Below are 57,671 nucleotides of genomic sequence, written 5' to 3'. Positions count from 1 at the left end.
CAGAGGAAATTGCTGTGGGCCTGCAAGAGCAAGTCAAGCATATTGCAGGAGCAGATATCAAGGTAAAATCCCTTTCCGGTGGTATGGGGGGCGGAGCAGCCATCTCGATTGAAATTCGCGGAGATGATCTGGACGTCTTAACGGAACTGAGCGAGATTGTGAAAGGGGAAATAGCCAAGGTACCGGGAACGATGAACGTATCTACCAGTGTTCAGGAAATGAGTCAGGAGTTCGATGTGAAGGTCAATACAGAGAAGGCGAGCTTGTACGGATTGACAACAAATGAAATCCTTTCTGCTGTGCGAACTTCTTTCCAAGGTCAAACGGTTACCCAGTATCGTACGGGTGAAGATGAAATTGATATCAATCTCAAGCTGCCGGAAGACTATAAGGAAGATATCAATTACTTGAAGAACCTGCGCATTTCCACGCCGACGGGCGCTCAAATCAGCCTCACTTCCGTAGCGACCATCAGCAAAGTCGATGTACCACCATCGATTGAGCGCAAAAACATGACGCGCGAAGTGACGGTCACAAGCGATTGGATCGGGGATAACCTGCAAGCGGCCTCGACGGAAATTACGAGTATCATCAATAAGCTGAATGTTCCGGACGGGTACACTATCGAAATGGGCGGCCAGAGCGAGGATATGGGGAATTCTTTTGTGAATTTGGGTCTCGCGATTGTCTTGTCCGTTGTGCTTGTGTACATGGTCATGGCTGCTCAGTTTGAATCACTTTTCAGTCCATTTATCATCATGTTCTCGGTTCCTCCGAGCCTTACTGGGGTCATATTGGGGCTTTTGTTTACAGGCACGCCTATTACCGTATCTGTTTTGATCGGGTACATTTTGCTGATCGGTCTGGTCGTGAACAATGCGATTGTGTTAATCGATTTGATCAATCAGTTGCGTGCAAAAGGTTGGGAGTTACATGAAGCGATTTTACATGCAGGACCTGCTCGTCTACGCCCGATTTTGATGACAACCCTCACGACGATTATGGCCATTGCTCCGCTCTCCGTTGCGGCAGGGTCTGGTCTAGAACTGCAAGCGCCTATGGCTACTACCGTCATGTATGGTTTGATTTTCTCCACCATGATCACGCTCATACTCGTACCTGTGGTTACCGTATGGTTCGACGAGATGGGGCAGAAGAGACGCAACAAACGTAAGGAAAAGCAGGAAAAGAAAACCTTTACCACTTTGGAATCGACAAATGCATGAGAAAAGAGGAGGAACGATTCATGATCATAAATAAAAGAATCGCGATTGTGGCGCTACTTTCCCTGACCTTGATCACAGGCTGCGCAAGCCAGGAAGATGCAGCGACTACTGCTGCCCCACCAGAAGAAACAGTTACCCCTGTACAGGTTGCAACGGTGGCACAAGGCGTGGTCACATCTGAGTCTGGGCTGACTGCAAAATTGGCACCGAGTGAAGAAGTCCAAATGTCACCAAAAACCAGTGGGAAAATTAAATCTCTACCCGTAAAGCTGGGTCAGCCCGTAACAAAAGGTCAATTATTGTTTACACTCGATACGAATGAGCTGTCAAACAGCGTAAGAGAACAAGAAGCAGCTCTCCGTGTGGCAAAAGCGAACTTAACCCAAGCAGGCAGCACCTCTGACCAAGGCTTGGTGGAAGCACAAAATGATTTGACGGAAGCAGAACGAGCGCTTGCTGACGCAAAACTGAATCAACAACGTAATCAGCAGCTGTTTGCTCAGGGAGCGATTGCTGCTGAGAAAATGGAAGAGGCAAATACAACGCTCACAAAAGCCCAGATTTCCTATGACAATGCAAAGCAGAAGCTGCAAAGCGCGAAACAAAAAACAGGTGTGCAAGTATCGGCAGCGAGCGTAACGGAGTCCGAGGTCAGACTGCAAAATGCTCGAGAGCAATTGGCGAATGCAACGGTTGTCTCCCCAATCGACGGATTTGTCGCAAGCGTGACCGGAGCAGTAGGGCAGATGGCAGGCCAGCAACCGATTGTGACCGTCGTCAAAACCAATCCACTTGTGGTCAAAGCGAATTTGTCCGAAGCAGATGTGACGAAAGTAAAAGTAGGAGCAGGCGTCAAAGTAAACGTGCAGTCTACAGGCAAAACGATTGATGCAAAAGTAACGGCGATTAGTCCCGTCATGGATTCGCAGCTCAAAGCCTATCCAGTAGAAATCACGATTCCAAATGCTTCTAATGAATTGAAGTCCGATATGGTCGTGAATGTTACCTTTCCGCAAGGTTCAGAAGGAGCGAAATCACTGGTCATTCCTCGCAAGGCGGTATTTGAGCGTGAAGGCAGACAATACGTATTCAAGCTGGAAGGGGAAACAGCCAAGCAAGTGGAAGTGTCGACGGGCAACTCGACAAGCGAATTGATTGAAGTAGTATCGGGCTTAGCGAATGGAGATAAAGTCGTGGTAAAAGGACAGACGCTGCTTGCGGATGGCGGCAAGGTGAGTATTCAGGAGTAAGTAGATAGGGAAGAAAAAGAGGCGGAGCAGATCCGCCTCTTTTTGTTATAAAATGGTAGGATTATCTACTCTACCAAAATTGCTAAACAGAGTATAATTTTAGCTATGGAAGTTGAGAGTTAAAAATCAATGCCTCTAACTTTTTCATAATCCCGACATCAAAGCAATGATAGGATAAGGAGTCATAAATGATTATATCCACCAAACTGCGCAAAGGGATTGCACTGCTCATGACAGTCGTGCTCGTCTCCGGATGCTCGATGTTTGCGAGCAAAGATGAATCCACTGAGCGCCAGAAGATAGAGAAGGAACAGAAAATCACGCGATACACGGGTGAAAAAAGCAAGGCGCTGTCTCATGTATACACGGGGCGCAAGGAACTAGCTCTGACGTTTAACGGCATGGGCGACGATAAAATGATGAAAAGTCTTTTGGAGCAGCTAGATGCTCATAAGATCAAAGCAACCTTTTTTCTCCCGGGCATGCGTGTCGCCGAGGAGCCAAACATCGCCAAGGACATTTTGGCCCGCGGTCATGAAATCCAAAACAACACACTGAGTCAGCTGGACATGAGCAAGCTCAGCTACGAGCAAATCTATCGGGAAATTCAGTTGAGTAATGAGGTAATCAAACGCGAAACGGGTATTTCACCTCGCTATGTGAGAACCAAATCCGGCGATGTGACAGATGATGTTCGTTTGGCAGCCGCCCATCTCGGGATGGAAGCGGTCGTCAGCTACACGATCAACCCGAAGGACCGTGATTTACAAAAAGACGCCAAAACCATCGGAGATTACATAGCTCGCTACATGTCCAGGGGCAGCATTATCTCGCTCAATACGGACATCAATCCTGAGGTGATTCCGGCCATTCCATTGATCGCCAAGGCAGCAGCGGATATCGGCTACCAGTTTGTCCCGCTCAGTGAGATGGTGAAAAACGGCGGTGAACGCAAGCCGCTGGAACAAATACCAGGCTTTGACGCAGCCAAACTGAATCCACAATTCGAAAATGCCAAGTACGAGCTCGTCTATCAGGTCGACACAAATAAAAAACAGATCGCGCTCACCTTTGACGACTGGGGAAGCGACAAAACCGTAACGAAACTATTAGACATTTTGGCAGAGCATGATGTCAAAGCGACCTTCTTTTTACGGGCAAAAGGGGTGGAGAACAATCCGAATTTGGCGAGAGCGATGGTGGAGAGTGGTCATGATGTGGCAAACCATTCTTACAGCCATCCGGTCATAACGACGCTGACAACGGAAGAATTGCAGAAGGACGTGGTCAAAGCACACCAGGTCATTACCGAAGCGATCCAACAGCAGCCTGTCATGCTGTTCCGTCCGCCGACTGGCGTAGTAGACGATCATACAGCCAAAGTGATTGCAGCCACAGGATACAAGGTCATTGCGTTGTACGATGTCACCACATTGGATTGGGACAAGAAAAACAGCGCCGCAGATATTGTAAATGGCGTCATGAGCAAAACGAAAAATGGCAGTGTCATTTTGCTGCATATGCTCGATGACATCCACACGATTGAGGCGCTCCCGATTGTACTGGAAAGCCTGAAAAGCAAAGGCTACACCTTTGTAAAGATGGACGATATGATCAAACAAAGCCGTTCCGGCAACTAATCCCTTTCTCAGAAAGGGATTTTATTTTGCCTTTTTCGCAAAGCTCGGGCGATTGACAGTAAAAATACTCTTTGTTATAGTTTTGACGATAATGATAATCAATATCGATAAGGTCATTCCTTACATTTACCTTACAAACGTACATAAGGGAGGCTCATCATGCTTACGAACAAAACAGTAAAAGCTTTCCTTGCTGTCATTTTTGTGTTCTCGCTTTTTTTGACGGCATGCGGTGGAGCAAATACGGCAACGCCAGCACCCGCGACGGATTCTGCTTCCAAGCCAGCTGACAAGTCTACAGGAGCTCCTTCTGAGAACAAAATGCGCAGCATCGAAACACCCAAAGGGACGATTCAAATTCCCGACAAGCCACAACGCATTGTGACTGACTACTACGCAGGCGAGTTGATTGCAGTAGGCGGAAACGTAATCGGTGCAGAGACGGAAGCTTTCAAAAGCCCGTTTACCGTTGAACAATTAAAAAATGCGCAGGACGTAGGCAGCCCGCGGATCAATGTGGAGAAAACGTTAGCGCTCGCTCCTGACCTCATCGTCGTCATGTATGATGACAATTATGAAGCCTTGTCCAAAATCGCTCCAACCGTTTATCTCCCGTACGGTACGGCGACAAACATTTACGATACGGTCAAATTGTTCGGAGAAGTGGTTGGCGATAAAGAAAAGGCAGACAAGTTCATTGCAGACTTTGACAAGAAGGCAGCCTGGGGTCGCGAAAAGCTGAAAGGCATCGTGGATGAGAATGCGACTGTCGGTCTCTACGAGTTGACCAACAAAGGAGATTTGTGGATCTTCGGCGATAACGCAGGGCGCGGTGGTCAAACGGTGTACAATGCATTGAAGCTGAAAATGCCGCACGCAGGCAAAGCAAAAGAGCAAACCGTACAGCTGTCCATGGAAACCCTGCCAGAATATGCGGCAGATTACATGTTCGTGACTTTCTACAACCCGGAAAAGAATAGTGAAGCCTTGAAAACCTTACAGGAGTCCGCTGTCTGGAATGCTACACCTGCTGCCAAAAACAATCAGATTTTCTACAACGACTACGATACATTCTATCGCTATGACCCAATCGCGATCACCGCACATATTGATATGTTCGTAGATATGCTGATCAAAAGACACGAAGAGAACAAGAGCAAAAAATAGATCACAAGAAAAGTCATCGCTTCCCGGATGGCTTTTTTTCGTCTCACGTAATAAACCTTACAAAATGTAAAGATAACTGTAAGGAACATCAATAGCTCCTATTCTGGAATTTGGTTACAGTTAATAGCGACCGAAACAACGAACGCTAACCAATAGATAGAATGGAGGAACGTAGAATGAGTACTGCTGTACTAGAAGTGAAAGACGTTCAAAAAATATATGGGACAAAAGGTGAAAGCCAGTCGCATGCCTTAAAAGGCGTATCGATGACCATAGACAAAGGTGAGTTCGTGGGAATCATGGGGCCATCCGGTTCGGGTAAAACGACTCTGCTCAACGTGATTTCCACACTGGATCGTCCAACGGAAGGCTTTATTGAAATTGCGGGAACGAACATTACACAGATGAAGCGTAATCAGCTCGCAGATTTTCGCTCGCAAAAGCTCGGCTTTATCTTTCAAGATTTCAACCTGCTAGAGAATTTGTCCGTGTATGAAAACATTGCATTGCCGCTGTCTCTGCAAGGTGTCTCTTCCAAAGAGATCAGCACCAAAGTAAGTAAAGTAGCACAAACACTCGGGATCGAAGAGATTTTGCAAAAATATCCGGTTCAAATTTCCGGGGGACAAAAACAACGCGCCGCAGCAGCACGCGCACTTGTGCATGATCCTGCGATTTTGCTGGCGGACGAACCGACGGGTGCCCTCGACTCGAAGAATGCGAAAAGCTTGCTGGAAACGATGACAGATTTGAACGAGAACCACCAAGTATCAATCATGATGGTTACGCATGATGCTTTTTCTGCGAGTTATTGCAAACGTATCTTGTTCATTCAGGACGGCAAGCTGTACACCGAGATTCAACGTACGGGGGATCGTCAGCAATTTTTCAAACAAATCCTGGATGTACTGGCCGAGCTAGGTGCATCACATGATGTACGCTAGGAGGTAACATTTCATGCTTTTAAAGCTATCCTTGTCCAGTATGCGGAAGATGATGAAGGACTATCTGGTTCTGCTCGTGGGTCTGGTCATCTCGATTTCGATTTTTTACATGTTCCAGACGCTTGCTCTCAATTCAGATTACACGAAAAACAACTCGATGATCTCTTCGATTCAGATCGTTTTTAATGTAGGGGCATTCCTGCTGGCGTTTATCACGATTTTCTATATCTTCTATGCCAACTCATTCCTACTCTCGCTGCGGCGCAAAGAGCTCGGAATGTACATGGTGTTAGGTGCGAAGAAGGGGAAAATCAGCCAGATTTTGTTCCTGGAAACATTGACGATGGGGATCCTTTCCCTGGTGATTGGTAGTCTGGTTGGTATTGCGCTTGCAAGCGGCATCGGCGTCTTGCTCATGAACTTGCTGGAGATTTCAACAGATGGGTACTATCCTTTTTATCTGCCAGCGGTTTGGGTGACATGGGGATTCTTCCTCATTCTGTTTATCATCACATCCACGATCAATGCGACTCGTTTGGCTCGTGCTACTGAGCTTGCTCTCATCCGTGCCGAGCAGCAAAATGACCAAATCAAGTCAAAAGGAATCGGAGCCGTTTTGGTAGCCATCCTTGGCGTGATTCTGTTGGCTCTGGGCTATACATGCTTGCACTTGATTATGTACCTCCAAGCACTCGGCTTTATCGTCGGGGCTATTTCATGCACAATCGGGACGTACTTGATTTTCATCTCGTTGCTGCCAGTTCTTGTACAGGCTTTGAAGAAAAATAAAAAGCTGAATGATAGCAAGTTGAACGCATTCACCTTTGCTCAGCTGCGCTTTCGGGTGAACAACCTGACCAAAATCCTCGGTACAGTAGCAATGTTGATCGGGCTTGGTGTCGGGGCGATGGCAGGGGGCTTGGCCTTCCAGCAAAACGTCAATTTGTTTACCTCGGTATTCCATGTGTATGACGTGAATCTGCATGATCCGGTTGAAGCGGATTATGAGGCACTGAAAAAAATGAACGTCCTGGAGCAAAATACGTATCGATACAAAGTCGACGACAAGGCGTATTACTACTTGAAGGAAGACTTGCTGGCAAATCCGCTGCTGATTTCCACGAACAGCACTCAAAATTACTCTGCTGACAACAAGCCAAAACTTGTGGCAGATCCGCTTCCAAAAGAGACGTATATCATTAGTGCGTCAAAAGAAGACAACGGTAAATACGATGCTGTTCCTGAGGATTGGGACAAAGGGATATCTACCAATTTTATCAACTACCAGATGATTGAGGGCAAGTCTGTACTGGTTGTGGATCAGGCGACGTATGAGCAAACCGCTGGAAGTGAACACAAGGTTCTCCTTGCCCAAGTAGACGATTATTTGAAATACACGCAGGAATTTAAAGCAATGGATGAACGCCAAAAGCAATTGATTGGGTCTATCACAAATGTGGAAGCGAAAGACGTATACACTTCTTCCAAATACAGCACGTATTCGGGCATGTATATTTTCACAAGCGGGACGATGTTTATGGGCTTCTTCCTCGGAATTGCCTTCCTGGCGATGATGGCGAGCTGCCTGATGTTCAAAATCTTGTCCGGTGCTTCCCGTGACAAAGATCGATACAGCATGCTGAGAAAAATCGGCGTACGTCAATCGTTGCTCGTAGGTTCGATCTATAAAGAGCTGTTCATGGTATTCATTTTCCCGGCGATCATCGGTCTGATGCACGTATTGATCGGCATGGAGATGTTCTCGTTCATCCTTTTGGATCCGTATCTGAACATCTGGATTCCAACACTGATTTTCGTTGTGATCTATGCGATTTACTATTACATTACGGTTCAGCTTTATCGTGGAATTGTGTTACCAAAAGAAGCGTAAAGAATCAATCCTCCTCATTTGAGGGGGATTTTTTTGCTTTTTATTCGGAGCAGTTGTGGGGGGAAGAAGCGCATTTCCAGTCTATGCTTCGGCCTACGCCCCCCAAGGGGGATTGACTGGCCGCTTCGGAATAAATGGCGGGAGCGCTTCAAACGTTGAAATTTCGATGAAGGATTCCATCAGTGAAGCTTAAATTCCCCGCCATTTATTCCGAAGCTGGGGCGGTCTCCAGAGGCGCTTGGACTGGAAATGCGCTTCTTCTTACGTAGCCTTGGTTAAATAACTTGAAAGTGACTTCAAGAAGCTACTTCCAGATCAAAACAGTTGGAAAACAGAAAAAACTAGCACATTCCACCGTTGACAAAGATAATGATAATCATTATCATAATCAATGGTTGATTGGAAATCATGTCCATCATGAAACATCCTTTATCATTCGATGTAACACCCAGAAAAGTAAGGGGGAAATTTTTCATGCGTCTTATGAAATTACCAGTGATGCTTGTATTTTTGTCTGCGATGCTGCTACTTGCTGCTTGCGGCAATGCAGGGTCAACTGCACAATCTGGTTCCAACCAAGCTGCTACAGCTCAGCCTGACGCGGCGAAGCCGGCTGAAGAGCAAGTGCGCACAGTGAAGCACATGATGGGAGAGTCGACCATCAAAGGCACTCCTAAGCGTATTGTTGCATTGGAATGGAGCTCAGCAGAGCATTTGTTGGCTCTTGGTATTCAGCCTGTGGGGATTGCAGATATTCCGAATATGAAAAAATGGGTCAAACTCCCTGTGGAGATTGCTCCAGAGGTAGTGGATGTAGGAAGTCGTACTTCCCCAAACCTGGAATCGATCATGATGTTGAAGCCAGATTTGATTATCGGTATTAAAAGAAATGTAGAAGCGAATTACGACGAAATGAGCAAAATTGCCCCAACGATTGCTTTTGATACGAATCCGGCTGAAGGTCAAGGATCACAGTATGATCGAATGATCGAGATCTTCAAGCAAATTGCGGATATCACGGGTAAAAATGCAGAAGCCGAAGCCGCTTTGAAAGACCTCGACAAGACTTATGCGGAAGCAAAAGAAAAGCTGACCAAAGCTGGCGCAGATAAAGTTCCATTCGTCCTCGCGATGGGCTACAGCAGTCAAAATGCGGTAGAATTCCGTTTGTCTACGGACAACTCTACAGCAGCAAGCATCTTGATTCATATTGGTCTGACAAATAAGTATAAGCCCAAGAAATTTGAGCAAACAGGCATGACACTGGCAGATGTGGAGGCACTACCAGCGTTGCAGGATGCAAATTTCCTCCATATCATTCAAAATGATGACAACGTGATTGACAATCAATTGAAGAACAACCCGGTTTGGAACGGCCTTACTTTTGTGAAAGAAAATCGTGTCTATGCCCTGGGCGGAGATCTGTGGCCTTACGGTGGTACCATGTCTGCAAAGATTCTCGCGAATAAAGTCGTTGATTTGTTGGCAAAATAATGAGTTTAGCCAAAAATAAAATGTTCACACGAACTGACATCACTCCAGCCACTTCCTCGCAAAGAGGGGGCTGGAGATTGTTCTTGATGTTAGGGAGTGGGCTGGTTGCTCTGCTGGTTCTTACATTTGTCAGTTTGACACAGGGAATGGCAGACATTTCTCTGCGTTCTGTCGTACAGGCCATTATTGCTCCACAGGATATCTCAGATCACCATATGATACAGGGTGTCAGGCTTCCGAGAACGGTCATGGGGCTTTTGTCTGGTGCAGCATTGGCGATTGCCGGAGCTTTGATGCAGACGGTGACACGAAACCCGCTCGCGTCAGAAACGACACTAGGCGTAAATGCAGGTGCTTATTTCTTCGTGGTGTTCGGGATGGTTTTTTGGCCATCACTCTTGCATGATCACCCGCTTCCCTTTGCGATGGCGGGCGGAATTCTCGCAGCTGTTACCGTATACTTCATGTCTGGCGGGCGAAAAGGTACGCCAGTCCGTGTGGCATTGTCCGGGATGATTGTGACCTTGGTGTACTCCTCCTTGACGAGTGCCATCATCTTGTTTAATGAAGAAACGACCAATGGCATTTTCCTCTGGGGCTCAGGTTCTTTGAAACAAAATGACTGGTCGGGTGTAGAATTCAGTTGGCCTTGGATTGTAGCCGGGATTTTGGTCAGCATTTTCATGTCCAGGCAGCTTGATGTACTTACCTTTCATGAAGAAACGGCGAAATCATTGGGGCAAAAGGTAGCGAAAACACGACTTTTCACCATGTTTATTGCGATCTTGGTTACGTGCGTCAGTGTCAGTGTGGTCGGGCCAATCGGCTTCATCGGTCTCGTGGCTCCGCATCTGGTACGATTGTCAGGCATCACTCAGCATAAATGGCTGTTGCCGCTATGTGCCATCTGGGGGGCAGCGCTGCTGGTGGCTTCCGATACGATTGCACGTATGTTCATCAATCATTATGGTGAACTTCCAGCAGGAGCCATCACTGCTGCTATTGGTGGACCATGGTTGATCTGGCTGGCTTTGCGTGTCTCGCGCAGTATGAGTGCGGGGACTGGAGGCTCGATGAGTGTCGGAGGAGCACAACGCAAAGTTTCGTATCCGTTGATTGTGTGCACGCTTGCTGTGCTGCTCGTGGTCGTTTGGATGCTCAGCTTGTCCAGCGGAAACCTGTACCTGCCGTGGACAGAGATCATCGCCATTTTCATGGGACAAGGAAACGAGATGTACAGTCAATTGGTGTTTGAGCTTCGAATGCCGCGACTGTTGACGGCGATGCTCGCAGGTGTGGCACTCGCGATCAGCGGAAGCCTCATGCAGAGTGCAGTACGAAATCCGCTGGCAGATCCACAGATTGTAGGTGTAACGAGCGGTGCGGGTGTAGGGGCGATTATCGTGCTCCTCGTGTTTCCTCAACTCTCGGCTTGGATGCCGCTTGGGGCCGTTGCAGGGGGAATCATCTCAGCTGCGATTGTGTACGCGGTCTCTTGGAGAAGGGGACTCAATCCAATCATATTGACGCTTGTAGGTATTGCGGTTTCTGCCGCAGGTGCCGCCCTTATCAATATCTTGATCGTACATTCCATGATCTTGGCAGCGCCTGCACTTACTTGGCTGGCAGGAAGTACATATGGGCGGGGATGGATGGAAGTAGGCCGCCTGTTGCCTGCGATCCTCGTTCTAGCTCCGATCGCGTGGTGGTTAGGACGTCGGGTGGATCTTTTGTCATTTAACGACGAGAGCTCGACTGGATTGGGGTTAAAGGTGCGGATGACGAGGTTGTCTGTGGCAGTCATTGCGGTGTTGCTCGCTTCAGCGGCAGTTGCCAGTGTCGGAGCCGTAGGATTTATCGGTCTTCTCGCTCCGCATGCAGCACGTATGCTGGTTGGACCCCATCATCGCCGTGCAGTTGTCGTCTCAGCCATGCTTGGGGCTGTATTGCTGGCTGCTTCTGATTTGCTGGGAAGGATCGTCATGATCCCGAAAGATATTCCGGCCGGGGTCGTAGTGGCGTTGCTAGGCGCGCCCTATCTGTTCTTGCTGATGTTCCGTTCGACTCGTTCCGCACAATAGACAGGCAGGTACTTGCCAAATAGAAAGATCTCCAACATGATAAAAGTAGAACAGGCTGATTCTGGCAATCAGCTTGTCTGCTTTTTTTGCTATTTCCGGTGATAGAAGGATGTGAGTCTGTTGACGATTTATCAAGATTATCCTGGCTTTTTGATGACCGTCTTTCGCAAACAGCGATTGAAAAATTTTCACCTGCGTCAGGTGGAGGTAAACACCCATGTCCTTTGCTATGTGGCAGAAGGAAGTGCAGAGATTACGGTGGATGGTCAAAAGCAGGTGCTCGACGCCGGAAAGCTCTTGTTGTTGCGCCCGACGGCGAAGATAGAAGAATTGCGGTGCCAATCAGGACCGTTGCACATATACAGGCTGCATTACGTGGAAGTGAGACACGACCAGCACGAGAGCGCTCCCGAGAGGAAAGGAGTCAAGGTTTTGGCTGTCTCTACTCCCGCCTCATTTCTGACGGTATTGGAGGAGCTCTCGCAATTGACACGGAAGCGGGACTACTCTTCTTTTTTGCGGAGCCAAGCGCTGCTCTACGAGCTTTTGGGTATTGTTGATGATGAACAGAAAAAGAATGAGGAAAAGGGCATTGGAGCGATTGAGGAGACGATCGCCTACATGCAGAAGCACTACCGCGAGTCACTAGAATTGGGAAGCTTGCCGAAACTGGCGGGGTTGACCCCTAGCTCTTATTGCCGTGCTTTCAAACGTGCGACGGGAATGACACCTGGGGAGTATTTGACTGGGTTGCGGATGGAGCATGCCAAGGAGCTGCTTGCCCATTCTGGAGGAAGTGTGAAGGATGTGGCTCGCAACGTAGGCTATGCCGATGAGCTGTATTTTAGTAGACTCTTCAAAAAGCGAGAAGGATTGTCGCCGCAAATTTATATGAAGCAAAGTGAACAGCGGGTAGTCGTGGTTAGCAAGCTGTTTTTGCAGGATCATTTTCTTGCGATGGGAATTCAGCCGATTGCTGCCCCCTCCTTCCCGAACTACTTTGAAACGAGGACGGGCTTTCCTTCTTATTTGCAGCAAAAGCTGCGCGGGACAAAAGCACTGAATGCAGAGCAGTTGATCGATCCGAAAGAGATTTTGACTTTGTCGCCTGATGTGATTGTCAGGATGAATTTTTTCCACAATCGGGAGGCAGGAGATTGGGAGAAAATAAAAGGAACGGTCTCCTTTGACGGCTATCCGAACTGGATTGACTACCAAACCAAATTGGCGACGCTCTTCAAAAAAGAGAGTCAGGCAGAGAAAATCATCAAGCACATCGACAAAGTGGAAAAACAAGCAAGAGATGCACTATTGCCGGTTACGCGCACGGGTGAATGGACGATGATTCGCGTGCTGAAGGATGAGGTGCGCCTGTACGGCGTAGAGGGACACGCCCTCGCTGACTTGTTTTATCACAAGCTTGGGTTTGCGCCTGATCCGAATGTGACCCATGCGGCCTATAAACCAAATGCGCTTATCGATCTGATCGAATTGAACCCGGAGAGAATCATCGTGTTCTGGAGCGAACGGGAACATGTGGCAGCACTGTGGAACAACCCGCTGTGGAGAGACTTGCGTGCGGTGCGGGAAAACAAAGTGTACCACCCAGCCAATCATGAATGGGACCCATGGGGACCGTTTGGCAGAGAGCATACGATTCAAAGGAGCACAGCGTATTTTCTCCAGGTCGCACAGGGATAATCTGGTCCATGGCAATTAGACAATCACGTCCATAGAAAAGTAAGAGGAGTCTCTATATACTATCAATTGATAATTGTTATCACTAAGTTGATAAGCAGAAGTGGGGGCATTCTCGATATGAAAAGTAAGACCAGTTTACGTACCATGCGCCACATCATGACCAGCTTCTTCGCGCTGTGCTTGCTGGTTGTCCTTGCCGGTTGTGGAGGCAATGCCAATCAAGCTCAACAGGCGCCAGCTGCATCGGGAACGACGACTGAGGCTACTCCAGCACCAGCCGATGCGAATGAAGTACGTGAAGTGAAACACGCAATGGGCACAACTCCCATTAAGGGAACACCAGAACGTGTGGTTATTCTAACAAATGAAGGTACGGAAGCCTTGCTTGCACTTGGCGTTAAGCCAATCGCTGCTGTACAGTCCTGGGATGAAGATCCATGGTATCCTCACATCAAAGATGAGATGACAGGCGTAGAAGTGTTGGGCTTTGAAGACCAGCCGAATCTCGAAGCGATTGTCAGCCTGAGCCCTGATTTGATCATCGGGAACAAAGTACGTCATGAAAAGATTTATGATCAACTGTCCAAAATCGCTCCAACCGTATTCTCTGAAGAGCTGTCCGGTAGATGGAAAAGCAACTTCACGCTCTATGCAGAAGCACTGAACAAGAAGGCGGAAGGCGAGCAAGTCCTGAAAGAATTCGACGACCGTGTAGCTGCTGCGAAAGCAAAGCTGGGTCCTAAAGCTTCTACCAAAGTATCCGTAGCGAAATTCTCCAAAAAAGGCGTACAAATCTATCAAAAAGATACCTTTAGCGGTGTGCTGCTCGATCAGCTGGGACTCGCACGTCCAGCTTCCCAGGACGTAAACAACTTTGCAGAAATGATCAGTGAAGAAGGCATGTCCGCTATGGACGGGGACATCCTGTTCTACTGGGTAACGGAGCCAACGAAAGAATCTACAGACATTGCGAACAATGCGAAAAAATGGATGGAAAGCCCAGTCTTCAAATCTCTGAATGTGGCGAAGACCAATCAAGTTTACCAAGTAGACGAAACGGTCTGGAACAAAGCAGGCGGCATCAAGGCAGCGAATTTGCTGCTCGAAGATATCATGAAGCGCCTTGATGTGAAGTAAAAAGAATACGGCGTCAAAGCAAAAGACCTCATCTGGAAGAATGGATGGGGTCTTTCCTTGGTATAATATGGGATGTACCGCTTAGTTTATGTACCCTAAATTTCCCAGTCATTTGTTTAACCATGACATTTGTCATGTCCTCGACTTGACGTTTATGACTACAGCGGTCAGACGCTATTTTCTACAATAAAGATAGAATATTGCGTCCGGCGAATTCACATGTCCCTGTACGCTTCAATCGAGGAGGAAACAAGCAATGCAACAAGCTAACATTGCCCAGTTGAAAAAGAATGTTGCCCCCTTTGAAAAATCAGACCTAAAAAAGAGCATCCGACAGCTCATCAATACGTTGGTTCCGCTGATTGTACTCTGGTACGGTGCTTATCTCAGTCTGTCTGTGTCCTATTGGCTCACGCTGCCTATCGTCATCGTCGCAGCTGGTTTTGTCATCCGTACCTTCATCATTTGCCACGATTGCTGCCACCAATCCTTTTTCAAAAATCGTCTGGCGAATGACATCGTTGGTACGATTACCGGTGTGCTGACCCTTGTCCCCTATGAACAATGGAAAAACAGTCACAATATTCACCATGCAACGAGCAGCAACCTCGACAAACGAGGCGTAGGCGATCTATGGATGATGACCGTCAATGAATATCTCGAGGCTTCTATCTGGCGTAAAATCGCTTATCGGCTGTATCGCAATCCGATCGTCATGTTTGGTTTGGGTCCTATTTTTGTCTTTTTGCTCCAATATCGTTTTAATGTAAAGCGAGCTCGCCGCAAAGAGCGGTTGAATACGTATTTGACCAATGTGCTGCTGGTCGGTCTTTATGCGCTCTTAATCTGGGCGGTTGGCTGGCAAGCATTCCTGCTGATCCAAGGTCCGATCTTTTTCGTCTCCGGCTTGTTTGGGATTTGGCTGTTTTATGTGCAGCATACGTATGAGGATTCGTACTTTGAGAACGATGAAGAGTGGAGCTACGTGAAGGCGGCTGTAGAAGGAAGCTCCTACTACAAGCTGCCGAAGGTTTTGCAATGGATCACAGGCAATATTGGCTTTCACCATGTTCATCACTTAAGCCCACGGGTACCGAACTACAACCTGGAAAAAGCACACAACGAGACACCGCCGCTTCAGATGGCGACAACGATTACACTGGCGTCCAGCTTGCAGTGCCTGCGTTTTCATTTGTGGGATGAGAGCAACAAGCGCTTTGTGAGCTTCAAAGGCATCAAGCGGTTGGCTGCTGCTCAATCGGAAGCGCTCATGGATGCACTCCAAGGCTCCAAACCGAGTTTGGAAGGAAAATAAGCCTGCCATAAACCTTTGAATTCCGATACACTTGAGAGAGTGGCGAAGAAAAGGTGGGCAAGTATGCAGAAGCAGAAGTGGTATCACATTCTTCAAAAAAATACGGGCTTGAGCCCTTATGTGTGGGTTGTCTTCTACATCCTGCCATTCTATTTTATCTTCCGGTCCTCTTCGACGTACGAAGCAGTGATCGGAATCATCATGATCATTCTGTTTTTCATTTGTTATGTATTCTCCTTTCTGTCAAAGGGCTGGCTGGTGTATTTCTGGACGAGTGTGCAAATCGTTATATCGGTCGCCATGACCTTGATGTTCGGCTATGTGTATTTCTCGCTCTTCCTGGCGTTTTTTATCGGGAATATCGATAATAAGATCGGCTTCGTTACGCTGTACACGGTTCATTTGATTAGCACCACCATATCGGTCAACATCGGCTTTTTCACCAAAAACGCGCAATTGATTGGCCAGCTTCCGTTTGTTTTGGTTAGCATGATAGCTGTCATTCTCTTGCCCGTGACGACGTACAACTGGAATAAGCGAGAGAAGCTGCAGGGAGAACTGGAGCATGCCAACAAGCGAATATCGGAGCTGGTCAAGCTCGAGGAACGCCAACGCATTGCCCGTGACTTGCACGATACGCTGGGACAGAAGCTTTCCTTGATTGGATTGAAAAGCGATTTGGCGAACAAGCTGATCAACAAAAATCCTGCTCTGGCACGAACGGAGCTGGAGGAAATCAGACAAACGGCGCGTATCGCTTTGAAAGAAGTACGGGAAATGGTCACGCAAATGCGTGGGACGCGGCTAGAGGATGAGATGTTTCGGATCAAGCAAATTTTCAAGGCAGCGGAAATTGAATTCGTGCTGGAAGGCGACACGAATCTGACCAACACTTCGCTGATGACGGAAAACGTGTTGTGCATGTGCCTGAAAGAAGCAGTCAACAATATTGTGAAGCATAGCAATGCCACCGTCTGCTCCATCGTCATCGAACCCACTCTTACCGATCTCGTCGTAAGCGTAACAGATAATGGAATTGGAATGGCGGAGGAATTGGTCTACCGAGGCAATGGTTTGCGTGGGATGAAGGAACGGCTGGAATTTGTCAATGGAAGCATGGAAATCCAGTCCTCAGTGTCTGGAACACAGCTAGTGATTCGGGTACCCAACGTCTTCAAACAACCGGAACAGGAGGCGGGAGGATGATTCGCATTGTCATTGCAGAGGATCAGCGGATGCTATTGGGAGCCCTTGCTTCCCTGCTCGATTTGGAAGAGGATATGAAGGTCGTCGGTAGAGCAAGTAATGGTGAGGATGCCGTCAAGCTCGTGCATCAGCATCAACCCGACATTTGCATTATGGATATCGAAATGCCAGTCAAAAGCGGATTGGACGCTGCCGAAGAATTGAAAGGCAGCGGCTGCAAGGTAATGATTCTAACGACCTTTGCTCGCCCAGGTTACTTCGAACGAGCACTGAAGGCAGGTGCAAACGGCTACTTGCTCAAGGACAGTCCGAGCGAAGAGCTGGCCAGCTCGATTCGCAGCATTATGGCAGGGCGGCGGATCTATGCCCCTGAGCTGGTCGATGAGGCATACGGGCAGGAGAATCCGCTGACGGAGCGGGAAAAGGAAGTCCTGCTCTTGATCGCTGACGGCAAGAACACCAAGGAGATTGCCAGCCAGCTGTACATTACGACAGGGACTGTACGGAATTACATCTCCGTCATTCTCGATAAGCTCGGTGTGAGCAATCGGATCGAGGCGATTATGCATTTCAAGGAAAAAGGCTGGTTTAAGTAGCAGACCAGCTGGAGAAGGCCCTTTCTGTTTTGGCAGGAAGGGTTTTATAATATTTCGACGGAGTCGTGGATGGAGGAGCATTCTGTTGAAGCTGAACAAAATAGAAGTGAAGAAGATGACAAGTAAATACTGCGATCATGAACATGAGTGTATATTGATTGATGAGGTCCCGCTTGATGTTATCCTTCACTCTCTTTACCCCAATCATCATTTGGAAGGATTAATTCCGACTATCCTAAACTGGATAGATGAACCAAGAGAGAAGGCTTTTGTACGAAGCCGATACGAGTCATTCAAGCAGAGAGAAATGCTTCCCATATTGATGTGTCCCGACGATTGTGATTTGTGGTGCACAATAATAATCGTTGAAGTTGTAAGGAGTGAAGGCATTATCAAGTGGGAGCGAATGGGTATCGACCAATGTACACGGGAAGATTTGATTAACAGTTTTGAAAATATAGGGACAAAAGTAGATTGGCTTGAAAAGGTACCGAGTATGACGTTTCAACCAGAGGAGTATAACTCTCAAATAAGCAACTTGATAAGATAAAGGGAGTAACTTTGGTATGTAGTCTACTTATAGTTAGGTAAGTGCATGTGGGGATAGTTCGCTTTCTATTACAAAAATGAACGAGTGGAAGCAAACGTTATATCTATTCATCAAAAAAAATTGATATACAAACGTTGCGTTTTCTTGGAAACCACGCATATAATAAATACATCAAAAAAAATTGATGAATGAGGGTATTATCCATGAACGATATGAAGCAAAAGTTGGAGCAATATGAGAAGAAATTCAAAGCTCTTGCCGATCAGAAACGATTAGAAATTATGTATGAGCTTTGTCAGAGAGGCAAGACGTGCGTATGTGACCTCACTGAGGTTTTTGACATGCCACAATCCAAGTTGTCCTATCATCTCAAGATCTTATTGGACGCAAACCTGATTGTGAAAGAAACAAAAGGTACTTGGAGTTATTACGACTTGAACGACAGCGAAGTCAATCAACTGTTATCGGAAGAGCTTTGTTGTATTTTCAGGAAAACAGGTAAAGGCAGCTGCTGCTAATTTTTTTTAAACCTTAAATCAATTTTTTTTGATGAATCTATGTAATCATAGGAGGAACATGAGAATGAAGTATGTTCACGTTGGGATTAACGTTACGAGCCTGGAGAAATCGATTGAATTTTATCAAAAGGTATTTGGAGTAGAGCCTGTGAAGGTAAAGACCGATTATGCAAAGTTTTTGCTGGAAAGCCCGGGGTTGAACTTTACGTTAAATGTCCGAGACGCCGTTAGTGGGAATCAAGTCAATCATTTTGGATTCCAGGTTGAAAGTACGGAGGAAATTGTTGCTCATAAGGAAAGGCTAGTAAAAGAAGGCTTTTTCGCACGAGATGAGATGGATACGACATGCTGCTATGCTGTGCAGGACAAATTTTGGGTAACAGATCCGGACGGGAATGAATGGGAATTTTTTTACACCAAGGCTGACAGTGGCGTTCATAAAATCGAATCCTCTTCCTGCTGTGCAGATTCAAATACAGTCGTAAGCAAAGCTTGCTGTTAAACGAAGGAGTGCTTCATGAAACAACTATCTTTTTTAGATCGCTACTTAACCCTGTGGATTTTCCTAGCTATGGTTATTGGGATTACGGTAGGAACGTTCTTTCCGGCCTTCACAAGTGGATTGAACAGCTTGCAAATTGGCACAACATCCATCCCTCTTGCCATTGGTTTAATTCTGATGATGTACCCCCCTTTAGCAAAAGTTCGTTACGAAGAGATGGGACGTGTCTTTCAAGATCGCAAGGTTCTTTTGCTGTCCCTCATTCAGAACTGGGTGATTGGTCCGGTTTTGATGTTTGTATTGGCTATCGTTTTCCTGCCAGATAAGCCAGAATATATGGTAGGGCTGATAATGATTGGCCTGGCACGTTGTATTGCGATGGTGATTGTATGGAATGACCTGGCAAAAGGCGATACCGAGTATGCAGCCGGGCTTGTGGCCTTCAATTCAGTATTTCAGATGCTTTTCTTTTCGGTCTATGCCTATGTGTTTGTTACGATTATTCCAGAATGGCTAGGCATCCAGGGAGCAGTCGTTGACATTACGATGGCGGAAGTAGCCAAATCAGTGTTCATCTACTTGGGTATCCCATTTCTTGCAGGGATGCTGACGCGCTTTACTTTGGTGAAAGCAAAAGGCAGACAGTGGTACGAGAAAGTGTTTATCCCCAAAATAAGCCCTATGACATTGATAGCGTTGCTTTTTACGATCGTCGTCATGTTCTCGATACAAGGAGAAAATATCGTGAGTGTACCAGTCGATGTCGTTCGAATCGCGATTCCTCTTCTTATCTATTTCATCTTGATGTTCTTTATTTCGTTCTTTATGGGGAAGAAGATAGGCGCAAACTATCCGGTGACAACGACTCTTGCGTTTACGGCAGGCAGTAATAACTTTGAGTTGGCAATTGCTGTGGCAGTCGGTGTTTTTGGGATTCACTCAGGTGCCGCCTTTGCAGCTGTCATCGGTCCTCTTGTTGAAGTCCCGGTGATGATTGCCTTAGTTAACGTAGCATTATGGTTCAAGCGAAAGTATTTTGCCAATTCAATATCGTAATGGAAAAGGTGAGTATATCATGGAAAACAAAAAGACCATTTACTTCTTATGCACAGGGAATTCTTGCCGAAGCCAAATGGCAGAAGCGTGGGGAAAGAAATACTTGGGTGACTCGTGGAATGTGTTTTCTGCGGGGATTGAAGCGCATGGTGTCAATCCAAATGCCGTTCGAGCGATGCAAGAAGTAGGAATAGACATTTCTACGCAAACTTCTGACGTCATTGACCCGAATATCCTAAACAAAGCGGATCTGATCGTGACACTATGCAGTCATGCAGACTCCGTTTGCCCAACCACACCTCCTCATGTGAAACGCGTTCATTGGGGATTTGACGATCCCGCAGGAAAAGAATGGTCTGAGTTTCAAAGGGTTCGAGATGAAATTGGGACACGTATTAAAGCGTATAAGGAAACGGGAAAGTAGTTTTTGGGTGAGGGGGAAAAGGAGTGTCGCTGTACAGCGAATGGAGGCTGTCAGAAGACACTCCTTTTCTTATTTCTCCAACGAATAAAAACAGTCATTCACCATCTTACCCGCAATTTCAGTGCTTTCGGGCACGATTTTATCCAGCTTCATTCCTGCCTTCTCCAAAACACGGCGTGAAGCCACATGCTCTTCGGAACAAACTGCCGTAAATTTTTTGAATCCAAAAGTATCCACAGCGAAATCAAATACGCGTCCGATTGCTTCCGTAGCATAGCCCTTGCCTTTGTATCCTTCCAGTATGATGAAGCCTACTTCCGCAGTGAGATTTTCTCGTTCTTGGTTACGGGTGCAGATGCTAATCAAGCCAACGTTGTTACCAGAGTCGGTTTCACGTACGATCCAGGTTAGCCAGTGTGTCGATTCAAGGCTCCACGGAGCGAGTTCTTTCTCAAAGTTACGGCGGATATCTTCATCGCTCATGGTCGCTCCGATATGCTCCATCAGTGTCGGGTTGGAATAGATGGAGCGGATCAGCTCCCAATCGGGTAATGCTACTTTTGTGAGAGTCAGGCGCGTACTGAGGATTTGATTATTCATGGGGATTCTCCTTTGGGAATTGTAAGGAATATTTCTAATAGTATACGCTGTTGAATGAGAAGGAAAGGAGTCTATCACCAAGAATTGCGCTGTTAATTGTTAATCAAAAAAAGGCCGTCGATTTTCTCGACAGCCAAAAGAGTGCCTTTGCATTGTCTTTTTTTGTGGGCAATGGAGTTATCGACTAAAGATGTTTCTAAGCTCATTGATGTCGTTTTGGGTCGGAGCAGTGATTCTCGTTAACCAAGAGTTATTCATGATCGAGTAATCCGATCTGTGATTTAGTCGTAATACATGCCCAATCTCATGAGTAGCCAAGGCTTCTAAATAAGCGGCGTTTCTGTTGCTCACTCTGTTCCATTGGATAACTGTGCCACCGGTTACTCTGGAACCGTTCGATTGCCACCAGCCAAATCCATCATAGCCCCTCGCATAGCCTTCACCTAAGGTAATGGGGGCATTTTGTGTTGGTGTTAATGAAACAATGCCTGTGTTGTTCCAATTTCGAATGGCATTTTCATAGGCCTGTTTAAGAGCAGGGATATTCGTCGTAATGGTTACCTGATACGAAACTAAGACATTGTTCTGATCAGTTGCAGGTGGGTTTCCATTAATAAAAGCAGACGCAACATAGTATTTCACGCCGTTATTCTCGTAGAAGAACCATCTATTATCAGGGGAGCTTGTCCAATAGTCATTGAGCGAGGTACCTCGGGTCCAACCAGAAAATTGTACACGGGTATTTGGTTGAAGCCTGTCGATGATAGCGGCAGAAGTTGTCGGTCCGGTACGGATATTGACAGGGATCGGAGCGGATACACCGCTAAAATCCACGCGATATTCGGATTGATCCTGTGCGTTTGTCGGCGTAACAAAATATCCATTTACAAGAGTGACAAGAGTAATGGTGAGCAATAAAAGTTTACCCAAAATTCTTTCTAACATCATGAGGCTCCTTTCCAAACAAGAGTTTTCGTTTTTTCCAGTACAGTTCTCTGTAGACCTCCTTCTCATTTTTTTGATGACAAAAACAATTCCATTCCTACTAGTTCATCTCTTTTAAGTAGTTTGAAATTGTTTTTCTAATGGTAAAATACACATCCAGTATTTTCAAGTTAAATACAAAAAATTCACAATATGGAACACTTTTTGCATTTTTTTATGGCCAAAAAGAAAAGGAAACAAGCTGATGTCGATTGAGTTTCGACGTCAGCTTGTGGAGGATGCATGCCATGTGCTTAACTATTTGGGATGCGGTTATCCAATTGTTCTGATTAGCCTATACGTTTGATCAGGTTCATTGTTCCCGATGATCTGACTATGACCCATCCGTCAGGAATAGGCGAGCCTAGCATCACCCATACCTCCTGACCAGAGGGAGCGTTGTTCAGATTTTTAATCTGGTTCATGGTTCCGGAACTTCTGATCACAACCCATCCGTCAGGAATAGGTGAGCCGAGCATTACCCACACTTCGTAACCAGCAGGAGCATTGTTCATATCCTTAATCAGGTTCATATTGCCAGAAGATCTGATCACGACCCATCCGGTTGGAATAGGGGAGCCGAGCATGACCCATACTTCCTGACCAAATGCGGCATTTTTGATGATTGTTTTTGCGGAGGCTGGCGCCTTCTCCTGTAAAGGTAGAGCGGCCCCTTGGGCTTGAGCGGCTACACTTGGTACAGCGACAACTGAGCTTAATGTCAGGATGATCAAGGCTTTTTTAAACATGAACATCAACCTTTCATGAGAGGGGTATATGTAGCTCTGAAACGATCATCGAGTGGATGCCAGATGTTGCGGTACTCCATCAAAAATATGAGATGTTGCACTTCCTTAAAATATCTATATATACCATTTTATAGGATGTTTGTTCCGGTTACTTTAGGAGATATTGTCGAATGGTAGACAAAGTAGTAAGGATAAAAGAAAAGCACCCAAAAAGGGTGCTTTCACTTCACGGAAGATTTAATGCGGTCTGGATATTTTGCTGATCCAACTGAATCTGCTCGGTAACATTCCATGGATGGTACCAACCTCGCTCAATCATGTACAGGCTGATCTTTTCGTGCAAATCGATTGCTTCTTCCAATTGCTTGGTTAGTGTTGCCTTAATTTCTGGGGTGCCCGTTTCCGTCAGTGTCATCGCATAGTTCCGCACACCGCTCTTGGCTGAGATGAGAAAGTCCATGGCGATTACTTGATCCGTCAGCCCACCCATACCGGCTAAGCTTTGAAGAATGCCACTCATTCGTTTGTTTCCCCCTATGAATTTGCTTTTGTCAGTAGAGAGCTCAGCTCTTGAAGCTGTCTGGTGGATATGAGAACATCGTCCGCCAAAAGCTGTCTCAACGTCTCATCGGAAACCAGGCCTTGCATCGTCTTGGACTTGGTCATGCAAATGGTTTTAAAAGAAGCAATTTCATGCAGTTCAAGCTGTTCGTGCAATCCGTAACTCATCGCAGCAGCACCCTCCTTCCCGTCATTTCATCAAGGCTTTAGAACGACTTTGATGCAATTGTCTGTTTTCGTATCAAACACTTCGTATCCACGCTTTGCTTCACTCAAGGGAATGACGTGCGTAATGATGTCGCCTGGATCGACTTTTCCGGTGGTAATGAGCTCATACATATATGGCATGTAGTGGATCACTGGAGCTTGTCCGGAGCGTATGTTGACATTGCGTTGCATGATGTCTCCAAGAGGGAAGGCATTATAGCGCCCGCCATAGACACCGGTAATTTGGATCGTGCCGCCTTTGCGGACTGCTTGGGAAGCGATGACGATTGCCCCCATGGCGCCTCCTTGCAGCTTCAAGCCACTCGCAAGAAACTCCAGAGCGGACATTTTTCCATCCATGCCAACAGCATCGATGACAACGTCAGCCCCACCTTTCGTGATTTCTTTCAGGTAGTTGCCGATATTCTCCTTTTGCTCAAAGTTTACGATTTCTACGTTGTTCGTACGCTTTGCATGTTGCAGGCGGTAATCGATATAATCAACCGCAATCACACGTTTTGCACCCTTTAGCCAACAAAACTTTTGGACAAGAAGACCTATGGGTCCACAGCCGAGGACAATCACGGTATCTCCGTTCTTGACACCTGCGTTATCTACGCTCCAATAGGCAGTTGGCATAACATCGGCAATCAAGCACAGCTTTTCATCTTCTACCTCGCAGTTTTCGGGTAGCTTGAAATGGGTAAAGTTCGCAAAGGGCACCCGCAAATACTCCGCCTGTCCCCCAGGATAACCGCCAGTTGTAGCGGAATATCCGAAAAAACCACCCATATCGCCATTCTCGTTTGAATTGTCACATTGGCTTTCTAAATGGTTTTTGCAATAAAAGCATTCGCCGCAAGCAATCGTAAATGGAATGATGACGCGGTCACCCTTTTTCAGCTTGGTTACACTGGGGCCTACCTCTTCAACAATGCCCATTGGCTCGTGACCGATAATATAATCCTCTTGCAAATTGGGGATCATGCCATGAATTAAATGGAGATCGGATCCGCATATGGCGGTGCTTGTCAATTTCACGATCATATCATCGGGCTTTTCCATCTTCGGATCGGGCACATCTTTTACCACTACGTTTTTAATGCCTTGGTATGTAACAGCTTTCATCAATAAGTTCCTCCATCACTGGTGTTCATCTGGTGTCCGATCGAACATGCCTTTTCGCGAGGTATCCTCAGGAAAGAGGTTCATTTGCCCGATTTGGATCGTTTCCAAGGCGGAGAGGTGGTCTAGTTGGTACTGTTCATGGAGTTCGTAGGGATGGAACCACTTTTTACTGAGCATCAGTTCCGCGATTTCTTGATGGAGAGCAATTCCTTGATGAAGTTGTTTTCGCAATACGGCCCTTGCTTCCGGAGTAACGGTTTCAGTCAGAGCGATTGCCGTGTTTCGGACACCTTCTTTGGCACGCATGAGGAAGTCCATAGCAAAAGTCATATCTGCCTTCTCCGGCATGTTTAACGAATGAATGGGATCTTGATAATCGTTGTTCATCGGATTTTCACCTTCAGTTTATGATGGGGGTCGGACGAGTTTGCGGGATCGGTGCCTGGAAGGGTGCTTTCTTGTAAATAGCCTGAAGCTCCGCGATTGCTTGCAAGGATTGCTCTACATCTTTTTGCATCAACGCTCGTAAATCCTGATCGAATACAATGCCTTGCATCAGCTTGGATTTGGCGAGGCAGAGTGTTTTGAAGTTAAGTACTTCATGAATATCCAGTGATTCATGGGCAGCCAGCGTCTGTTTATTCATCGTACAATCCTCCTTTTGGGCTTTTAACAGTTCTATTCTGTCCTATGTACTTCTTGGTATTCGAAAGATGGCTGTCAACGAAGTTAATTTTTTGAATAATCTGGACGGAATCAAAGGGGTGTGCTACAAATAAAGCAAAGTTGAATTTATAAAGCCATTGGAGAAATTAATATCGGGCGGTTACGGTGAACAAAGGAGAGACGAGCATGGCAAAAGAGGAGTATGCGATTGGACTAGATTTAGGCGGGACCAAAATCTTGGCTGGTTTGGTTGATCAAGACGGCAGGATCATCGCACAAAAGCAGCTGCCGACCTACGCGGAAGAGGGAGAGAGGGCAGTGATTGAACGGGTGCTGTCCGCCACGCACGATGTCCTGTCAGCAAGCGGCATCCATCCCGAAAAAGTACGCGGTGTTGGAATTGCTTCGGCTGGTGTAATTAACAGCGATAGCGGCGAAGTCATTTTTGCGAGTAATTTGGGTTGGCGAAATGTACCGATTGGCTTGTTGATTGAGCAAAGGTTCGGATTGCCTGTTCGACTGTTCAATGACGCGAATGCGGCGGCAATTGCAGAGTGGCTATGGGGCGCAGGTGTCGGTACACGAAATATGATTTACGTCACGGTCAGCACAGGGGTAGGGGCTGGAATCGTCAGCGACGGACGATTGATATCAGGTAGAGATGGGAGTGCAGGTGAGTTCGGCCATATCTCGATCGATTGGAACGGACCGCCATGCCGTTGTGGGAATCGCGGATGCCTGGAAAATTACGCTTCTGGTACTGCCATTGAAAGCGCCGCTAGTCACAAACTGGTATCCACGAAGGAGCCCGTTACCGATGGAATCCTTGTTCAAAATGGAGAACTGACGGCAAAAGATATCTGCGAAGCTGCGCTTGCAGGAGATGCATTTTTCGCGCAAATCGTAAAGCAAGCTGGGTTTTACTTAGGCATAGGAGCAGCCAATCTGATCTATTTGTTTAATCCGGAGGTCATCGTGTTCGGAGGCGGGGTAATGAACGCATCCGCACTATTGCTTCCAGAAATCGAAAAGAGCATGAGAGATAGATGCATCCCTGGATTGGTGCAGGGGGTACGCGTTGCCCTTAGCCAGATCGGGGCGGAAGCTGGAGTGATGGGAGCGGCAGGGGGAGTTTTTGCGTTAAATCAACCAGGAGAGAAACCGCAAAATTTTTAATTGAAATCCGTATTGCAAAAATTAAAACAATTTTGTATCATCTTATTAATTACTCCACTGAAAAAATTAATTAACAGATGAGAAGCAAGGAGGAAGACAACATCATGGCAAAAGTGAGAGTTGCGGTAATTGGTGCAGGATCCATTTCAGACATGCACTTGCAATCGTACCAGCAAAACGAACGTACAGAAATTCGTGCCGTCGTCGACTTCAACGAGGAGCGTGCTCGGGAAAAAGCACAGAAGTACGGGGCCGAAACCTACTACAGCAAGCTTGAAGATGTTTTCGCAGATGAGCAGGTAGACGCAGTAAGTATTTGTACGTGGAACAACACGCACGCAGACATTGCCATTGCTGCCCTCGGAGCGGGTAAGCACGTGCTTTTAGAAAAGCCTTTAAGTACGACAGTTGAAAGCGCTCTCCTGATAGAAGAGGCTGTAAAAGAGAGTGGCAAGCTGCTCCAAGTAGGCTTTGTGAGAAGATACGATACGAATGCGCAATTGCTCAAGCAGTTCATCGATGCGGGCGAGCTGGGCGAGATATATTACGCGAAGGCATCCTGTCTGCGCCGTTTGGGCAATCCAGGGGGCTGGTTCGCTGACAAGGACAGATCTGGGGGAGGTCCACTCATTGATCTCGGCGTGCATGTCATTGATTTGTGCTGGTACTTGATGGGCTGTCCAAAAGTAACGACCGTCAGCGGCAATACATACAACAAGCTGGGCAATCGCGCCAATGTCAAAAATCTCTCCTTTTACAAAGCAGCTGACTACGATCCTTCCCAAAACACCGTCGAGGATATGGCCAATGCACTCATTCGCTTTGAAAACGGAGCGTCCCTTTTCGTGGATGTGAGCTATACCCTGCATGCGAAAAAAGACGAGCTGGCCGTCAAGCTGTACGGAGACAAGGGAGGCGCAGAGGTGGAGCCAGAGCTGTCCATCATTGCAGAAAAGCATGACACCATCCTGAATGTCAGCCCGCAGATGGATAAATTATCGTTTGATTTCAAGCGAGGCTTCCAAAATGAAATCGATCACTTCATCGCATGCATATTGGATGAAAAAGAAACGCTCAGCCCTGTGCAGGACGGAGTGGAGATGATGAAGATATTGTGCGGCATTTATGAATCGGCTGCGACCGGAAGAGAAATCGTATTTACCCGATAATCGGCAGGCAAGACCTATCCATGGACATCCAGATATCACCCATAGAGCAGATGAAGACAAGGGGGAAAAGAAATGAAAAAAGCATCGTTTTTGCGAACAGCATCCGTCTTACTTTTTTCAGTGGCTTTACTTTTCGGATGTTCCAGTGGCGGTGGAAGTGGTAGTGGAACTCCGGCAGCTTCCAATGGCGGGACAACGACGGGAGCGCCGCAAAAGGATCAGATGGTGATCGCTGTAAACGAAAACTTTATCACGATGGACCCGCAAAATACAGGAGATGCCCTGTCATCAGGTGTCCAAAGCGCGATGTTTGAAGGGCTTCTGATTTACGACAAGGATTTGAAGCTCATGCCAGGTTTGTCGACTGAATATTCGGTGAATGAAGATGCAACAGAGTACACCTTCAAGCTCCGGCAAAACGTGAAGTTCCATGACGGCACACCATTCAATGCCGAAGCGGTCAAAATCAACTTCGACCGGATGAGCAACAAAGACAACAACCTGAGAGCTTATCGGAACTACAAATACATCAAGTCCACAGAGGTTGTCGACGAGCACACAGTGAAAGTGACGCTGAACCAGCCGTTTTCCGCGATGATCAACAAGTTCACGACAGGAATCATCAGCCCGGCGGCTCTGGAAAAGTACGGTAAAGACATTACCAAAAATCCAGTCGGTACAGGTCCATATAAATTCGTGGAATGGGTACAGGGTGACCATCTGACGGTAGAGCTGAATCCAGATCACTGGAACAAGGGCGCTGCCAAGGTCGGTAAAATCGTCTACAAGCCTGTTCCTGAAAATGGCTCCCGCGTAGCCATGCTGAAGACGGGGGAGGCCGATGTCATCTATCCGTTGCCGGAACAGCAGGTAGAGACACTGAACGGTGAAGAGGGAGTAAAGGTAGAGCGCACACCTTCCACTATCACCCGCTATGTCTCGATCAATATGCTGAAAAAGCCGTTTGATGATCCGCGCGTTCGCCAAGCCATCAACCATGCAGTGGACAAGGAGGCATTCATTAAAGTCGTGAAAGCCGGATACGGCGCACAGCTGGAATCCGTGATGTCGCCGACGATTGCCCACTACGCGAAGCAAGGCGCCTATGAATACAACATAGAAAAGGCGAAGCAGCTTTTGAAAGAAGCAGGCTACGAGAACGGCTTCACAACGGACATCTGGGGGAATACGAACTCGGATACGATGAAGGGCATGCAATTCATTCAGCAGCAATTGCAAAAGGTCGGCATCACCGTTGAAGTGAAATCGATGGAAGAAGCGACGCTGTCCGATGAAATCTACGGCATCAAGTCGCCAGAAGAAGCAAAAATGAACATGTGGTATGTAAGCTGGTCCTCTGCTGATCCAGACAACGCGATGCGTTCGTTGTTTAGCAGCGAGAACTTCCCGCCTGCGGGAGCGAATACGGCTTTTTACAAAAATGACCTTGTCGACCAAAGCATTAAGGAAGCGACACAATCATCAGATCAAGACAAGCAAAAGCAGCTGTATGGCGTCGTGCAAGAAAATGTGTTTAAAGATGCACCATGGATTTTCCTCGCAGTCGATGAAATCTTGTACGGAAAACGCGCGAACGTGAACGGTGTTTATATCACACCGAGTGGCGGCATCTATGTAAGAGAAGCGGCGTTCCAATAATACTTGAAGCAGCGTTCGGGCATTGTCTGCCGCTGGGCGCTGCTTTTCTTTTAGGAGGAACCGTACCATGTTCCGTTATATCGTGAAGAGACTCATCGAGATCATCCCGATCATTTTTGTCGTGTCGTTGCTTATTTTCTTTTTTATCCATCTGGTTCCGGGTGATCCTGTCCGCTTGGCAGCGGGAAAAGAAGCGACCTTGGAAGAGATCGAGCGGGTGCGTCAGGAGCTGGGCTTGGATAAGCCATTGCTTACCCAGTACGTCACCTACATGCAAAACCTGCTGACAGGAAATTTGGGACACTCCTTGAAGACGGGGCTTCCCATTAGCGATATGTTTGAAAACCGTTTTTCCGTAACGATGACGTTGACATTTATGAGCCTGGGCTGGGCCTTGGTGCTCGGGTTGCTGATTGGGACAATCTCTGCTGTTTTCCGCAATAAATGGCCGGATTACGTAGGGATGCTGACGGCGATTTCCGGTATTTCCTTGCCTGGATTTTGGCTGGGGCTCATTCTCATACAAGTTTTTTCGGTCACACTAGGCTGGTTTCCCACAGGTGGGGTCGAGAGCTGGAAAAGCTACGTGCTTCCTTCGTTAACCTTGGGAGCAGGCATCATGTCGATGCTGGCCCGTTTTACACGCTCCTCCCTGCTCGAAACATTAAAGGAAGATTTTATCCGAACAGGTCGGGCAAAAGGGTTGAAGGAATCGGTAGTCGTTCGCAAGCACGCTTTGAAAAATTCGATGATTCCGGTCGTGACTATCGCCGGTTTGCAATTCGGCTTTCTGTTGGGCGGATCGGTTGTCGTGGAGACGGTGTTTAGCATTCCGGGTATGGGGCGTCTGTTGATCGATTCCATTGCGTTTCGCGATTATCCGGTCGTACAGGCAGTCATCCTGTTGTTTTCACTGGAGTTCATTCTCGTGAATCTGCTGGTAGACATCCTGTACAAGGCACTGAATCCGAAAATCCGTTATGACAGCTAATGGCAAGGAGGTGACGTAAATGGAGGTAGTAAAAGAAATCGGGCATAACGTCGTGGTTCCCACTGAAAAGAAATCCCGAGCCCGCGAGTTTTGGATGAAGTGGAAAAAGCAAAAGACAGCTTTCTGGGCTGGGTTTTTTATCTTGTTTTTGTTTGTGATAGCACTGTTTGGCCCATGGATCGCGCCGTATGATCCGTACGAGCCGAACTATGACGTGACGTTGCAGACTCCATCCATGGAGCACTGGGCAGGGACAGATGAATACGGACGGGATATTATGAGCCGCATCATCGTAGGGACGGGAATTTCTCTTGGCGTCAGCTTTTCTTCTGTGCTGGTCGGCGCAGTGGTTGGAACGGTATTAGGTTTGATCAGTGGATATTACGGGGGCTGGATGGATCGTCTCATCATGCGGTGGAGTGACGTCATGTTCGCTTTTCCCGATTTGCTGCTCGCAATCGCCATCGTTGCGATCCTCGGCCCGGGATTAACGAATGTCGTCGTGGCGGTAGCGGTGTTCAGTATTCCATCGTTTGCTCGTTTGATCCGCGGCAATACATTGGCTGCCAAGGAAGCGGTGTTTGTAGAAGCGGCGCGGTCCATGGGGGCAAAAAGCAGCCGGATTATTTTTCGTCACATCTTTCCAGAGACCGTCTCCAGTATGATCGTCTTTTTTTCCATGCGGATCGGTACCTCGATCTTGGCTGCATCCAGTCTCAGCTTTCTCGGTCTGGGGGCAAAGCCTGAGAGTCCCGACTGGGGGGCGATGCTCAGTATGGGTCGTGATTATCTCGCTACTTCTCCTCATGTGGTCATCATTCCCGGGATTGCGATCTTTTTGACCGTGCTGGCGTTCAACCTGGTTGGGGATGGCTTGCGCGATATTTTGGACCCGAAAACGAAGAACTAAACGAGGGAGATGGGGCAGATGAGTGACAACATCATGGAAGTAAAGCATCTGCAGACGCAATTTACGAGAGACAACCAGAAGACAGTCGTCCTCGACCATGTCAGCTTTCATATAAAAAAAGGCGAAGTGCTTGGACTGGTTGGCGAATCGGGCTGCGGCAAGAGCGTGACCTCCTTGTCAATCATGCGCCTGTTCAAGGACACGACTGGCGAGATTACCAATGGCGAGATTGTTTACAACGGTACGAATTTGCTCTCGATTTCGGAGAGTGAAATGCGCCGTATTCGCGGAAAAGAAATCTCGATGATTTTTCAGGAGCCGATGACTTCGCTCAACCCGGTGATGAAAATCGGAGAGCAATTGATGGAAGCGATTCGCTTGCATCTCGGCTACTCCGACCAAAAAGCGAGAGAACAAGCAGTGAGCATGCTGACAAAAGTAGGCATTCCGCGACCGAGCGAAATTATGGGGGAGTATCCGCATCAGCTCTCTGGCGGTATGCGACAGCGCATCATGATTGCGATGGCGATGTCCTGCAATCCCAACCTGTTGATCGCCGATGAGCCAACGACGGCACTCGATGTCACGATTCAAGCGCAAATCCTCGACGTAATGAAGCAGTTGCAGGCTGACGAGCATATGTCGATGCTGCTGATCACGCATGATCTCGGCGTCGTGGCAGAGATGTGCAACCGTGTCGTGGTCATGTACGCAGGACGTGTCGTAGAGGAAGCATCTGTTTACGACTTGTTCGATGAACCCAAGCATCCGTATACCAAAGGCTTGATCGGCTCTGTCCCCAAAATCGGGCAAAAGCGCGCGCGGCTGGATTCTGTTCCCGGGAACGTACCGACACCAAACAATATGCCGAAGGGCTGCAAATTCGCTCCGCGCTGCAAGGACGTCATGCCTGTTTGTTGGGAAAAGGAGCCTGCCATTACGACGGTGGGAGAGGAACGTTCTTGCCGCTGCTGGCTCTATCAAGAGGAAGGTAGGGATGTTTATGTCTAAATCACTGCTCGTGGTAGACGGTATCAAAAAAACGTTCCCGATTGATAGCGGTCTATTAAGCAGCAAAAAAAGCGTAAAGGCAGTGAATCACGTTTCATTCGAGATCAAGGAAGGCGAAACGTTCAGTCTGGTCGGAGAGAGTGGCTGCGGCAAGTCGACGACAGGGCGCTTGGTCACACGATTGTTGATGCCGGATGAGGGCAAGATTTGGATCAATGGAGAAGAAATCTCCAAGATGAACGAAACAAAGCTGCGGGAAGTGCGCAAGCAGGTACAGATGGTTTTTCAGGACCCGTACGCCTCATTGAATCCGCGGATGAAAATTCGCGATGTGGTAGCAGAGCCTCTTCTCATTCATACGAAGCTGTCTGCCCAAGAGCGGGATCGGGTTGTCGCTGAGATGCTCGAGGTCGTCGGGCTCTCCAGCTATCATGCGGAGAAATTCGCCCATGAATTCAGTGGAGGGCAACGGCAACGTATCGGAATCGCTCGTGCCTTGATTTTGAAGCCGAAGCTGATCGTCGCGGATGAGCCGGTCTCTGCTCTCGATGTGTCAATTCAATCGCAAATCTTGAATTTGCTAAAAGATTTGCAGGAAGAATTTCATTTAACCTATTTATTTATTTCCCACGATTTGAGCGTGGTCGAGCATATTAGCGACAAGATCGGCGTGATGTATTTGGGGAGTCTCGTAGAATCCGGCCCGAAGGAAATGATTTTTGCCAATCCCCGGCATCCGTATACAAAAGCGTTGCTCTCTTCGGTTCCGATTCCTGATCCACGAGCGAAGCGGGAGAGGATCATTTTACAGGGAGATGTGCCGAGCCCGGTGAATCCGCCGTCAGGCTGTCTGTTTCATACGCGCTGTCCGTTCGTGATGGACATATGCAAGGTGACACCGCCTGCATTGCGCGAAGCGGCAGACCGAGATCATTTTGTCGCTTGCCATTTGTGATTTGAATAAAAGGGATGGTTACATGCGTAGGACGGGTGATTTAAAACTGATCCAGGAACTGAATCGCTCCATCATATTCGATACGATCCGTCATTACGGCCCCATTTCCCGGAGTGAAATAGCGAAGCGGAACAAACTGAGTCCTACCACCGTGACCTCGGCTGTCAGTGAGTTGATTCGTGACTCGTTCGTATGCGAGGTGGGAACAGGAGAGTCAAATGGCGGACGAAAACCAATATTGGTCCAGTTCTCTCCTGACAGTCGTTTTCTGATCGGTATTTCGATCTCCGGCTCGAAGATTACGATTGCCGAGATGAATCTGGAAGCCGCGGTCAAGCGAAAGGAAGTGCACTCGATCAAGCCGTACCAAGGAGAGAGTGTCCTCGCTTATTTGATGGAGATTATTGAGCAATTTTTGCGTGGAGCCGCGAGTCTGGAGACATGCATGGGAATCTCGATTGTCACACAAGGCATCGTAGACTCGGTCCATGGGGTGATTCGCTACAATCCGAAGCTCCGCTTGCAGAATGCCCCTGTAAAAGAAATGATCGAGCAGCGTTTCCAGTTGAAAACATGGCTGGATAACGACACGAATGCGTACTTGCTAGCCGAGAAGACCATCGGGGATTTCAGTCATTATCAAAACATGCTGTACGTCACGCTTGGGGATGGATTGGGAGCCAGTATTTTGATGAACGGTGCCATCTACAGAGGCTTTAAAGGCGGGGCGGGTGAGTTCGGTCATACCACGATTGATCGGGCAGGTGTGCGGTGCGACTGCGGCAATATTGGCTGTCTGGAAAATTACGTGAGCTGGCCAACGATTTACTCCAAGCTGGTCTCCTCGCTTGCGAAAGGAAAGTCGAGCCGCATCTCGGATTTGGTGGAGCAGGATGTTGGCCGGATTACTCCTGCGGTGTTTCGTCAGGCCTTGGCAGAGCAGGACCCGCTTGCGGTCAGCATCTTGGAGGAAACGGCTTCTTATTTGGCTTCGGGACTGGTCAATCTGATTCATTTGTTCAATCCGGAGGTCATGATTCTAGGTGGTGAAATTGCCTTCGGAAATGAGCTGTTGATTGCCAAAGTAAAAGAATACGTGGGGGAATACGCGCATGGAATCTTGACGGAGGAACTGGAGATTCGGCTGAATTCGTTGGGTGAAAATGTAGAGGTCGCAGGAGCTGCTGCTGTTTTATTGCAGGATACGTTTCAGTTTTCGCTATAAGAGGGGTGTGTCTAGCAGTACAGAAAGCTCGAGGAGAGGAGGAGCAGGATCATGGTAAAAGTTGTGGTCGCAGGGGAAGCGGGAACAAGCATCAAAGAGTCGCAGGCTTGGCTTCGGATCAAAGAGGCAGAGATTGTAGGTGTGGCAGACAGCTTGTCTTCTTTGCGCGAAATTTTGCAGGGAACAGAAGTGGATATCGTGGAGATTGGCTCGATTACGGACAGTATTGATCCATGGGTGACGCTGGCTGCCCAGGCGGGAAAGCATATTTTATGTGCAGAGGGTTCTGCTCTAGGGCGTGAAGGAATCAGTTTGTGCGATCAGCATGATATCGTGCTGCAATTCGCCAATACGCTGCGTTTTGCTCCAGAATACGAGCAAGCGCACGAACAAATAAAGAATGGGGCCATAGGTAAAGCAGGCGTCATTCGCTTGCGAAGAGGTGCTCCTGCATCGGCTGAAAATGTAGGGAAATGCATTTTTCAAGCCCTTGGAATACGTGAATTCGATTGGTTGCGCTGGACGTTCGGCGAGGTTGAGCGAGTGATGGCGCGAGAGGTCAAGCACACGAATGAGTCAGGACAGATCGTCCATTATGCGCTAGTCATGCTCCGAATGGCAGGCGGGGCAATTGCCCATGTAGAGCTATCTTGGGCGGAGGGGGCAGAACATGCTTCCTTTGAGCTTACCGGTGATTTAGGAATGATTGCGCATGATAGCCGGGAAAGTACCCCCATACGCTGGAGTCGGGGAGAGCAGTTTCTGTCGACATCATTCCCAGAGATGGACCTGATGCAGCGACAGCGGGAGCATTTCATTCGCTGTGTACAGAAACAGGAAGTGGCACGTCTGCACTCATGTGATCTGCTCGGGGCTCTCGATATCGCTTCGGCGGCAAGAGAATCGGTAAAGACGGGACAACCTGTGAAGCTCATGCACGGAGGTGACGAGTGATGAAGGTAGGAATCGTCAGCTTCGCCCATATGCATGCGCATAGCTACGCTGCATATTTGCAAAAGCACCCCGATGCGCAGCTGATAGCAGTCTGGGATGATAACTCGCGCCGTGGAGAGGAAATGGCCACTGCCTACCAACTCGATTTTTACAAGGATCTGCAAGCCTTTTTGCAATCCGGTATCGATGCGGTCATTATTTGCTCGGAGAATGCCAAGCACAAGGAGCACGTGATTGCGGCAGCGCGAGCGAAAAAGCACATTCTGTGCGAGAAACCAATTGCCACCGAGATTGCGGATGCACGCGAAATGATTCAGGTCTGCAAAGAGGAGGGTGTCATACTTCAAATTGCCTATCCTGTCCGTTTTACACCCGTGATGGAAAACGTGAAGCAGATCGTTCAATCAGGTACTCTCGGAAACATTCTCGCCATCGATGGAACGAACCACGGACAAATGCCAGGTGGCTGGTTTATTGAAAAAGAGCTGTCTGGAGGCGGGGCAGCGACGGATCACATCGTCCATCTGATGGACCTCGTACGCTGGATGCTCCAAGACGAAGTAAAAAGCGTCTACGCTGAGCTGGACACACGCTTTTACGAGATTGAGGTAGAGGACTGCGGACTGGTTTCCGTGGAAATGGAGTCTGGCGTGATCGTCGGAATTGATCCGAGCTGGTCGCGGCCGAAGACGTTCCCGACGTGGGGAGATGTGACGATGCGGATTGTCGGCACCAAAGGCACGTTGGACGTCGATGTGTTCAAGCAACACGCGCTCTATTACAATGACCGCGATTCGAAGCTGCAACATTTACCTTGGGCTGTGGATATGGATCAGCGGCTTATCGGAGATTTTGTGCAAAATGTCATAGAAGGCAGACCTCCGTCTATTACAGGAGAGGATGGACTGCGGACACTCGAAGTAGTGAAGGCAGCCTATGAATCCCATCGTCTCAAGCAAGTCGTGACTATCAACAAGCTGCATTTCTCATCATGATGAGCAGTAGCCTTTCTATACAATCAATCGAATGAGGTGGAACTGATGAAAATTGGATTGAGCACTTACAGTCTGCTGACAGCTATCCGAGCTGGGGAAATGGACGTACTGGATGTCGTGCAATGGATCGCGGATAACGGTGGCGAGCACATGGAAATCGTACCGTACGGTTTTACACTGGTCGATAACTACGAATTGGCAGACGCTGTTCGGGATAAGGCAAAAGCGGTAGGGATTGAGCTGTCCAACTATTCGATGCCGACCAACTTTATTCAACCAGACGAAGAAGCCTTCGAAGCAGAGGTCGCACGTGTAAAAACACATGTCGATCTGCTGGACCGCATGGGTATCAAGCATATGCGCCACGATGTGTCCGCCTTTACTGTTCCCGTAGAGGAGACGACGATCGAGTACTTCGAAAAGCATTTGGCTGAGATGGTCGAGGGAAGCCGCCGAATCGCTGATTATGCCGCGCAATTCGGAATAACGACGACAATCGAGAATCACGGCTGGCTGGTGCAGGCAAGCGATCGCGTGCAGCGTGTCTTGCATGAGGTCAACCGCCCGAATTTCAAAACGACGCTGGATATCGGAAACTTCATGTGCGTAGACGAGGCTTCGCTGGTCGGTGTGCAAAAAAATCTGCCTTACGCTTCGCTCGTGCATTTCAAAGATTTCTACTTCCGTCCTTCCTACCATGATCCAGGCGCAGGCAAATGGTTCAAGACCGTCAATGGCAACTTTTTGCGTGGAGCGATAGTGGGACAAGGCGACATCAACATCCGTGAGGTCGTCAAGCTGGTAAAGCAGTCCGGCTATGATGGCTATATCACGGTCGAGTTCGAAGGCATGGAGGATTGTCGAGAAGGTTCCAAGATTGGAATGGACAACCTGCGACGTTTTTGGGACGAGGCGTAAAACGGTAGCGGAAAAACGGCATTTGGGGAGCCCCGAACTGCCGTTTTTTCTTTGGGCGAAAAATAAAAAACCTCTCCCTTATGAGGAGAGGCGATGGAGACATTAGAAGGATTGCGATGATTTTGGATTCGCACCGTACTGGTTGTCTCCTTGGCTGTCTTGGCACAAGAATACGATCAAAATAATTGCACCGATAAAAGGAATAAACGAGAGAAGGATCCACCAACCGCTTCTTCCAGTATCGTGCAATCGGCGAGCAGTTACGCTCAAACTAGGCAGTAATACTGCCAGTGAATAGATCAAGCCCAAAACAGATGCAGTACCAAGTAATGAGTCTACGAGAGCAATTACCAGAGATACGATGATGTTGAACAAAGTGAACATCCAATATTCTTGACGTCTAGCTCTTCCTGTAAAAGCGACGTATTTTTTCAATACGCTTGTATACCAATGCATGATAATTTCCCCCTTTCTTCTAAATTTTGACACACTTCGATATTTTATCACTAAACCCAGGGGATTAGAACCAGATTCTGTCAAGTTTCCCTAATGCTATTGAATCATTTTTGGTTAGGACAAAAGTAACGGGTATTTATGAACGAGATGGAGGAAAAAGTAAGAGCAAACGAGTTTTGGATGCTACCACAGGGGGAAATGACGCTTGGAACAAAAAACAGAACAAAACGTTACGCTGCATGGCTTCAACAATTTGACCAAGTCGCTCAGCTTCAACATGTACGACATCTGCTACACGAAAACAAAAGCGGAACGCGAAGCGTATATCGAATACATAGATGAACAATACAATGCAGAGCGATTGACGAATATCCTGAAAAACGTGTCGGATATTATCGGTGCACATATACTGAATGTCGCCCAACAAGATTATGTACCACAAGGCGCGAGCGTCACTGTTCTTGTTTCAGAGGGGCCAGTCGTAGAAGTCCCTACTGAATCTTATGAGGAATCCCCCGGACCTTTGCCTGAAAATGTGGTGCTGCAATTGGACAAGAGCCATATTACGGTGCATACATACCCAGAGTACCATCCGACGGAGGGCATCAGTACATTCCGGGCCGATATCGACGTGTCGACTTGTGGCGAAATTTCTCCGCTCAAAGCACTCAATTATTTAATTCGTTCGTTTGATACAGACTTGATGACAATTGATTACAAGGTGCGCGGATTTACCCGGGATATACATGGATACAAGCTGTTTATCGATCACGACATCAGTTCGATCCAAAATTATATTCCCGAGGAAATTAAGGAATTGTTCCACATGATTGATGTGAATGTATACCAAGATAATATTTTCCATACCAAATGCAAGCGTAGGGAATTTGATCTGAACAATTATTTGTTCGGATACACGAAGGATAAGCTGACACCGGAGGAGCAGGAGGATATTACGAAGCAATTGCAAATAGAGATGGACGAGATTTACTATGGGAAAAATTTTGTGAATTAGTAGCTGTAGTGGGGGAAAGAAGCGCATTTTCAGTCTACGCTTCGGCCTCCGCCCCGCAAGGGGGGATTGACTGGCCGCTTCGCTTCAAACGTAGACAATTTCGAGGAAGTATCTCATAGGTGAAGCTGAAATTCCCCGCCATTCATTCCTACGCTAAGTAGGGCTCCAGAGGCGCTTGGACTGGAAATGCGCTTCTTTCCACGTAGCTTTTTGTGCTTCCCTGAACGTTAATTCAGAAGATCTTAAATCCAAATACTTTCTACAGGTTACAAGATGATGAAACAAAAGATCATCTCTCTCAAAATGTGGCATGGCTTCTCCCGACCTCAACAGTTGGAGGGCATCGTCCTTTTGTCTTCTCGAAGAGTTGGATTAAGATAGTAGGCCCGAATCTCCTCCAGCGTTTTTCTAGCAGGCTGCACGAATTCGCGGTCCCAATCTTCCGGAGGGGAATCCAGCGAAATGCCCTTTTCCTGCAAGGTTCGAAACAGCTCCTTATCCGCTTGCGTAGGTATCCACCACGTGTAGACGGGATTCGTTTTGCCATTGAGAAACGATTCGAACATAAATTTCACATAGGTTGCTGTAGAGAGTTCGCCGTAATTGACGTCGAATTCAGGCTCGGGTGCCGGATAATCCTCTGGATAGCGGAACGGGCCAAAGTGAATGGAAATACCGAGAAAGCCGACAGGTGGAATGTTGTTTCCATACCCCGGAAGAGAGAACGGCAGATCGGCTGCAAAGTGCAGGCGAATCATAACAGAGTTGATGAATTGCCGTTCGAAGAAACTTTCTTTTTGCCAAATGCCGAGTTCTCGTGAAAGAGTATCCCAGTGAATAATGGACGTATTGTGCGCGAGCCAGAAGGAGGACGACATCTGTTCAAACGTTTTGTAAAATTCCTCGTCGTGGTCATGGAACGGGTCGAGCATGTCGAACAGGCTGAAGCACCCGTGTTTTCTCCTCCATTTTTGCGCGATGATCAGAAAATCAATCAATCGTTGGATTCGCAGCTCTGAGCTGCTCTCATTATTGGCAAACAGATACGTAGCTTCTATCAAATCGGCAGTGAAGTTGCCGTTAACAAAATCCCAGTAATTGATTTCACCAGCTTCTACACGTTCTTCATTAATCCGCTTCGTATCCGTTTCCCATCGCGCAAAGGTGGTGACATCGATGCCGAAATAAAGCTCAGGCAAGAAGTCGCCAAAAATATGGAAGCGATACGGGCTGGACTGCTGGAACCAGGTTTTGATGAAGTCCAGGCGAGAAGAGGGAGATAAGACTGCGGCCCGCTCCACATAGTTCGTTTTGGCAACGGTTGTCTCGAATTCTTCAACGGATGAGGCGATGGCCACGAAAGGGGCTGCCGAGGTAAGGAAGTCCACCCCGTCTTCGTCGTTGTCGTATTGCACAATAATGTGCTGGAAGGTTGCCTCAGCCAAGGGAGACAACACGAGCTGATTCCAACGGTGCGCGGTTGTATCGTCAATGGCGCCGATGACGACGACCGGTTTGTCTGAATCCCCGCGAAATGAAATAGAGGCATCGTTTTGGACGACGATCTTGTTTTGGCAGCGTACGTTGATGGATGTACCTGCTTCAAAGCTGATGGAGGTCCCGGCAGCTATGATGACATCTTCTGGTCCGATCATATACGGACCATTTTCTGCGGTAAATTCCTCCGATTGATTGATGATCCCCGATAGGCGTTTGTACTTATCCACGTGCAGTTGATAGGTGTGCTGCGGGTCTGGATCAGGCCCAATCGTCAGCTGCACGTAGTAAAGACCATCTTCCTCCGGAAAAAACGGAAGGATGATGGGGGCGTTCGGACTATACTCAGCTTCTGCGAGTTTTGTCCGATGGATGTCATAGATTCTGATGGTAGTCAAAGGATGCGTCAGGTTACTCATATGGATTTCAATGGCGTCTGTAGAAGCAAGAAAGAGCTTGTACATCTCCACCTTGGGTTCAAGGTCAGGAGAAGCTTTTCTGATTCGTTTGTCCGTTTCCAGAATCGATGTATACGAGCTGACGGTCATGTAAAACAGGCTCCTATCAAAATGGTGTAGGCATAATGGAATAGTCCACTAGTAATTGACGCCTGAATATAGAAAAAGTTTTGAGTTTTTCAGGGGCTTTTGGGCTAGAAAATAAGAAAAAGGATAGGGGTCAGATGATTTCTGACGATCCTATCCTTTGCGTTTTCCATTAGGGTCTTATTTTCCGCCAGCCTGCGTGAGCATTTCAATCATTTCCTTGTAGCCATGCCTCTTCGCATGTCCAAGAGGCGTCACACCATCGTGATCCGCGAGATTGACATTGGCTTTGTGCTCGATTAGGAGCTTCACGATTTCCTGATGCTTCTTGCCGCCATCGCCCAAAATCACTGCTTCTAACAGAGCGGTCCAGCCCAATCTGTTGACGTGATCGATGTTGACATCAGAGGTGGTGAGCAGTTCCTTGACGATCTCGACATGACCACGATCAGCCGCAGGAATCAAGGCCGTTCCGCCAAAACGGTTCGTAATGGTAGTATCGGCACCTGCTGCTATCGAGGCTTTTACGAATGCGAGCTGGCCTGCTGCGCTTGCGAAGAGTAGGGGATTGTCTAAGTTGTTGTCTCGGATGTTGATGTTGGCTCCGCGTTCAACCAACAAGTTGAAGATGTCGAGTTGAGCAGAGTGGACCGCGATCATCGCAGAGGTACGGCCTCTACTATCGGTAGCGTCAATATCCGCGCCTTCTGCAAGCAGTCTCTCAATCGCTGCTTTGTCTCCTTGACTGGTTGCTGTCAATAAGGCTTGATTCAGCTTATCCATTTCAACTTTCACCGCCTGGGTTGCTTGCTGCTCGCCACTCGTTAAGAGGGTATTCCATTTCATCTCACACCCGGACAGAATAATGACGGCGGTCAAAAGACCTGCATACAGCACAGCGAGCCCACACCTTTCTTTTGATTTGGATACCTGCATCACACAAAGACTACTCGACTGTCAGCTCGGCAGAAGATTTGCCAGCCCAATCGCCGACAGGTGTTACCGTGTATGTGGTACCTGCTTTCAGTTTACCATCTTGCTGGATATCAAACACGCCTGTTGTACCTTTGCGGCTGGAGTATTTGTACGTCGCCAGCAGTTTTTCTCCGTCTGCACTCGTGAGTTCTACGCTGCGTCCGGAGAACAGCTCGTCTCCCGGGTCCTCTGTCAGGGTAACCGTGATTGAAGTTTCACTAGCTGCTTTGGCTTCGCTGATTTCGAGCGGAGCGATTTCTTTTGCGACGAAGCTTGAATTCGCGATATTCGCCCAGTCAGACGTAATAGTGTACGTAACGCCCGGTCTCAGTACTTGGCCTTCTGGGAGACGGAATTTAATTTCTTGCTTGCCGTCTGTTGATTGTGTGAAAGGCACGTATTTCGCTACGATTGGTTGTCCGCCTTCCGGTGTAATGGTCACTTGTCTTGCTTGCATGGAAGGAATGATTTGATACGTTTTGCCGTCTGCACTGTTGTTTTGATCCAGCACCAATGCATTTGCACCACGCCCTCCGCTGTAGGCAGAGATGATATATCCGTAATCGATGACACCATTTGCTCGCAGGGACTCGACTTCAAACGTGTCGTTTGTTACTTGTCGCACTTCTGTCATGTCGATCTTGGTTGCGTTGCCTGTGAATGTGCCCGCCTGTTTCCCTTTGTATGTCAGGGTGTAGGTGGTTCCTGGCTTTTGAACTGATGTCGGCACGATGTAGGTATTGGTAGAGCCTGTTTTCAGGCGTGGCATGTTGGTCAGTGTCAGCCCATCGCTAAAGACGAAGTCTTCTTTTGCTTTTGCAAATGCTTCGTTTTCTGCGGTCAACGGAGCGTCGAACGTCACAATCAACGTAATTTCGTTCAAGGCTTGTACGCTCGTGATGGTTGCTTTATCAGAAGGGATTGCCTGACGAGCCACATTCAACAAATAAGCAGCTTCACCGCGAGTAACGGAGCTGTCTGCGGAGAAGAAGCGTTCCGCCCAGTAATTAACCGACTTCACATCACGCTTGAGCGCTTTTGCGATGATTTGTGTGAATTCAGCATCTGTCACGGTTCCACGTGGATCAAATTGGCCATCTTTTGCTTGCATGATGTCGAGGGATACCAGATCAACCGCGTATTTATAGAACCAGTCATTTGCTTTCACATCCGTAAACGTTACGGATTTATCTGTTTTGCCGCCTTGCAAGCCAAAGGTGTGTGCGACCATTTTTGCCAGCTCGGCACGCGTAACTTGATTGTGAATGTTGCTGCCTTGCATGACTTTCAGCTTGGAGAGTTCAGTAACGGCTTGTTGAATTTCTTGAGCACTCAGGGGAGTGGAAGCTGCTTGCACGTTCAATGCAGCGTAAGGAAGGGATGCTGTACCCATAACAGTTGCGAGCATCATGATTGCGATTTTATTGGAAAACTTTCTCATCGGTTGGTCCTCCTTCAGATCAGTTGAGTGGCTATTGCTTGATTACCTGTAGGATAGTCGAGAGACCTAAACTGCCAAGAAACAAGAGATTAATAGAATCTAAAAAAGTTCTTAAAAAAATATTAAAAAGCCTCCAACATTAACGTGGAGCGGAAAATCCGTCCTCGTTTTTGCTGAAGGTTTTGTGATGGTCATGGTATTCACGCTTAGACAGTAAATCGGTAACCGGCACCCCAGACCGTCTCGATATACTGTGGATTGGATGGATCGACTTCGATCTTTTCACGGAGCTTGCGAATGTGCACCGTAACGGTCGCGATATCTCCGCTGGAATCCATGCCCCAGATTCGTTCGAACAGCTCATTTTTGTTAAAAACCCGATTCGGGTGAGTCGCTAGAAATTCAAGCAGATTGAATTCTCTAGTCGTGAAAATGACTTCCTGATTTCGTACATACACTCTTCTTGAAACTTTGTCGATGACGAGACCGCGAATGTGAATCTCTGCGTTCGATGGTTGAGGTTGTCGGGCTGTCAAACGCTCGTATCTTGTCAGATGGGCTTTAGCTCTGGCTACTAATTCGCTTGGGCTGAACGGTTTTGTAATATAGTCATCGGCACCGAGATTAAAGGCGCGGATTTTATCGATCTCTTCTTTTTTTGCGGAGACGATCAGGATTGGCACTTCCTTGACTTGTCTAATCTGGCTGCACAATTCGAAGCCGTCCATGCCCGGAAGCTGCAAATCAACGATGATCAAACTGTAGTCGCCATTGATGGCAAGCGGCAAGCCTTCGCTGCCAGAGTGGCATAAATCGACCTGAAAGCCGTTCAGTTCAAAATAATCCCGCTCCAGCTGAGCGATCGTCGTCTCATCTTCAATGATGAGGATGCGTGAAGACATGGGAATGTGCACCTCCTATTGTTTGTGGGTACGTTTTAACGTAAAGAATAGGCTGGTACCTACACCTTGCTTGCTCTCTACCCAGATGGTGCCGCCGTGACCCTCAATAATCTGGCGCGCGATGGAGAGTCCGAGACCGCTACCGCCCGTGGAAGAATTACGGGATTGCTCCACCCGATAAAAGCGTTCGAACAGGTGAGGAATGGCTTCTTGCGGGATACCGATGCCGTTGTCTTTTATTTCAATGGTCGCCCAATCAGCATCCGCTTGAACAGAGACGCAGATGATTTTTTCAGGTTTATCCATGTATTTTTGCGAGTTGCCAATGATGTTTAAGACGGTGCGCTTGATTTTTTCCAGATCGGCGATGACCAGGGTGCCTTCTGCTGTGCGTTGATTCCACTGAATCGTGATGCCCTTCTTTTCCAGATCGTAGTGCAGCTCGTCGATGCAATCATCCAAAAACTGCACGATATCTACATGTTCAAACGTAAAGGGCACTTGCTTCAGATCGAGCTTGGAGTAGAGAAACAGCTCATCGACGAGCATGTCGAGGTCTACTGCCTTGGAGTAAATGATGTTCACGTACTTTTCCATTTTCTCCGGGGTATCAGCTACGCCATCGCGGATTCCTTCGATGTAGCCCTTGATATTGGTAATCGGTGTACGCAAATCATGCGAGATGTTGGAAATCAATTCTTTGCGGCTTTCTTCGTCCGCAAGGCGCAGCCGCACTGATTCCTGCAATCGTTTGCGCATGTTCTCGAACGCTTCGTTCAGTTGTCCAATCTCGTCTTTCGTGTGCAGATGGAGCTCAAAGTCCAGATTGCCTTCCTTGATGTTCTCAGCCGAATTGCGCAGTAGATCGAGCGGCTTGACGACACTGCGGGTAATCCAGCGGTACAACAAGACGTTTGCGATGACAATGACGCCGAGGAGGAGGAACACGAGAATCGGCAGCAGTTTGCGGATAACCTCGCCAAATGGGCTGCGCTCGCGGATCACAAAGACACTGCCTTTTGCGCCATCCGAAAACTTGAAGTCAAACTTGGCATACGCATAAAATCTTTCGTCGATGTTGAACGTGTTGCGAATCTGGTTGTTGTTCAAATCATAGGGTGGCAAGCTGTTTTCCAGCTCGGGCTGATTGATGGTCGGGGAGGCAAAGACTTGATTGCTCTCCCTGCGGACATACAGGCCGGCTCGTACCGTTTTGAGCTTGAAATCGTAATCGGCAAGCAGCTCCTGGTTTTGCAACTGATCCGGCTCATTCTTGGCGAGATATTTCAATTCAAGGAAAATATTCTCTTCTTGTTCTGTCAGCGGATTGAGCTGATAATGCACTTTATAAAAATCGCGAAAGCTGTTGATATCGCCTGTCGCCGCAATCGTAAATAGGCTGGCGGCTACGAAAAACGTCAGCAAGCTGATGACTAGCATCCCTGTGTAAGAGAGCAGCAGCTTGATACGGATGGACATGGACTCACCTACTTTCAATAGGGTGAAAATTTATACGCAAGAGGACAAGTCCATTATATACAAGACGTCCAGCTGGTAAAGCATATTTACTTGGAACTCGGTCAAAATCAGTTATACTAGCAAGTAAGAAAACGAGAGCTTTGTATGAATGGGAAGGACGGGGAAATTATGAAAGTAGCCATTGCACAACTGACAGCGACGATGGATAAGACGCAAAATTTGCAAAAAGCAGCCGATTACATCGCAAAAGCAAAGGCAGCAGGGGCAGATTTTGTAATCTTGCCTGAAATGTACAGCGCACCTGCCACGCCAAAGTCGGGAGTAACCCCAGCGGAGGTAGCGGAAAAGCTGGATGGTCCATTCGTTTCCGGCTTGGCAGAGCTTGCTCGGGAGCATGGAGTGTATGTGGTTTGCGGTGTGTTCGAATCTATCGAGGGTGATGAAAATCGTGCCTACAATACGACCGTTTTTCTAGGCCGTGAAGGACAGCTGCTGCATGCGTACCGCAAGACACATTTGTACGATGCCTTTTCCTACACAGAATCGGACTTCATCGCGCCTGGGGATAATCCCTATCAAGTGGTGGAAACGGAATTCGGCAAAATCGGGCTGATGGTATGCTACGAGGTGCGTTTCCCGGAAATCGCGAGACAATTTGCGCTCCAGGGTGCAGATATTTTGTTTGTGCCAGCAGGCTGGGTAGCGGGAGCGATGAAAGAGGATCACTGGGAGACGCTGGTTCGTGCGCGTGCCATTGAAAACACAATGTTCGTATGTGCGGCAGATCAGGTCGGAAATATTTTTGCCGGACGCAGCATGTTCGTCGATCCGATGGGTGTCGTGATTGCAAGTGCAGGGGAAGAAGAAACGTTATTGATCACAGAACTGGATGTAAGTCGGATTGAACGAGTACGGGGCAAATTGCCAAGCGTAGCCAACCGCCGAGCGGAACTGTATACCAATTAAATGCCTATGCACATTTTCTCTTTTGTTCAATATGATGGTAACAGATAATCAGTCATTATTGTGGCCCTTATGTAAGCGTCACCATCATAAGAGAGGGAGTGTGTACGAATGTTCTGGGTCGTATGGGCTGTCGTCGGTGTGGTCGTTTGGTGGGCAATGAGTATGATCTGTACAGGAAAAGCGGCAGGATCAGGCTGGTGGGCTTCGCTCATTGCTGCTCTTTTGGGTAGCTGGCTGGGCGATTTGGTACTGGGTGATTGGCTGTGGATGTGGGCCGGCTTCAACGTCATTGCCGGAGCCATTGGTGCGGTCGTCCTCACCTGGCTGTGGAATTTGGTGGTGAAGCAATTAAAATAAGCAAAGCGATTTCGTACTACTAAGAACATCAGGAGTCGTCCAGAAGGGCGGTTCCTGGTTTTTTTTATATGTGGCTGCGGGGAAGAGAAGAATATTTCCAGACTAGGCTTCAGTGCTCCGTCCCACTGTGGGAATAGACTGCCCGCTGCGAAGGGCTTAGCGGGGAAACGCAAAAGTGGTAGCCGCTACGTCGTATGGGCACGTTGCGTTTCTATTTCCCGCTAATCCCTTCTCCGCTCGGTAGGACTCCACAATTCGCTGCGTCTGGAAATATTCTTCTCTAGTCGTAACTGATTACGTTCTTCAATCTTTTAAAGATTTTAATAAACGGGTGAACACGAAAAGCTCGCAGAGGAAACAGGAGAAAACAGCGAAGATCTTAGGGACACCGACCGAGACGGAATGCAAAAAGCGAAACACGCTCTTAAGCGTCCACCTCTGAAAAACTTCTTGAATGGACTACTTTGGACGCGGTTTCGCTTTTTGCATGGAGTCGTGCAGTCAATCCCGCAGGGGGTGGTCCTAGAATCTGAGCGTTTTCTCCTGTTTCCTCCCCACCACTACAGCTGGACAATATGTACCTCTGTAAGACAGTTTGGAATAATACAAAAACAATTCATACTTGACCAGTAGGGATTGTTGGTAATATAACTATATCTATACCGAATACAATAATGAGAGGTACATAAAACGAAAGGGAGGGGAATATATGTCGACGTTATTGATCATCGTAAACATTGTTTTGTTGCTCTTATTCATTGCTGGATTGTATGCCATGCAAAAAAAGCATATTTCTTTTTCCAAACGGGTATTTGTTGGTCTCGGACTCGGGATTTTATTTGGACTCATTTTGCAATACGTATACGGAGTCAAATCAGACGTACTCAAATCCACCATCGAATGGTACAACATTGTAGGGAAAGGCTATGTGAAGCTGCTTCAAATGATCGTAATGCCACTAGTATTCATCTCTATTTTATCGGCTTTCACCAAAATGAAATTAACCAATAACATCGGGAAAATCAGTACGCTGATTATCGGACTTTTGGTAGGAACGACTGCTGTCGCGGCAGCAATCGGGATTTCGACTACCTTGGCATTTAATCTCGACGGGGCACAATTCCAGCAGGGGGATGCGGAATCCGCTCGGATCGAACAGGTGGAGCAGCGCTTGGGCGATATCGAGAACTTGAGTATGCCAGCCAAAATCCTGGAACTGCTTCCTGCGAATCCTTTCCTCGATCTGACTGGAGATCGGGCGACGTCTACCATTGCCGTTGTGATTTTCTCCGCGATTATCGGAGTTGCGTATTTAGGGGTAAAACGCAAAAATCCGGAGCAAGCTGAATTGTTTGCGAAGATTGTGGATACATTCCATACGATTATTATGCGTGTCGTGACATTGATCTTGCGCCTGACGCCATATGGTGTACTGGCAATCATGATCAGAGTCGCAGCTACCAGTGACTACAATGCCATCTGGCAGCTGGGCAAGTTCGTTGTCGCTTCGTATGTGGCGATGATCATCATGTTTATCATCCATCTGTTGCTGTTGACATTTGCTGGATTGAATCCAATCACTTATGTGAAAAAAGCATTCCCTGTCCTGACATTCGCCTTCACTTCGCGTACGAGCGCGGGGGCGTTGCCGCTGAATGTAAAAACGCAGCAAAGCATGGGGGTTCCTGAGGGAATTGCCAACTTCGCAGGCTCCTTTGGACTCTCCATCGGACAAAACGGCTGCGCAGGTACGTATCCGGCTATGCTGGCCATCATGGTAGCACCAGTCGCAGGAATTGATCCGCTGACACCATCGTTCATCCTGACGCTGATCGCAGTAGTGGCACTCAGCTCCTTCGGGGTTGCAGGCGTAGGAGGCGGGGCGACCTTTGCAGCACTGCTCGTCTTGTCGACGATGAATTTGCCAATTGCCATTGTCGGTCTGCTCATCTCCGTTGAGCCGTTGATTGACATGGGACGCACAGCACTCAACGTAAGCGGAAGCATGACATCAGGGCTATTGACGAGCAGAGTGACAAAAGAGCTCGATACCAATGCCTACCACGGAAATGAACAAAAAACACTGACTGTCTAAATGTAATGAAACAGGCTGTACCGTCTATGAAGACAGGTACAGCCTGTTTTGTTTGTTTACGTGTTTTAATAAAACTCGTGAATATAAAACGCTACGGAGAGGAAGAGAAAAACGGAGCGATCGGAGGCCTTGGCACGCCTACCCAGTCGAAACGGAAAAAAGCGGTACACGCTTGTCGACCAACCTCTTCGCTGAGAAGCTTCCGCCCATCGGGTGGCTTTTGGTCGACGTACCGCTTTTTGGAGTGGAGACGGACTCCCCTGCTTCCTCGTTGGCGTGCCACCAACGAAGGGAGCCCGTTTTTCTCTTCCCCCACCACTATGTTCGCACAAACACAAGATTTTTCTTTCCCCTACGGATTAACCGAGGTGTACTTGAAGTACGCGCCTCCCAGCGGGAAGATAATGAAATCCTTCACCTTGTCGTTTTTCACATAAGGGCTTCCGCGGAAGTTGATCGGAGCCAGCGGCATTTCCTCCATGAGAATGGTTTCTGCCTCTAGGAGGATTTTTTTGCGTGCGTCCAGGTCAGGCTCATTGTAGCTCTTGTCGATCAGCTCTTTGAACTTGGCATTTTCCCAATCCGGGTGGTTGTTTCCGCCCGTTTTGTCGCGGAACATCTCCAGGAAGTTGATCGGGTCGTTGAAGTCAGCACCCCATTGGAAACGGATCATGTCAAAATTCGCTTGCGATCTCATGTCGCGGTACACCTTCAGCTCCGCCGTGTACAGCTTCACGTTGACGCCGAGTGCTTTTTTCCACTGATCTTGCAGGGCTTCTGCCAGCTTTTTATTGGTATCATTCGTGTCAAAGGTGTAGGTAACGGTCGGGAAGGTCGAGAGTCCGAGCTCCTTCATACCTTCTTCCAGCAATGCTTTTGCTTTCGCCTGGTCTTCTTTAAAGTAGCCGTCTGGTTTTAATCCCATGGAAGTCGGGACCCAACCGTAAGCGGCTGGAACGCCGGTCTGCAATATGTTATCGATGATTTCCTGACGGTTGATCGCATAAGCGAAGGCCTGACGGATTTTTTTATTGTTGAACGGCGGTTTGGTTGTATTAAAAACGACGGATTGTGTGCCCGGATTATCCGCGACCATCAGCTTCCCCGCATCTTTGAGAGTAGGGATTGCATCTGTAGGAAGTGTTGACGCAGGATAGCCGCCCCAGTCGATGTCGCCATTCTCAAACATCGAGAATGCTGTATTGTTGTCCTCGATCATGGCGATTTCAATCCGGTCGAGCTTGACGTTGTTTTTGTCCCAGTAGTTCGGGTTTTTCGTAAAGACGATCTTGCTTTTATGCTCCCACGTATCCATGATGAATGGACCATTTCCCACGATTGTTTTTGCTTCATCCGCCCATTTCGGATTTGCTTCCAGCGTTTTTTGATGCAACGGGAAGAGAGTTGGGAAGAAGGTCAGCTCACGGAAAAACGGAGTCGGTGACTTCAAGTTGAATTCGACGGTGTAGTCGTCTACAGCCTTGACGCCTACATCTTCTGCTTTGCCTTTCCCCGTATTGTACTCCTCTCCTCCTTTAATGTAATAAAGCTGATAGGCGTACTCGGATGCTGTTTTCGGATCGAGATTGCGTTTGATCGCATAGACGAAATCGTGGGCAGTGACAGGGTCTCCGTTGCTCCATTTGGCGTCCTTGCGAATTTTGAAGGTGTAGTTCATGTAATCTGGCGAGTTGGTGAAGCTCTCAGCCGTAGCATTGACGAGTTGTCCATTCAGGTCATAGCTGGTCAATCCTTCAAAGGCAGCGTAAATCATGTCAAACGAATCCGCGTCGACGGCGATCCCAGGGTCCATCGAAGGCGGCTCGCTGTTGATGCTCCATTTTAACACCAGCGGCTCTGTTTTTGTCGCTTCTGCAGGTGTAGTGGAGCCAGTGGGTTCAGCAGGTGCGGAAGAGTTCGAGCACCCCGCTAGTACCCCGAAAAGCAAGGTAAGACAGGTTGCAATTGCCAGTCCCTTTTTCATAAATACCCCCCTTTACAATGATAGAAAACGTATATTCAGAATATTTGCTTGGGTTTTCGATAGCAAAGGAATTTTTTTAGTTTCTCGATAAAAAATATTTACTTAGAGTATTGATAGATAGGTATAGTGGTGTGAAATAAATTGATTTTTCTTAAAAATTTACTCATTTTGAAATACATGGTATATTTTGGTAGATGTTAATGATAGGAGAGGTGGGAATCACTATGTTCAAGAAAATGGTTTTTTCAGCATTAAGTGTAGCCGTATTTTCTGCAGTGTTAACGTCTCCGATTCAAGCAGCAAACATACCATCTAGTGTTGGTGAGCAGAAAGAACATTCATTAGTTTCTGCCAGATGGAGTTCAGATGAGGAATGGATTCGAAAATCTGCTGCTGTCCCACCGGGGTGGGTCGTCATTCGTGAAGATCTAGGTTCCAAGCTTATTAAAAATACAGCAGGTGCTCCCTATGGTGAGGAGTTACGAGTTAGCAAATATTCTCCCGTTCCAGCGGGATGGGTAGTTTTAAGAGATGAAGTAGCTGGTCGGGTGATCAAATATGTAATAGGAGCAACTTATCGTACGGAGTTCAATGTGACCAAGTTCTCCCCCATTCCAACTGGATGGGTTATGTCGAGAGAAAACTATGATAGCAAAACGATCATGAATGTCGTTGGAGCTCCTTATGGAACCGTATTATTAGTAAGCAAATATTCACCTGTTCCTCCAGGATGGGTTTACGAGAGCCAAGTGGCTGCTGGCAAGTACATTAAAAACTTGAATCGCTATTAGTCATATTCAAATAAAGTTCGAACTGATGGTTAAGGTGTATATAGCCATCAGTTCTTTTTTTCGTTCAGCAACACATTTGGCATTCGATGGACAAAGAGAACCGTACATGATATGAATGAGGAAAAGGTGTCTATCATAAACAGGTAGGAGAAAACTCCCTTATGTATAGAATCGGTGTTGTAGGACCGCTTCCTTCGGTGGAACGGATACTGGCGGTCGCGAATGAGTTTGAGCATGAAATCGAATTTGTTCCGTTTCGTTACGAAGACGTGCGGGAAGTAAGCAAGATCGTGCTGGAGCATCATGCAGATTTAAATGGATGGTTTTTCTCTGGCCCGATTCCGTTTACGATTGCGAAAAACGTACTCAGCCCGGATGCCAATATCGTGTATTGCCCACCGAACGGTTCGAATCTGTACCGCTGCTTTATTCAGATGTCGATTGATCAAAATACGGCCGTGAACCGTGTATCCATTGATATGATTGATTCGGAAGGAACGCATTTGCGCGAGGCGATGTCGGAGCTGGACATACCCGAAGAGGGGATTTACGTCAGTATGTACGACGAGAATTTTGACCTCGATACAATCACGCAGTTTCATGTATCGCTGTGGCGTGAAGGCAAGACACAAGGAGCGTTCACCACGTTTTCTGTGGTTGAACATGCGCTGCGCGAGGAAGGCATTCCTGTCTATCGTGTCCTGATGACGAAAATGGAGATTCGTCAGGCGATGAAAATCGTCATCGAAAAGGTGAAAACCTCCTATTTCAAGGACACACAAATCGGGGTAGAGATCATAGAGCTGGAGCAGTTTGACAAGATTCCCGAGCGGGCGAGCACGCGCTTTTACTTGCAGCACCTGGAGCTGAAAGTCAGACAAATTCTGCTGGCGCTCTGCGATCGGCTGGACGGTTCTCTGCTGGCAAATGGCAACGGACGCTACCAGATTTTCAGTTCGCGCGGTGCGATTCAAAGAGAGATAGAAATGCTACGACATACAGTAGAACAACTCTCTTTGGAGGCAGAGGTTCCGGTTGCAGTAGGTGTAGGCTTTGGGGATACAGCTTTTTCTGCGGAAAACAATGCGCGAAAAGCAATCCAGCACGCAAAAGAACGACCGGGGGCTGGCATTGTCGTCGTACAGGATAATGGAGTCATGATGGAATCGGTGGGAGAAACAGAGGAACTCGCTTATTCGTTCCGCTCCAGTGATCGCGAGTTGTTGGAAAAGCTGAACCGTGCCAATGTAAGTGTCAAATCGTATCACAAGCTGCGTGCGCTGGTTCAGCGTATGGGCTGGAAGTCGTTTTCGACGACGGATATCGCTTCGCACTTGTCGATGACGGTACGGAATGCACAGCGCATCATGGGCAGCCTGTGCGAAGTGGATTTGGCCGAGTTTAGCGGGGAAGAGCAGCAGGCAGTGCGTGGACGACCGAAGAAGCTTTATCAGTTAAAGAAATGAGGACACTCGAGAGGCTTCGGGTGTTCTTTCATATTATGTGGCTGCGGTGGAGAGAAGAATATTTCCAGTCTAGGCTCCAGGCTCCGTCCTGCTGAGGGTTAAGACTGTCCGCTCCGAAGGGATTCGCGGGGAAACGCAAAAGTGGTAGCCGCTACGTCGTATGGGCACGGTTGCGTTTCTTTTGCCCGCGAATCCCTTCTTCGCTCGGTAGGACTCCACAAGTCGCTACGTCTGGAAATATTCTTCTCTGTCGTAACTGATTACGTTTCTTCAATTTTTTAAATCTTTAAAAGCCCGTTAAAACACGGAAAGCTCGTAGAGGAAACAGGAGAAATAAGCGAAGATCTTAGGGACACCGACCGAGACGCAATGCAAAAAGCGAAACACGCCCTTAAGCGTCCACCTCTGAAACACATCCTGAATGGACTATTTTGGACGCGGTTTCGCTTTTTGCATGGAGTCGGGCAGTCAATCCCGCAGCGGGTGGCCCTAGAATCTGAGCGTTTTCTCCTGTTTCCTCCCACGACAACAGCAACAACAGCAGGAAAATGTTCGTTATTTTTCAAGAAGTCTAACAACTTCTATTGAAAAAACAGCGAGCCAACTATATAATTCAATTAAGCGAAAATGTCTTTTAATATTCGCATATTTGTAAGGGTTTACATTTGCCAGTCTTCTCATATTTCTAGAGCTTGCCTATCGGACCTGGGCATGGAAAAACACATGCTCCAGAGTTAACAGGAGGAATTGAACGATGTTGGATCTGGTTTCGTTGCGAAGAGATTTTCATAGACATCCAGAGGTGGGTTTTACGGAGTTCCGTACCGCATCCAAGGTAGTAGAGATTTTGACGTCCCTCGGCTATGAGGTCATATACGGACAAGAAGCAATCGATGGAGATTCCCGTCGGGGCTTGCCTTCCGAGGCGGTTCTCGAGGCAGCGTATGAAAGAGCTTTGCGTGACGGTGCAAACCCGGCGATCGTTGAAAAAATGCGCGGTGGCTATACAGCAGTGATCGGTGTGAAGAAAGGGAAGGCACCTGGACCAACGGTTGCTTTCCGTTTTGACATGGACGCACTGCCTGTATTGGAAAGTACGGAGCAAGACCATTTTCCACAAGCGAATGGCTTCCGCTCCCATTATGAAGGCAACATGCATGCTTGCGCTCACGACGGTCATACCACGATTGGCTTGGGATTGGCAGAAGCGCTTGCAGCAGGAGATTTTTCCGGTACGCTCAAACTGATCTTCCAACCAGCCGAAGAAGGTGTGCGCGGTGCGTATGCGATCGTGGAAAAAGGTCATTTGGACGATGTTGACTATATTTTCTGCAACCATTTGGGTGTCAATGTGCCGCTGGGTGAGGTGCACGGCGGTTCTTACGGATTTTTGGCTACCACGAAAATGATGGCGCATTTCTACGGTGTTTCTTCTCATGCTGGTGCATCGCCAGAACAGGGGAAAAATGCATTGCTCGGAGCGGCTACCGCCCTGTTGAACATTCATGCGATTCCGCGCTTCAGCACGGGTGATACGAGAGTCAATGTGGGTGTGCTAGAAGGCGGAACAGCAGCGAACATCATTCCGGCCTATGCCAAGATGGTTGTGGAGACTCGCTCCATTACCGAAGAAGTAAATGCAGAAGTAGAAAACCGCGTGCGCAACATCATCGCGCACAGTGCTGCTATGCATGAGCTCGACTACAAGATCGAAGTCGTCGGGGGAGCAATCCCGATCAACTATGATGTGGAGATGGCAGAGCTGGCACTGGAAGAAGCCAAGCAGGTAGAAGGCTTCCATTCCTTTAAGCACGGCGATTACAATTCGATGGGCAGTGAAGATGCCAGCTTTATGATTAAACGCGTTCAGGATCGTGGCGGAAAAGGAACGTACATGGCAATCGGTACGGATATCCCTGCGCCTCACCACCATCCAAAATTCGATATACAAGAAGAGATTTTGCCACGCAGCGTAGCGCTTTTGAACCGAATTGCAAGACGATTGCTGACGTAAAAAACGTTCCTAACTGAGCGAAAAAGCACGTGGACAACGAGGGCAGAGAGGATGTTTGCGAATGCATACCAAGCGAATTGCAGAAATGATTGAGAATAAACGAGATGCCTTTATCAAGGTGAGCGACCAGATTTGGGATTTCGCGGAGACGCGCTTTGAAGAGTACCAATCTGCTGAGCTGTTGGCTCAAACACTCGAAGGAGAAGGCTTTCAGGTAGAACGCGGAGTAGGTGGTATCAAAACGGCCTTCATCGGAAGCTTTGGCAGCGGCAATCCTGTCGTGGCGATTTTGGGAGAGTTCGATGCTCTGTCGGGCATGAGTCAGAAAAAAGGCCAAACTACAGAAGAGCCTCTCGTAGCGGGAGCAAACGGCCATGGCTGTGGACACAACTTGCTTGGTACCGCTTCTCTTGCGGCAGCCGTTGCCGTGAAAGAGTATATGGAAGAGAACAACATGACGGGGACTGTTCGTTACTACGGCTGCCCAGGGGAGGAAGGCGGCTCCGGGAAAGCGTTCATGGCGCGAGCAGGATTGTTTGACGATGTAGACTTCGCACTTTGCTGGCACCCAATGGGCTACAACAGCATCATGTCCATCGATTCGCTCGCGAACTATCAAATTTACTTCAAGTTCAAAGGAAAGAGTGCCCATGCGGCAGCAAGTCCACATCTCGGTCGAAGCGCACTGGATGCTGTGGAATTGATGAACGTCGGCGTGAACTACTTGCGTGAGCACATCATCCCGGAAGCACGTGTGCACTATGCCATCACGAACTCCGGCGGCTTGTCGCCAAATGTGGTTCAGCCAAAAGCAGAGGTGCTCTATCTCGTACGTGCGCCAAAGGTTGATCAAGTACAGGAAATTTACGAGCGCGTATGCAAAATTGCGCAAGGTGCTGCTCTTATGACCGAAACAGAAGTAGAGATCGTATTCGACAAAGCGTGCTCGAACCTCGTGCAAAACAAGCTGCTCGAAGAGGTTATGTACAAAAACTTTCAGGAGCTGGGCGTCCCTGTACATGATGAAGCGGAACTGCAATTGGCAAAAGAAATGCGTGCGACGCTGTCCAAGCAGGAACTCGCTACATCGGAAAAACTGTCGGCGGACACACCTGCACCAGACATGGTGACGTGGCTTAACCCATACGATGGATCAAAAATCCCGCTGAACGGCTCAACGGATGTAGGCGATGTGAGCTGGATTACGCCAACTGCGCAATGCACAACTGCGTGCTATATTAACGGTTCCACGCTGCATTCTTGGCAATGGGTGTCTCTCGGGGCAACGTCCATGGCACATAAAGGGATGCTGCATGCGGGGAAAGTCATGGCTTCTACAGCTATTGACATGCTGAAAAAACCAGAGCTGATCGAACAGGCAAAAGCCGAGCTGAAACAGCGTCTGGGCGGTCAAACGTATGTATGTCCGATTCCAGAGGGTGTTATGCCTTCTGTAAAAAAATAAGAGATACACGGAAATAACACGGACGACTTCTGAACGATCAGGGGTCGTCTTTTTTGTTGAAGAGCAAGGTCTTCGTGTAGAATAGCCAAAAGGAGTTGCGAAAATCAGATGAAAGCCCTGCTCATGTTGTCTTACGCCTCACTTCAATCAATCGATGATATATTGCCCTTTTATACCCATCTGTTTCACGGCAAAATTCCTTCGCCGGATACGTTGAAGGCTGCCAAGACACGCTTTCAATCAATTGGCGTTGCAGATCCGCTCGGCTCGGTAACCGCTCGGCAAGCCTCGGCCTTGGAGCGGCGGTTAAATCAAACTGGAGGCGGCGAGCGAATCAAAGTCTATCAAGCTACGAAGCATACGTCTCCTTTTGTACACGAGACGATTCAACAAATGGTCGCAGATGGCGTTACCGAGTTGTATGCGTTTCCGACATCTCCCTTGTATTCGAGAACGGGAACGGCAGCCTATTATCAGAGTGTTCGAAAGGCGCTCGAAGCCAGCGGTGCGAATATTCCGGTTGTAGAAATCAATCATTGGCACCGCTATCCGGGTATTGCAGAAGCGATCAGTCTTCGCCTACGAACGGCACTGCAATGGCTTTCCATGGACAACCGTTCCGAAGCGACTGTGTTGTTTACGGCCCACAGCCAACCGGGGGTGCCAG

At 47.9% G+C, this 57,671-nt stretch carries 53 protein-coding genes (2 of these 53 only partly in view); 38 read left to right on the top strand and 15 right to left on the bottom strand.

Annotated features, from left to right (window positions below):
- The 18 genes from EL268_RS26325 to arsC all read left to right on the top strand — a co-directional run.
- Positions 1–1,226: the end of an efflux RND transporter permease subunit gene (locus EL268_RS26325; protein WP_106652357.1), read on the top strand. The gene continues 1,906 nt to the left of window position 1, outside the view; the window shows 1,226 of its 3,132 coding nt (coding positions 1,907–3,132); its start codon lies off the left edge, out of view; the stop codon is at positions 1,224–1,226.
- Positions 1,227–1,246: 20 nt separating this feature from the next.
- Complete coding sequence (locus EL268_RS26320; RefSeq protein ID WP_106652358.1) at positions 1,247–2,476, top strand: efflux RND transporter periplasmic adaptor subunit; 1,230 nt, start codon at positions 1,247–1,249, stop codon at positions 2,474–2,476.
- Positions 2,477–2,664: 188 nt separating this feature from the next.
- Complete coding sequence (locus EL268_RS26315; protein ID WP_106652359.1) at positions 2,665–4,116, top strand: polysaccharide deacetylase family protein; 1,452 nt, start codon at positions 2,665–2,667, stop codon at positions 4,114–4,116.
- A gap of 159 nt (positions 4,117–4,275) precedes the next feature.
- Positions 4,276–5,283 (top strand): ABC transporter substrate-binding protein, encoded by a 1,008-nt coding sequence (locus EL268_RS26310; protein ID WP_106652360.1) that lies wholly within the window; start codon positions 4,276–4,278, stop codon positions 5,281–5,283.
- Positions 5,284–5,459: 176 nt separating this feature from the next.
- The gene (locus EL268_RS26305; protein ID WP_106652361.1) at positions 5,460–6,227 is read left to right on the top strand and encodes an ABC transporter ATP-binding protein; all 768 of its coding nucleotides are present in this window, start codon (positions 5,460–5,462) and stop codon (positions 6,225–6,227) included.
- A gap of 13 nt (positions 6,228–6,240) precedes the next feature.
- Positions 6,241–8,118, top strand: coding sequence for an FtsX-like permease family protein (locus EL268_RS26300; RefSeq protein WP_106652362.1), 1,878 nt, complete (start codon positions 6,241–6,243; stop codon positions 8,116–8,118).
- A gap of 474 nt (positions 8,119–8,592) precedes the next feature.
- Positions 8,593–9,612: an ABC transporter substrate-binding protein gene (locus tag EL268_RS26290; protein WP_106652363.1), complete on the top strand. Its 1,020-nt coding sequence runs from the start codon at positions 8,593–8,595 to the stop codon at positions 9,610–9,612.
- On the top strand, positions 9,612–11,693 hold the full coding sequence (gene fhuB, locus EL268_RS26285) for a Fe(3+)-hydroxamate ABC transporter permease FhuB (RefSeq protein ID WP_373863419.1): 2,082 nt from the start codon (positions 9,612–9,614) through the stop codon (positions 11,691–11,693). Before EL268_RS26290 ends, fhuB begins: the two co-directional genes overlap by 1 nt.
- A gap of 120 nt (positions 11,694–11,813) precedes the next feature.
- Positions 11,814–13,394 (top strand): helix-turn-helix domain-containing protein, encoded by a 1,581-nt coding sequence (locus EL268_RS26280; protein ID WP_232030082.1) that lies wholly within the window; start codon positions 11,814–11,816, stop codon positions 13,392–13,394.
- A 117-nt stretch (positions 13,395–13,511) separates the two neighbouring features.
- Positions 13,512–14,531: an ABC transporter substrate-binding protein gene (locus EL268_RS26275; protein WP_106652365.1), complete on the top strand. Its 1,020-nt coding sequence runs from the start codon at positions 13,512–13,514 to the stop codon at positions 14,529–14,531.
- Positions 14,532–14,787: 256 nt separating this feature from the next.
- Positions 14,788–15,846, top strand: a complete 1,059-nt coding sequence (locus EL268_RS26270) for a Delta(5) desaturase DesA (RefSeq protein ID WP_106652366.1) — start codon at positions 14,788–14,790, stop codon at positions 15,844–15,846.
- A 63-nt stretch (positions 15,847–15,909) separates the two neighbouring features.
- Complete coding sequence (locus tag EL268_RS26265; RefSeq protein ID WP_106652367.1) at positions 15,910–17,052, top strand: sensor histidine kinase; 1,143 nt, start codon at positions 15,910–15,912, stop codon at positions 17,050–17,052.
- The gene (locus tag EL268_RS26260; protein ID WP_106652368.1) at positions 17,049–17,648 is read left to right on the top strand and encodes a response regulator transcription factor; all 600 of its coding nucleotides are present in this window, start codon (positions 17,049–17,051) and stop codon (positions 17,646–17,648) included. Before EL268_RS26265 ends, EL268_RS26260 begins: the two co-directional genes overlap by 4 nt.
- Positions 17,649–17,733: 85 nt before the next feature.
- On the top strand, positions 17,734–18,198 hold the full coding sequence (locus tag EL268_RS26255) for a hypothetical protein (RefSeq protein WP_164724530.1): 465 nt from the start codon (positions 17,734–17,736) through the stop codon (positions 18,196–18,198).
- 212 nt (positions 18,199–18,410) lie between these two features.
- Positions 18,411–18,716 carry an arsenical resistance operon transcriptional regulator ArsR gene (arsR, locus tag EL268_RS26250; protein WP_106652407.1) on the top strand — a complete coding sequence of 102 codons (306 nt, stop codon included), beginning with the start codon at positions 18,411–18,413 and terminating at the stop codon, positions 18,714–18,716.
- 64 nt (positions 18,717–18,780) lie between these two features.
- Positions 18,781–19,218 carry an ArsI/CadI family heavy metal resistance metalloenzyme gene (locus EL268_RS26245; RefSeq protein WP_106652369.1) on the top strand — a complete coding sequence of 146 codons (438 nt, stop codon included), beginning with the start codon at positions 18,781–18,783 and terminating at the stop codon, positions 19,216–19,218.
- A 15-nt stretch (positions 19,219–19,233) separates the two neighbouring features.
- Positions 19,234–20,274: an ACR3 family arsenite efflux transporter gene (arsB, locus tag EL268_RS26240; protein WP_106652370.1), complete on the top strand. Its 1,041-nt coding sequence runs from the start codon at positions 19,234–19,236 to the stop codon at positions 20,272–20,274.
- A gap of 19 nt (positions 20,275–20,293) precedes the next feature.
- Positions 20,294–20,698: an arsenate reductase (thioredoxin) gene (gene arsC, locus EL268_RS26235; protein ID WP_106652371.1), complete on the top strand. Its 405-nt coding sequence runs from the start codon at positions 20,294–20,296 to the stop codon at positions 20,696–20,698.
- A 69-nt stretch (positions 20,699–20,767) separates the two neighbouring features.
- Here arsC and EL268_RS26230 read toward each other — a convergent pair whose 3' ends face one another.
- From EL268_RS26230 to EL268_RS26195, 8 genes are all read right to left on the bottom strand, one after another.
- Positions 20,768–21,298, bottom strand: a complete 531-nt coding sequence (locus EL268_RS26230; protein WP_106652372.1) for a GNAT family N-acetyltransferase — start codon at positions 21,296–21,298, stop codon at positions 20,768–20,770.
- Between the two features lie 177 nt (positions 21,299–21,475).
- Positions 21,476–22,246 carry a matrixin family metalloprotease gene (locus tag EL268_RS26225; protein WP_232030079.1) on the bottom strand — a complete coding sequence of 257 codons (771 nt, stop codon included), beginning with the start codon at positions 22,244–22,246 and terminating at the stop codon, positions 21,476–21,478.
- Between the two features lie 326 nt (positions 22,247–22,572).
- Complete coding sequence (locus tag EL268_RS26220) at positions 22,573–23,031, bottom strand: hypothetical protein (protein WP_106652374.1); 459 nt, start codon at positions 23,029–23,031, stop codon at positions 22,573–22,575.
- A 226-nt stretch (positions 23,032–23,257) separates the two neighbouring features.
- Positions 23,258–23,551 carry a spore coat protein gene (locus tag EL268_RS26215; protein WP_106652375.1) on the bottom strand — a complete coding sequence of 98 codons (294 nt, stop codon included), beginning with the start codon at positions 23,549–23,551 and terminating at the stop codon, positions 23,258–23,260.
- Positions 23,552–23,565: 14 nt separating this feature from the next.
- Positions 23,566–23,760 (bottom strand): hypothetical protein, encoded by a 195-nt coding sequence (locus tag EL268_RS26210; RefSeq protein ID WP_106652376.1) that lies wholly within the window; start codon positions 23,758–23,760, stop codon positions 23,566–23,568.
- Between the two features lie 30 nt (positions 23,761–23,790).
- On the bottom strand, positions 23,791–24,927 hold the full coding sequence (locus EL268_RS26205; protein ID WP_106652377.1) for a zinc-dependent alcohol dehydrogenase: 1,137 nt from the start codon (positions 24,925–24,927) through the stop codon (positions 23,791–23,793).
- A 15-nt stretch (positions 24,928–24,942) separates the two neighbouring features.
- Entirely contained in the window at positions 24,943–25,314 is a 372-nt protein-coding gene (locus EL268_RS26200) for a spore coat protein (protein ID WP_106652378.1), read from the bottom strand.
- 13 nt (positions 25,315–25,327) lie between these two features.
- Complete coding sequence (locus EL268_RS26195) at positions 25,328–25,573, bottom strand: spore gernimation protein GerQ (RefSeq protein WP_106652379.1); 246 nt, start codon at positions 25,571–25,573, stop codon at positions 25,328–25,330.
- A gap of 206 nt (positions 25,574–25,779) precedes the next feature.
- On the opposite strand from EL268_RS26195, the gene EL268_RS26190 reads away from it, so the two are divergent.
- The 11 genes from EL268_RS26190 to EL268_RS26140 all read left to right on the top strand — a co-directional run bounded on the left by EL268_RS26190 (position 25,780) and on the right by EL268_RS26140 (position 37,556).
- Complete coding sequence (locus EL268_RS26190) at positions 25,780–26,769, top strand: ROK family protein (RefSeq protein WP_106652380.1); 990 nt, start codon at positions 25,780–25,782, stop codon at positions 26,767–26,769.
- 104 nt (positions 26,770–26,873) lie between these two features.
- Entirely contained in the window at positions 26,874–27,938 is a 1,065-nt protein-coding gene (locus EL268_RS26185) for a Gfo/Idh/MocA family protein (protein ID WP_106652381.1), read from the top strand.
- 72 nt (positions 27,939–28,010) lie between these two features.
- Entirely contained in the window at positions 28,011–29,597 is a 1,587-nt protein-coding gene (locus tag EL268_RS26180) for a glutathione ABC transporter substrate-binding protein (RefSeq protein ID WP_106652382.1), read from the top strand.
- 67 nt (positions 29,598–29,664) lie between these two features.
- Positions 29,665–30,588, top strand: a complete 924-nt coding sequence (nikB, locus tag EL268_RS26175; protein ID WP_106652383.1) for a nickel ABC transporter permease — start codon at positions 29,665–29,667, stop codon at positions 30,586–30,588.
- Positions 30,589–30,607: 19 nt separating this feature from the next.
- Positions 30,608–31,498, top strand: coding sequence for an ABC transporter permease subunit (locus EL268_RS26170; RefSeq protein ID WP_106652384.1), 891 nt, complete (start codon positions 30,608–30,610; stop codon positions 31,496–31,498).
- 18 nt (positions 31,499–31,516) lie between these two features.
- Complete coding sequence (locus tag EL268_RS26165) at positions 31,517–32,509, top strand: ABC transporter ATP-binding protein (RefSeq protein WP_106652385.1); 993 nt, start codon at positions 31,517–31,519, stop codon at positions 32,507–32,509.
- Positions 32,502–33,464 (top strand): ABC transporter ATP-binding protein, encoded by a 963-nt coding sequence (locus EL268_RS26160; protein ID WP_106652408.1) that lies wholly within the window; start codon positions 32,502–32,504, stop codon positions 33,462–33,464. Before EL268_RS26165 ends, EL268_RS26160 begins: the two co-directional genes overlap by 8 nt.
- A 22-nt stretch (positions 33,465–33,486) precedes the next feature.
- Positions 33,487–34,689, top strand: coding sequence for an ROK family transcriptional regulator (locus EL268_RS26155; RefSeq protein WP_106652386.1), 1,203 nt, complete (start codon positions 33,487–33,489; stop codon positions 34,687–34,689).
- 51 nt (positions 34,690–34,740) lie between these two features.
- Complete coding sequence (locus tag EL268_RS26150; RefSeq protein WP_106652387.1) at positions 34,741–35,643, top strand: Gfo/Idh/MocA family protein; 903 nt, start codon at positions 34,741–34,743, stop codon at positions 35,641–35,643.
- Positions 35,643–36,638, top strand: coding sequence for a Gfo/Idh/MocA family protein (locus EL268_RS26145; protein WP_106652388.1), 996 nt, complete (start codon positions 35,643–35,645; stop codon positions 36,636–36,638). Before EL268_RS26150 ends, EL268_RS26145 begins: the two co-directional genes overlap by 1 nt.
- Before the next feature lie 45 nt (positions 36,639–36,683).
- A complete protein-coding gene (locus EL268_RS26140; RefSeq protein WP_106652389.1) occupies positions 36,684–37,556 on the top strand; it encodes a sugar phosphate isomerase/epimerase family protein in 873 nt (290 codons plus the stop codon).
- Between the two features lie 102 nt (positions 37,557–37,658).
- On the opposite strand, the gene EL268_RS26135 is transcribed toward EL268_RS26140, so the two are convergent.
- On the bottom strand, positions 37,659–38,012 hold the full coding sequence (locus tag EL268_RS26135; RefSeq protein WP_106652390.1) for a DUF805 domain-containing protein: 354 nt from the start codon (positions 38,010–38,012) through the stop codon (positions 37,659–37,661).
- A 205-nt stretch (positions 38,013–38,217) separates the two neighbouring features.
- Here EL268_RS26135 and speD point away from each other — a divergent pair, with 205 nt between their 5' ends.
- Positions 38,218–39,027 carry an adenosylmethionine decarboxylase gene (gene speD, locus EL268_RS26130; protein ID WP_106652391.1) on the top strand — a complete coding sequence of 270 codons (810 nt, stop codon included), beginning with the start codon at positions 38,218–38,220 and terminating at the stop codon, positions 39,025–39,027.
- 326 nt (positions 39,028–39,353) lie between these two features.
- Here speD and EL268_RS26125 read toward each other — a convergent pair whose 3' ends face one another.
- From EL268_RS26125 to EL268_RS26105, 5 genes are all read right to left on the bottom strand, one after another.
- The gene (locus EL268_RS26125; RefSeq protein ID WP_106652392.1) at positions 39,354–41,072 is read right to left on the bottom strand and encodes a hypothetical protein; all 1,719 of its coding nucleotides are present in this window, start codon (positions 41,070–41,072) and stop codon (positions 39,354–39,356) included.
- A 177-nt stretch (positions 41,073–41,249) separates the two neighbouring features.
- The gene (locus tag EL268_RS26120; RefSeq protein WP_106652409.1) at positions 41,250–41,915 is read right to left on the bottom strand and encodes an ankyrin repeat domain-containing protein; all 666 of its coding nucleotides are present in this window, start codon (positions 41,913–41,915) and stop codon (positions 41,250–41,252) included.
- A 100-nt stretch (positions 41,916–42,015) separates the two neighbouring features.
- Entirely contained in the window at positions 42,016–43,485 is a 1,470-nt protein-coding gene (locus EL268_RS26115; protein WP_106652393.1) for an S-layer homology domain-containing protein, read from the bottom strand.
- A gap of 206 nt (positions 43,486–43,691) precedes the next feature.
- Positions 43,692–44,387: a response regulator transcription factor gene (locus tag EL268_RS26110; protein ID WP_017249936.1), complete on the bottom strand. Its 696-nt coding sequence runs from the start codon at positions 44,385–44,387 to the stop codon at positions 43,692–43,694.
- 15 nt (positions 44,388–44,402) lie between these two features.
- Positions 44,403–45,866, bottom strand: coding sequence for a sensor histidine kinase (locus EL268_RS26105; protein ID WP_106652394.1), 1,464 nt, complete (start codon positions 45,864–45,866; stop codon positions 44,403–44,405).
- A 168-nt stretch (positions 45,867–46,034) separates the two neighbouring features.
- Between EL268_RS26105 and EL268_RS26100 the strand changes: the two genes are divergently transcribed.
- From EL268_RS26100 to EL268_RS26085, 3 genes are all read left to right on the top strand, one after another.
- Positions 46,035–46,832: a carbon-nitrogen hydrolase family protein gene (locus tag EL268_RS26100; RefSeq protein ID WP_106652410.1), complete on the top strand. Its 798-nt coding sequence runs from the start codon at positions 46,035–46,037 to the stop codon at positions 46,830–46,832.
- Between the two features lie 108 nt (positions 46,833–46,940).
- Complete coding sequence (locus EL268_RS26095; protein ID WP_047072076.1) at positions 46,941–47,189, top strand: hypothetical protein; 249 nt, start codon at positions 46,941–46,943, stop codon at positions 47,187–47,189.
- Positions 47,190–47,898: 709 nt separating this feature from the next.
- Positions 47,899–49,284 (top strand): L-cystine transporter, encoded by a 1,386-nt coding sequence (locus EL268_RS26085; protein ID WP_106652396.1) that lies wholly within the window; start codon positions 47,899–47,901, stop codon positions 49,282–49,284.
- A 352-nt stretch (positions 49,285–49,636) separates the two neighbouring features.
- Here the strand turns inward: EL268_RS26085 and EL268_RS26075 are convergent, their stop codons facing one another.
- The gene (locus tag EL268_RS26075) at positions 49,637–51,268 is read right to left on the bottom strand and encodes a peptide ABC transporter substrate-binding protein (protein WP_106652397.1); all 1,632 of its coding nucleotides are present in this window, start codon (positions 51,266–51,268) and stop codon (positions 49,637–49,639) included.
- Between the two features lie 224 nt (positions 51,269–51,492).
- On the opposite strand from EL268_RS26075, the gene EL268_RS26070 reads away from it, so the two are divergent.
- The 5 genes from EL268_RS26070 to hemH all read left to right on the top strand — a co-directional run.
- Complete coding sequence (locus EL268_RS26070) at positions 51,493–52,059, top strand: hypothetical protein (RefSeq protein WP_106652398.1); 567 nt, start codon at positions 51,493–51,495, stop codon at positions 52,057–52,059.
- 161 nt (positions 52,060–52,220) lie between these two features.
- On the top strand, positions 52,221–53,525 hold the full coding sequence (locus EL268_RS26065; protein WP_106652399.1) for a hypothetical protein: 1,305 nt from the start codon (positions 52,221–52,223) through the stop codon (positions 53,523–53,525).
- 754 nt (positions 53,526–54,279) lie between these two features.
- Positions 54,280–55,539, top strand: a complete 1,260-nt coding sequence (locus EL268_RS26055; protein WP_106657610.1) for an amidohydrolase — start codon at positions 54,280–54,282, stop codon at positions 55,537–55,539.
- A gap of 61 nt (positions 55,540–55,600) precedes the next feature.
- Positions 55,601–57,004: a M20 family metallopeptidase gene (locus tag EL268_RS26050; RefSeq protein WP_106657609.1), complete on the top strand. Its 1,404-nt coding sequence runs from the start codon at positions 55,601–55,603 to the stop codon at positions 57,002–57,004.
- A gap of 108 nt (positions 57,005–57,112) precedes the next feature.
- Positions 57,113–57,671: the 5' portion of a ferrochelatase gene (hemH, locus tag EL268_RS26045; RefSeq protein WP_106657608.1), read on the top strand. It continues 377 nt past the right edge of the window; the window shows 559 of its 936 coding nt (coding positions 1–559); it begins with the start codon at positions 57,113–57,115; its stop codon lies beyond the right edge, outside the window.

Origin of the sequence: Brevibacillus brevis (assembly GCF_900637055.1) — a bacterium.
Lineage (GTDB): Bacteria > Bacillota > Bacilli > Brevibacillales > Brevibacillaceae > Brevibacillus > Brevibacillus brevis.
Note: the sequence above shows the minus strand (reverse complement) of the source record. Positions and strands in the feature narration are given on the sequence as shown.

Bases quoted from the DNA above. Each gene is read 5' to 3' on its own strand.
- EL268_RS26320 (WP_106652358.1), top strand. From the start codon at position 1,247: ATGATCATAAATAAAAGAATCGCGATTGTGGCGCTACTTTCCCTGACC.
- EL268_RS26315 (WP_106652359.1), top strand. From the start codon at position 2,665: ATGATTATATCCACCAAACTGCGCAAAGGGATTGCACTGCTCATGACA.
- EL268_RS26310 (WP_106652360.1), top strand. From the start codon at position 4,276: ATGCTTACGAACAAAACAGTAAAAGCTTTCCTTGCTGTCATTTTTGTG.
- EL268_RS26305 (WP_106652361.1), top strand. From the start codon at position 5,460: ATGAGTACTGCTGTACTAGAAGTGAAAGACGTTCAAAAAATATATGGG.
- EL268_RS26300 (WP_106652362.1), top strand. From the start codon at position 6,241: ATGCTTTTAAAGCTATCCTTGTCCAGTATGCGGAAGATGATGAAGGAC.
- EL268_RS26290 (WP_106652363.1), top strand. From the start codon at position 8,593: ATGCGTCTTATGAAATTACCAGTGATGCTTGTATTTTTGTCTGCGATG.
- fhuB (WP_373863419.1), top strand. From the start codon at position 9,612: ATGAGTTTAGCCAAAAATAAAATGTTCACACGAACTGACATCACTCCA.
- EL268_RS26275 (WP_106652365.1), top strand. From the start codon at position 13,512: ATGAAAAGTAAGACCAGTTTACGTACCATGCGCCACATCATGACCAGC.
- EL268_RS26270 (WP_106652366.1), top strand. From the start codon at position 14,788: ATGCAACAAGCTAACATTGCCCAGTTGAAAAAGAATGTTGCCCCCTTT.
- EL268_RS26265 (WP_106652367.1), top strand. From the start codon at position 15,910: ATGCAGAAGCAGAAGTGGTATCACATTCTTCAAAAAAATACGGGCTTG.
- EL268_RS26260 (WP_106652368.1), top strand. From the start codon at position 17,049: ATGATTCGCATTGTCATTGCAGAGGATCAGCGGATGCTATTGGGAGCC.
- arsR (WP_106652407.1), top strand. From the start codon at position 18,411: ATGAAGCAAAAGTTGGAGCAATATGAGAAGAAATTCAAAGCTCTTGCC.
- EL268_RS26245 (WP_106652369.1), top strand. From the start codon at position 18,781: ATGAAGTATGTTCACGTTGGGATTAACGTTACGAGCCTGGAGAAATCG.
- arsB (WP_106652370.1), top strand. From the start codon at position 19,234: ATGAAACAACTATCTTTTTTAGATCGCTACTTAACCCTGTGGATTTTC.
- arsC (WP_106652371.1), top strand. From the start codon at position 20,294: ATGGAAAACAAAAAGACCATTTACTTCTTATGCACAGGGAATTCTTGC.
- EL268_RS26230 (WP_106652372.1), bottom strand. From the start codon at position 21,298: ATGAATAATCAAATCCTCAGTACGCGCCTGACTCTCACAAAAGTAGCA.
- EL268_RS26225 (WP_232030079.1), bottom strand. From the start codon at position 22,246: ATGATGTTAGAAAGAATTTTGGGTAAACTTTTATTGCTCACCATTACT.
- EL268_RS26220 (WP_106652374.1), bottom strand. From the start codon at position 23,031: ATGTTTAAAAAAGCCTTGATCATCCTGACATTAAGCTCAGTTGTCGCT.
- EL268_RS26215 (WP_106652375.1), bottom strand. From the start codon at position 23,551: ATGAGTGGCATTCTTCAAAGCTTAGCCGGTATGGGTGGGCTGACGGAT.
- EL268_RS26210 (WP_106652376.1), bottom strand. From the start codon at position 23,760: ATGAGTTACGGATTGCACGAACAGCTTGAACTGCATGAAATTGCTTCT.
- EL268_RS26205 (WP_106652377.1), bottom strand. From the start codon at position 24,927: ATGAAAGCTGTTACATACCAAGGCATTAAAAACGTAGTGGTAAAAGAT.
- EL268_RS26200 (WP_106652378.1), bottom strand. From the start codon at position 25,314: ATGAACAACGATTATCAAGATCCCATTCATTCGTTAAACATGCCGGAG.
- EL268_RS26195 (WP_106652379.1), bottom strand. From the start codon at position 25,573: ATGAATAAACAGACGCTGGCTGCCCATGAATCACTGGATATTCATGAA.
- EL268_RS26190 (WP_106652380.1), top strand. From the start codon at position 25,780: ATGGCAAAAGAGGAGTATGCGATTGGACTAGATTTAGGCGGGACCAAA.
- EL268_RS26185 (WP_106652381.1), top strand. From the start codon at position 26,874: ATGGCAAAAGTGAGAGTTGCGGTAATTGGTGCAGGATCCATTTCAGAC.
- EL268_RS26180 (WP_106652382.1), top strand. From the start codon at position 28,011: ATGAAAAAAGCATCGTTTTTGCGAACAGCATCCGTCTTACTTTTTTCA.
- nikB (WP_106652383.1), top strand. From the start codon at position 29,665: ATGTTCCGTTATATCGTGAAGAGACTCATCGAGATCATCCCGATCATT.
- EL268_RS26170 (WP_106652384.1), top strand. From the start codon at position 30,608: ATGGAGGTAGTAAAAGAAATCGGGCATAACGTCGTGGTTCCCACTGAA.
- EL268_RS26165 (WP_106652385.1), top strand. From the start codon at position 31,517: ATGAGTGACAACATCATGGAAGTAAAGCATCTGCAGACGCAATTTACG.
- EL268_RS26160 (WP_106652408.1), top strand. From the start codon at position 32,502: ATGTCTAAATCACTGCTCGTGGTAGACGGTATCAAAAAAACGTTCCCG.
- EL268_RS26155 (WP_106652386.1), top strand. From the start codon at position 33,487: ATGCGTAGGACGGGTGATTTAAAACTGATCCAGGAACTGAATCGCTCC.
- EL268_RS26150 (WP_106652387.1), top strand. From the start codon at position 34,741: ATGGTAAAAGTTGTGGTCGCAGGGGAAGCGGGAACAAGCATCAAAGAG.
- EL268_RS26145 (WP_106652388.1), top strand. From the start codon at position 35,643: ATGAAGGTAGGAATCGTCAGCTTCGCCCATATGCATGCGCATAGCTAC.
- EL268_RS26140 (WP_106652389.1), top strand. From the start codon at position 36,684: ATGAAAATTGGATTGAGCACTTACAGTCTGCTGACAGCTATCCGAGCT.
- EL268_RS26135 (WP_106652390.1), bottom strand. From the start codon at position 38,012: ATGCATTGGTATACAAGCGTATTGAAAAAATACGTCGCTTTTACAGGA.
- EL268_RS26125 (WP_106652392.1), bottom strand. From the start codon at position 41,072: ATGACCGTCAGCTCGTATACATCGATTCTGGAAACGGACAAACGAATC.
- EL268_RS26120 (WP_106652409.1), bottom strand. From the start codon at position 41,915: ATGAAATGGAATACCCTCTTAACGAGTGGCGAGCAGCAAGCAACCCAG.
- EL268_RS26115 (WP_106652393.1), bottom strand. From the start codon at position 43,485: ATGAGAAAGTTTTCCAATAAAATCGCAATCATGATGCTCGCAACTGTT.
- EL268_RS26110 (WP_017249936.1), bottom strand. From the start codon at position 44,387: ATGTCTTCACGCATCCTCATCATTGAAGATGAGACGACGATCGCTCAG.
- EL268_RS26105 (WP_106652394.1), bottom strand. From the start codon at position 45,866: ATGTCCATCCGTATCAAGCTGCTGCTCTCTTACACAGGGATGCTAGTC.
- EL268_RS26100 (WP_106652410.1), top strand. From the start codon at position 46,035: ATGAAAGTAGCCATTGCACAACTGACAGCGACGATGGATAAGACGCAA.
- EL268_RS26095 (WP_047072076.1), top strand. From the start codon at position 46,941: ATGTTCTGGGTCGTATGGGCTGTCGTCGGTGTGGTCGTTTGGTGGGCA.
- EL268_RS26085 (WP_106652396.1), top strand. From the start codon at position 47,899: ATGTCGACGTTATTGATCATCGTAAACATTGTTTTGTTGCTCTTATTC.
- EL268_RS26075 (WP_106652397.1), bottom strand. From the start codon at position 51,268: ATGAAAAAGGGACTGGCAATTGCAACCTGTCTTACCTTGCTTTTCGGG.
- EL268_RS26070 (WP_106652398.1), top strand. From the start codon at position 51,493: ATGTTCAAGAAAATGGTTTTTTCAGCATTAAGTGTAGCCGTATTTTCT.
- EL268_RS26065 (WP_106652399.1), top strand. From the start codon at position 52,221: ATGTATAGAATCGGTGTTGTAGGACCGCTTCCTTCGGTGGAACGGATA.
- EL268_RS26055 (WP_106657610.1), top strand. From the start codon at position 54,280: ATGTTGGATCTGGTTTCGTTGCGAAGAGATTTTCATAGACATCCAGAG.
- EL268_RS26050 (WP_106657609.1), top strand. From the start codon at position 55,601: ATGCATACCAAGCGAATTGCAGAAATGATTGAGAATAAACGAGATGCC.